Raw genomic sequence first — 56358 nt, forward strand, 5'->3', positions numbered from 1 at the left:
TGACCCCTTCATGAAGCTTCCTTAGCGCCCAGCGCCTGATCCATGCGTACGGTGCCCGACAGAGTGCCGGCCGTGTCATCGGTCGCGGCGTCGTCTGCACGTTGCAGACGGGCCTCGACCACTTGCAGTGAAAAATTCCGCGGTTGGCTCAATAGCCAGTCGAGCACGGCGTCGGCCGGTGCCGCGTCGAAGGTCAACTGCCAGCCGGCGGACGCGGCCGCCAATTGGTAATGGCCGCCCAGTCCGCTGGCCTGCAAAGTTTGCTGCAGCGACTGCTCCAGGTTCTGCCCGTCGGGGCGCACGCTGACGTCGCGCAACAGCACTTCCAGCGCTTCGGCCTGGGCGCGCAGTTTCGGGGTTTCGACTTGCGAGGCGGCGATCTTCTTCAGCGGCGGCTGAACCAACGCCACCCACACAAATAGCCCGAGCAACAACGCCGCCATGCCGCCGACCATGCGTTTTTCCCGCGGCGCCAACGGCTGCCAACGAGCCTGCAACTGAGCGTTGAAGCGCTGCCAACCGGCGCGGAATTTCGCAAGCGATGGACTATTCATCCTCGGCTCCGCTGCTGTCGTCGTTGTCGTTGTCGGAGGCAGCGGTCGCCTCGCCTGCCGGGCGCAAGACCCAGCCGTCGTCGTTCGGGCTGATGCTGATGCCGGCCTGGGCCAGCGTGCCTTGCCAATCCTTGTCGTTACCCGAACGCCGGGCCTCGGGCAGCAGACTCAATTGCAACGCGCCGTCGACGAATTCCAGACGCTGTACCGTACCCGCCATTGACGGCATGCCGCTGCCGGCCTGCGACACCAGTCGTGTGAAATCCTGCCCCGGCGCCTCCACCGCACCCTGCTGGCGAGCGGCGATTTGCTGACGCGCCTGTTGCAGCGGATTGAGGATCACCGGCAACTCGGGAAACGCCTGCTTCACCCGCTGCGCCATCTGCGCCTTGAGTTGCTGGCCCAGCCCGGCCTCGCGGGCGGCGTACAGGTTCAAACCGATCACCCACACCGCCAGTGCCAGCGCACAACAACCGAGCGCCCTGCCCCAACCGCGATGTTCGGTGCCCGGTTGTTGAAGGCCGCCGTGCAGGCCCCAATTCGGCAACGGGCCGGAGCAACGTTGCGCGTCGGCCAATATCGATTGCACCGCTTCGGGCGCGCCGTCACCGACCCAGTGCGCCGGCAGACCGGTTTCCAGCAGCCACGCTTCATCGATCATCGGCTGCACCTGCGCCGTATTCGGGCTGTGGCGCAGCAACAGATGATCGTCGTGCAGACAGCCGATGCCGCCCGCCATCACCGGCAAGCTGTAGGCCGCCGGGTACAGGCCTTTGAGGTTCAAGCCGAATTGCCCGAGGTGCTGCAAATCCTTGCGTGACACCCAGGCAATCTGCACCTGACCGCTTTCATTGCGAGCGCTGTGGGCGATGTGCATGTCGGCGCTGTCACCGAGCATCAAAGCCTGCGCCGCACACTGCACCGCCGCAGCGGTTTTGTTCGCCGGCAGCGGCGGCAGATCGATGCTCGCCAACAGGCTGTCCGATGGGTGCAGAAAACACACCAGCGGTTGCTTCGGCAGCGCGCCGAGTCGCACGCGTTCCTGCCGCGTGACCTGCCCCTGACGATCCAGCCACACACAATCCAGTTCACTGTCGAGACTCAGCTCCGCCAGCGGCGACAAACTCACGCGCAACTGGCTCATACGCCCACCCGCGACCAGATCACTTGCGGCAAGCGGTCTTCACTGCGATGCAACAACGCATCGAGGCTCACTCGTCGCTGATCCCGCCGCGCCTGCCCGCGCAGCCGGAACCAGTCGCTGGTGATGCCGACCTTGACGCTGGTGATCTCCAGTTGCGGCAGTCGCAGACGATTGACGAAATCCCCGCGATTGATAAACCAGCGCCCGGCGTCGCGTTCATTGATCAACGCCTGCGCCCGCTCCAGCGACAGCCCCGGCACATAAGCCGCCAACACCGGCGCAGTGGCCGTGTTGCCGTTGAGCCAAGTGGTCGCCGGAATCACCGTCAGGTACGGCGCCAGTTTCGCCAACACGGCATCGTTGACCCCGTCGACACTGCGCAGATCGTCAAGCGTGCGCAGCATCGGCAAGGTCGGCGATTGCGGTTTGCGCGAAGCGGACGGCGACGTGGCACGCCCGCTGTCGAAAGTGTTTTTCGCCACAGGCTTGTCCACCACTTGGGCATTCAACAGGTGCGGATACGAGCCGATCACCCGCTGACTGATGCGCCGGCTCAAGCCGCTGCTGACACCAATCAACTCGCACAACCGCTCGAACGCCTGCACCTGCGCGTCATCGATCCGCTCGTTGGCCACCAGATTGCGCAGGTTGAACTTGCCCTGCTCGTCCTCCAGCCGCCCCTCAAAACCCTGGGTGTTCAAGCGCTGCGCCCAGGGTTGATCGAGTCGGGTCAACGGATCGCGCTGCCGCGCATCCCACAACAATTGCCGGCTGATCTCCAACCCGCCGTGCAACACCCAACGGCCCTGCACGCGCAGTTGTTCGGCCTCCAGCGCCCGGGTCGAAACGCTCTGGCGGGTCAGCATGCCGGCGGCGATCACCGCGACCACCGCCGCGATCAGCAGCGCACTGATGATCGCCATCCCCTGCTGGTTCGATTGGCTGTTCATGACCGGCCTTACAACTGCCAGGAACCGATGTCGGCATTCACGCCGTCGCCGTCAGGCTGGCCGTCGGCGCCGAGGGAAAAGATGTCGATCTCGCCGTTGGCACCGGGATTGAGGTACTGATAAGGACGACCCCACGGGTCATTCGGCAGGCGCTCCAGGTACGAGCGCCAGTTGCTGTTCTTCGCATCGGCCGGCCGCTCCACCAGCACCTTCAGGCCTTGGCTCTGGCTCGGGTAAGTGCCGTGATCGAGGCGATACAGCTTCAACGCCTGCATCAACCCGCCAATGTCCTGCTTCGCCGCCGTGGCCCGCGCCTGATCCGGCCGGTCGAGCACCTTGGGCACCACCATCGCCGCCAGAATCCCGAGAATCACCACGACCACCATGATCTCGATCAGCGTAAAACCCTGCTGCCCACGGGGCATCCGGCTCGGTCGATTGGGCTGTTTGAATTGCGCGATATCCATCTCGTCATTCCCTGGCTTGATTCGATTCGACGCGCAGTGTTGCAAGAAGATATGTCAGGGATGTTGAAAATCCTCGGGTGTTTTCGTCGTCAAGCCGTCAAGCACGGGCGTTAGCGTCAAGGGCAGCCCGACCGCCCGAGACCCCGATGCGCACCCCCTCCCCGCAAGCCGGATTCACCCTGATTGAAGTGCTCGTCGCGCTGGCCATCATCGCCGTCGCCATGTCCGCTGCTGTTCGTGTGGCGGGGTTGATGACGCAGAGCAGCGGGGTTTTGCGGGATCGCTCGATTGCGATGATTGCGGCGCAGAGTCGGATGGCGGAATTGCGGTTGGAAGGCAAGATGCCGATGGGCATGAAAGCGCAGGATTGCGATCAGGGGCGGCTGATGCTGCGCTGCGAGCAGATCATCTCTGCCGCGGAAAACGGCCGCTTGCTCAAGGTCGGCCTCCAGGTCTTTGATCGCAGCCAGGAGGGGCCGGCGCTGGCGCGGTTGGAGACGTTGCTTAGCCGCCCCGAGAATCCTTAGCCCTAAACCGTCCCGAAACGTCGGTCGGCTCGGAGATATATGAATCAGTCGTGGGACATTTCCGATACCCACCAGAAGATCTAAACCAACTTGCGCATACTGCGTTGAATCCATAATCAACTCGATCTCTCAGGTCGATGTAGAGCGCAAGACACCTCGGTCGGCCCCCTCTCCCTCCGGGAGAGGGCTGGGGTGAGGGCCGCTTGTTGAATCACCCGTTTACCCACCCCAAAAACACCGTTTAAAAGACACCCACCGTTACTTCCTCAAGGCTACACAACCTTGCGTCATTACCTACGACTACGCCAGAATCCGCCGGCTTGTGCGTCTAGTACGCGGGTCTTATCGTTCCATGGTCACTGAAAAACAGTGATCGGGTTTGGTAGCCCGCAGCGCTGACGCATTGCGTCACCTCATGCAGTTGCATTCATGCGACTGGATTTATGGTGGCCATGCTCAGGGCTTCTTCGGAAGCGCCGGTTCCAGTGCTCCGGTCTACCAACCTGCGTATGGTCGCCACCCCCTCGTTTGGTAGCGAGAGTGGTTGACTCCAATTAAATCAGTACTGGAGTTACATCAATGATCAAACCAACACCCAACCCACCAGAAACCGATCCAGTCTCCCCCTACCAATTCCCCGACTCCCGAACCCTTAACGAAGCCGCCGAACGCGCCCTCGACCATTACCTCACTCCACAGCAACGCATCATGGGCAGCCACACCAAACACGACCCCATGTTCCTGGCCAACCCCGCCTACAACAGCGAATCCCTCCTGGCCAACGCCAGCGAATCCCTCGACTCCGCCAGCGAAATGCTCAGCAACTTCGCCGCGATCCTGGAACCCGCCCACCGCAAGACTGCACTGGGGATTGCGCAGGTGGTTATGGTTGCGGGGTTGGCGGTGAATCAGGCGTTGGATCATGTTGAGGTGAAGACGTAAACGGCGAATTGCTGTAGCTCAATAGCTGGAAAGAAAATGGCCGAGGTTGTCAGGTGTAGCTGACAACCTCGGCCAAATGAGCATTTCTATTTTTTGCGGCACATCTCGACGTCATCCTGAGTCTTCAGGTCAGTGTCGATTCCCAGGCGATACCTGCAGTAATCAATAATCCACCCCCGCTCCTCTGCCGTCAGGCGCTCTACCTTTCTGATCTCTCTATCGTTGGCGTGGATGTTGTAGAACTTCATCTGAAACGTCGGGTGCTTTTTGATGAAGACAATGGTCTCGATATCCCCGTCCTCAAGCGCTTCGTAGTAGCCGACGTAGAGCACGGTTACTACGGCGAGGATTGCTGCGATTAAAAGCTTTTTCATTCCATTGGTGCCGGTGGTAGAAGCTGAAGGGTTCTAGCATGAAAGGAGACTGATTGAATGCCAGAAAGTAAATCAGCCCCCATTTTTTGCTGCCAGCCCAGCTCCCACAGATTTCAGCGTTCTACACAATATCTGTGATCAACATAAATCCCCGTGGGAGCGACGGTGCGACGATTCGACTTGCTCGCGAAGGCGCCAAAATTGACACCAGCTTAATCAGCAGGTGATCCCGAGGTCTGCCTCACCGGCAATTGCAAATTATCCAGCGCCCGATTCACCGCCAACTCCCCGAGCATGATCAACTGCGCAATCCCCAACAACGTCCGACGCTGCGAAGCCGGCAACAGACTGGCGACATTCTGGGCAATGGTTTGGGCTGAAGCGAGTGTTTCACTGGCATCGATCAGCAGTTCTTCGTTTTTGTTGTCCGCCGTCACGGCATACATCCCGCGGGTTCTACGTGGGGGTGGCGTGGAGCCGGGCGGACAGAGGTAATGGTCGAGCGCGCGGTCGGCAGCTTCGTGGAGTTTTCTGGAATCGATAGATTCGTAGGGGGAAACCGAGTCGGTTTCGGGTGGGTTGGGTGTTGGTTTGATCATGAGTGAATCTCCAAATCATAGAAAAGGAGCCATCATCTTTCGCTACCAAACGAAGGGGTGGTGGCCATACGAAGGTTGGTAGACCGGTGACTTGGAGAACCGGCGCGCCCGAAGACGCCCTGCGCATGGCCACCATAAATACACAGCCCCAAAAAGGCCTGTATCGGGTGACGCTATGCGCCAAGTCTAAGCCGGGCTACCAAACCCGATCGCTGACTCGTCAGCGACCAGACCACAATAGAACCCGACCCCAAGGCGCACAAGCCGGCGGATTCTGGCGTAGCTGTAGGCAAAGACGCAAGGATGTGTAGCCTGGAAGAGTGTTTGGAGATGTCTTTTTAAACATTTGTGTTTATCAAGACCTCATTGCGTGACAGCCCTACATCTACAAGTGAAGTTCAGGTAAAGCCGAGTCATTGGCGGAAAAAAATGCCATCCATGGCTATCCTGAAGCGATGCGATTTTGTAACCAAGCGACAAAGCCGACCAAACTATTCCGGATCGAGTTGCGCGAGTTGTTGCGGGATGGCATTTTGACTGTGCTCGCGCCCAGCGCCCAAAGGGACTTGCCATGAATAACACCTACAATATCTATAAGGTCAAGCACTCCAAGCTCGCTCAGCTAATAGAAAAAATAGCCGGCGTCGGGCTTCACCGGCAGAAAACCCACATCTCAAATGGCTATTCGATGACTTTCTATTTTTCCGAGAAAGTGAAAGGAAATGACATTTGGTGGTGGGATACTTACAAGGAATTTTTCAATGACGATGTCGTGAAACCGACCAACACCTTCCATTTTGGGATGTTGCTGAGTTACCACATTGAAAAACCAGAACAAATCTACGCGGTGAGTCTAGGAAAAGCTCATTTTTATCTATCCAAGTTAATTCAGTACGATTTCGGAATCGATCTAGCCGTGCGTATGGCGGATGAAAACACGATCTTGCTTAAAAAAAGCCGCTACTTTACGGGTACTAAAAGGCAGGACGTATCCTCCTACCAACGATTCCAACCCAATGGCTACGAGCCTGGCGAGTCGGTCGACCATCTAAAACTCAGGGCATCGGACAGAGAGTTGTGGGGTGAGCGCAACATCATTTTTGCTGACTCAATCCAGATGGATATGGATCGAAATCCACTTGATCTTTCAGAAATATTTGATCGCATAGAAGCCGGTCTGAGAGGTGAAGAAATCATCCACCTTCCAAAGCTGGAAGCTGTTGCCGATGAGTTACGTGATGAACTTGATGAACTACTGTTCACATCCCTCAAAAATCGACAGGGTGATGTTCAAATTGACGAGTTTCAAGTGTATGGAGTCGCGATTTGCTTTAGCTTCCATGATTACGACTATCGTCTCTCTGCCAAGAAGTCCAGTGAAGCAGGAGTGCACCGCAAACATATTGGCAACTCTCTGACAGTTGACAAAATCAGCGACTTCCTTATTGAACATGAGGACATCGACGACATTAATTCTGTGAGCGTCCAATTTAAGAGCGGTGACCATGGGGTATTCACACAGGATCTAAAAGAAATACTCGACCTACCGATTGCTTACGACGGCTATCACTATTTTTTAAGGAATGGTGATTGGTATAAATTCAACCAGACGTTCATGGATTACTTAAAGCACTCACTAGATACAATCGAGACCATTTTAATGGAACCACTCGATGAGACAGACTACATACAATGGCGCGATGAAAAGCAACGTAAGATTGATGCCGAGGAGCCTGTCGATGACAAGCTTACTTATCGCGAATCTTACTTCAATAAAAAACAATGTGCAGAGCAAGGATACACCCTTCTAGATCGACAACTCACACAGCTGCAGTCGATGGAGAGAGGTAAGAAGAAGTACCGTATAGAGGCAGCCGACCTCTTTAAGGATAGGGAAATAATATCTGTCAAGATATCGGAAACGAGCCCCGAGCTAATTTACAATATTGAGCAGTCACGCGATGCCGTTGAGCTAATCAAGCGAGGTGGAATTGATTTTGATCAGGAGTTCGACGCAGCAGCAATCTGGTTTGTGTTTGAAAACGAGATCCAGAGAATTACTGAGTTCAATTCGATTCAATTTCTGCTCGCCGTCGAGTCGTGGCAAAAAATGGTAAGAAGCTTTGGCCTCACACCGAGGATCTATATTTCTAAGCATAATAAGTGAGCTTACCTATGCTCTTGATAAACCCGCAGCATGTGCAAAACTCCAAATCTGAAAGGCTATGCGTTTTTTGCTCCGTCACTTCACTTTGCGATAATCGGCATGGATTTATTTCTCAGAAAATAGACCCTCCCCTTTTGAATCCTAATTTACGGTTAAATATAGCGAGCGCGCTCAATTAAAGGTGAGTTATCAAATATGAAAACAACAGGATTGCTACTGCATTTCGACGAAGAGCGGCGCAGCTATTTAATCCAGGAAAGCATCGAGGGTGGTTACGGCGAATTTTCGGACGCACTTAGTGTAACTGACTGGCCTCTTGGACAACTTAACATTGCACTCCTGAGCTTCAGCGAACTCACAATTGATTATATTTGCTTGGCAAAAAAGGGCAAAAGAGTAGTTACATCAAAGAATCGGATAGATTTTTCCGGGGTAGTTAATCTCCATTCAATTCCTATCCAAGAACTTGAAGCCCGAATTAACAACCAGCTAAAACGTTACTTTATTAAAGCATCACAGGGGACCGGCGGAATCATTCCGCTAGCCACGTGGCATGCTCTCATTAATGCAATTAAAGAGGTGCGCCCTAGTTTAGCTGGAGAAATAGATCGACTTTTATCTTTACAGCGATTTTCTGGCTACCACTTATACGGTGATTCAGCAGACATTCTTCTTCAAGAACGTGAAGCACTGGGAATTGCTTTGGATATTTTTTCTGGAAACAATCAACTCCGCAACCGTGTATTGAGTGAATGGGCACCGCAAGATGATACTGTCTATGAAGTAAATGACGAGCACGAGACGGCCACATTGGCAAATCTTCAACCCGGCAGATCTTCGTTCATGAAAGGTATCTCGCAACGTTACCTCCTTGAAGAAGCAGCAATACAACATGATTTATTCAACTGGCAAGGAATGACTCCGCTACATGAATCTGGCGTTTCGATATTTGAACAGGGAGGCAGAAAACTCGAGATTCATTACGCGAACCGGAATGCTCTTGAGCACACACTAGGAGTTGATCTTATTTATTACAGTGAGGCTTACGGACTGTTTGTTTTAATTCAATACAAGTTAATGCGCGATGAAGCCGGAACCGTTTCATACAGACCGGACAATCAACTTTCTATTGAGCTGGCACGCATGGATAGCGTAAACACCTTATTCAAATCTAGTGGACAGATTCAGTCTCACGAAGAATTTCGCCTAAATGAAGATGGCTTTTTTTTGAAACTAGTGCCCTCGACAGGATTAAAACCTGCATCTGGAGAACTAATAAAAGGAATGTATGTAACCCGCGAATACATGAATTTTCTCATTGGTCCCAACGGGCCAAAGGGCTCGCAGGGAGGTTCAAATATTACTTTTTCAAACTCCCCTCGCTACCTGACAAACTCCCAATTCTCAGAAAGTGTTAATGCTGGATGGATTGGTACAAGGGGCGTAAAAAGCGAAGCGTTGGCCACAGTTCTAAGACAGTTTTACGAATCGGGACGTGCAATCTTACTGGCGTATGAGAGTTCCACTCGCCGTTCTATTTCTTCCAATTAATCGACTACGAGCAGAATCATTTATAGGTTCCTCTTGACCAAAAGATGCAGAACCAAAAGGGGACTGATTTATTTTCTAATAAATAAATCAGTCCCCTTTTCTATTTCTACGTTAAACAATACTAAGTTGCCAGCGCTCAAAAACATCCCAGCTTGGTAATTCAAATGCTACGCATACATTGAACGTATCTCTTCGTAGAGCGTCTTGCGCCTTGACATAATCTCGACCCTATACTTCTCCATATCCTCTTCTTTTAGACTTGAGTTCCCATGCCAGGCAACTCGCCTAAACTCTCTGACATAATCACCATACTCGCGCAAAAGCTCTTGCGCCTTAATCGATCCAAACAATATCAACTTACCTTCCGCACTTGCAAGCTTGCTAAACTTCTCAAACAGTTCTGATTCAGACTTTTTAATTCTAACAGGCAAATCTTCGGGGGAGTCTTTTTTACGGCTTACGCAGCGAACGTGCTCAATCATGTAAGCCCAATATGTAAGTGTCGCGGAGGAAAACTCCTCCACCTGGGTAGAAACCTCCTCAATCAATTCTCGATATCGTTTTATTTTTATTTTTGCAATTTCGTTATTATGTTGAAGCCGGGCTATCCAGTAAGCTGAAACTCCGGAAATGACAGCTCCAAGACCAATCTTTACTGCCGTATCGACAATATTAAGCACGCTTAAATCCATAGCTATTCTCGCAAAAACCAAAAACAAAATAAAAAAGTGGACTGATTTATTTTATAGAAATAAATCAGTCCCCTTCATTCCCATTGCGCCTAAGCTACGAAAGTGTTCGGCAATTAACTCCTGAAACTGATACCATTGTTTTGTTTTTTGCACACTCCACCCCTTAGGCTTAAACAGGTAAACCAATACAAAAAAAGGGGGTCGATCTATTTGCCGAAATGAATCAGTCTTTTTTGCTCGCCCCCATTTTCCATCTTTAGAGAAACGCAGACAATTAAGACTGCGCCCCAATATAAACGCCAAACTCTTGCTCCTTATACTCAATCCTGCCATCAATCAATACAGATACAATCATGTAGTGGAGACCGGTATAAGCTGTTTCTCTCCAATAACTTGCCCAATACTCGCCACGCTCACGATTATATTTTGCATCGACGTGCTCCTCATATCCAACGTCATCACCAGCTTCTTGCCCATGATTCTTTACCCTAAAGCAGACTTGAACCTTATTAGTAGTATAAGGGAGAGAAAACCTTACCTTAAAGTCCACCCCGACACCCTTAGACAACACACGAGAACATGCATGATAAACTTCTGGATCTTGATAAACCACATCACTTCTAGGCTTGAGCAATGCTGTAATTTTTACCGGAGCATCTTTCCACTCTGGCTTTGGCAGCAACCTAAAATATTTTTCTTGCTTTAAAACATACTTCTTATAATTGACAGGCTTCCCATCGGCACCGGTGTAGTTTGGCATTACATACCGCTCAACGTCTTCTCCACCATTGGTTCTTTTTAGTTCAGTCACCCCTTCATGGATGTCTAAGAGTGATCGAATAGACTCGCCTATCATGACTCGATTGCGGGGAGCACTCTGCTGAAGCTTTGCTGCGACATCAACGAAGAACGATGTTGCGGTGACCTCGGAAGAGCCTTGAAAGCCGTACATCCCCCAAAGAACGTCATGATGTTGCCCATAATCTATTCCAACTCGAACCCCAACATCTTCGGCAACATTATTATCTCGAAGTTTGGGGGCTACGAGTTGCCGCATGAATTCGACTAGGTAGCAACCACAATTTAATGCATCAATGGCGGCATCGCGAGCAGATATACCATCAGATCGAAAGAAAGCTAGAACCGCGTCCCCCATAATACGATGGACGTGACCATCGAAAGCGCGAATAGTCTCGATAGCACAACGTATAATTGTGTTTTTAATGAAAAAAACTTCTTCAGGGCTATACACCAAACCCAATTTTGTCGACCCCTTTATATCCAAAAAAAGGGATACATTAAAGCCGTATTCAGTCATTCCAGCAGCATCAAGATGTTGAAAATCTGGATGCCCCCCAATGCTGTGAGCGTTTATTTGTTTTTTACCAAAAAGCCCACGAATAGCTTCTTGGATCCCGAATTCCGCCTCAGCCACATTCGAACTGGCAAGCATCTCACTGCTGTCCATCACACGCCGCTGTACACTTGCACCAACTGACTCCATAGCGTAGTCCATCCCCCCCATACTTTTTTGAATGGAGCGATCAAAAACACGATCAAACGATTTATACACATCCTTTAGCGAAGACATAAATACACCAAAATTAGAAAGATAGAAAATAAATGATGGCACCTATCAAAACAGCAGCCATGCACCCAAAATGAACCATCAAAATAATCGACACTATTTTTATACGATCGAACTTCTTCGACGCGATAGATGCAAGCGTATAAACCTGACCATTTAAGTCTTCTAGAAAGCCCTCACAAGAAACTTGTGCAATTCTTTTTGAATAGTCGCCCCCACTGCCACAAGATGCAATATCACCGTAAAACAAAAGTGACTGCCCTTTGGGAGACTTCGGATTGCTGAATGTGACTGGAAATATAGTTAGCGTAGCTAATACCATGCATATAAGGGCGAGCACTAGCGCCAAACAAGAAAAAACACCTATTCCAACTATCAGCTGCAAGCTTGCCTTAGCCAATTCAAGCTTAGCTAAAAGCGTAAATATAAATGCGGTAGCGGCAGCACAATACGACATAATAATAGTGCATTTCGTGTTTGTCGTACCTATATAGGTATCGATCCGCTTAATAACTTCAAATTGATTTTTTATTTTTTTTTCACTTTCTTGGATGCTCGACATTCCAATCCTCCCCGAGTAACTTTATGATTTTGAGCTTGGTTAACATGTCCTAATCGCACCATTGAAGATCTTAGGGGACAAACTTACCATTCCCCATGGATCCAATCACTACGATGATAGAGAAGTCGTGCTGCGGAGTCGATCTATTCCGCCAAGCCTACCGCGGCAGTCAGAGCAAGCATATCTATCGGCCACCGCTGGGGGAAAAACGCGTCTATTCGTTCAATAGCTAGCTAATGTTCATGCTTCAGCATAATTTGATCTAGAAGATAAAGTGGTAGGGTTATAAGATATTGATGCGACTTTAAAGGCGGGCCGTAGTTTTTAGGGTCAAGTGCTGTCAGGATCGAGTTCCCCTATGTAGCTGAAACCAACCACAAAAAATTCTTAGCTCTACCGCTCTCATCTTACGAATACTCCGGAAGGCACTACTTCAGCTAAAACCACTGAATGAGTGACACCAATCCCACCAATCACGGCCTAACCAACCTAGGCATCTCCACCCCCTCCCCCAACCTTTCCACCTCCAACCGCACCCTCTCCCCACCCTGCTCAATCACCACCCCATCCCCCTCCACCGCCACCAACTTCACCCCAGGACTCACCCGCTCCCCCTGCAAAAAACTCCTCGGCGGCCCATCGTTCAATCTCAAAATCGCCACCGCCCCGCGACTCCCCGCCATCACGCCGCTGACCTTGATCTCCACCGGCGCCGTGCGGTTGGAAAACCACTGCAACGCCGGGTTGTCGCTACGCGCAGCCAGCAGTTGCGGTGTAGCCGCCGGGGTGTGGGATTCGGCGGTGGTCAGGAGCAGGGATGACCAGGTGGCGATGCCGACCAGGGCGGCCAGCAGTGCGGCGGCCTGGGTGATTTGGGGGGGTGAAAAGCGTGCGGTGAATCTCATGGGCTGAATCTCCTTTTAGTCCCGGTGACCAGACTACGCGGCAATTCTCACGGTTTTATTTCACACGCCTTACATGTTGGCCGTGCAGGATGGTTTTTTGGACGGGGCTGGACGCAAGGGAGTGCGCATTCGATGAACCGGGGCAGGCAGCAAGGTTTTACGTTGATCGAGCTGATGGTGGTGCTGGTGATCATCGGCATCGCCAGCGCGGCGATCAGTCTGAGTATCAAGCCCGATCCGTTGCAGTTGCTGCGCAAGGACGCCGAGCGCGTGGCGCAGTTGCTGCAGATTGCTCAGGCCGAGGCCCGCGCCGATGGCAGGCCGATTGCCTGGTTGAGTGATGGGAAAGGGTTTCGGTTCAGTCGGCGTAGCGACAGTGGCAAGGGGTTTGATCATTTCGATCGGGACCCGCAGTTGCGGCCGCGTCCCTGGCAGAGTCCGAAGCTTGAGGTGCGGGTGGAGCCGAAGCAGAAGGTGGTGCTGAACGCGGAGTGGATCAATCCGCCGCTGCAGTTGACGCTGTCTGACGGGCTCAATCGGTTGAGTGTGCTGCGCGATGCTTCGGGGCGGATTAGCGTGCAATGAACAGACAACAAGGTTTTACGCTGATCGAGGTGATGGTTGCGATTCTGTTGATGGCGGTGGTCAGTCTGATTGCCTGGAAGGGGCTGGACAGTGTCACCCGCGCCGACAGCCATTTGCAGGCCAGTGGTGAGCAGAGCGACAGCCTGTTGCGGGCGTTGAATCAGATGCAGCGGGATGTGGAGATGCGCGCGGGGATCGAGCTGACGGAGCCGAAGAAGGTCGGCACTGAGGATGAACCGGCGACGGCGCCGCCTGCCGTTACGGTGCGCAGCAGTGACAGCAAGGGGTTTCGGCTGGACATCATTCGTAGCGCGGCGGATCAGCCGGGGGCTTTGCAGCGGGTTCGGTGGTGGCTGAAGGGGGACACGTTGTATCGCGCGGTGGCGCCGGCGCGTAGTCGGTATCCGTTGCCGGCGCCGACTGCGGGGGTGGCGGTTTTGGGTGAGGTGAGTGATTTGCAGGTGCGGGTTTGGGAAGTGGATAAGGGGTGGCGGCAGTTGAGCGGGAATCGGCGGGAGGATCCGTTGGGGTTGGAGGTGCGGTTGACTCGGCAAACACCACAAGGGCCTGAGAAGTACCGGCAGATCATGGGACCGTTGCAGTAAGCCCTGTCACCTCGATACCTTTGTGGGAGCGGGCTTGCTCGCGAAAGCGGTGGATCATCTGCGAATATATTGACTGACACGACGCTTTCGCGAGCAAGCCCGCTCCCACAGGGTTTTGGGGTGTTTGTGAGTGTTGTGTTAGTTAGCTGAGGACTACGACGCCGCCCGGTAGTTCGGTGCATTTGACGCCGTAGGCATCGCGGATCAGTGCGCCTACGCCGGCCAGTTGGTCGAGGCTGAAACGCGCCTGAACTCTGCGCTGGCCGAGTTCGCGATTGAGCAGCAGCAACATGCCTGGGCGGTAGCGGTTGATCTCGTCGATCATCTGGCTGAGGGTCGTGCCGTTGAACACCAACACTTGCTGCCGCCAGTTGGTTACCGCCGCCGTATCGACGCTTTGCACCGTGCCAACCTGTTGCGCGTCATAGGTCAATTGCTGACCCGGTTCCAGGCGCAGGCTGCGGCCTTCGACTTCCACGTCCACCGCGCCATCAAGGCACGTCACGCAAACCTGCTGATCAAGGTTACGCAGGTTGAACCGCGCCCTGCTCGCCCGCAACCAACCGCCTCCGGCCTGCATCGCCATCGGCAACCGTGCGGTCTGCACTTCGACTTCGCCGCTGACCAGTTCAAAGCCCTGCACGCCCTCATCCACCGAACGCTGGTTGATGCGGGTCTGGGTGTTCAGTTCCAGGCTCAAACCATCGGCCGGTTCGACGCGGCGTTGCTGGCCGACTTCGGTGATGTAATCCGCACCGAGCCCGGAGAACCCGCCCGGGATCGTGCCGTGTACCAGTAGAAACGCGGCCGAAGCAGCAATCGCGCCGCCAAGAAAGGCCCGGCGTCCAAACCCTCGTGTCGCCTGCGTCGCTTCCGCCGCCGGTTGCAGCAGATGCCACAAGGCCTTGCACTCTTCAAAGGCGCGGGCGTGTTCGGGGCTTTGCGCGCACCACTGGCGCAGCGCTCGGGCGTCGGCGACCTTGGCGCGGCCGGAGGTCAGCAGGATCAGCCAGTCGCGGGCTTCGCTTTGCAGACGCTCGGCAGGCGTGGGCTCGGCAGGTGTCAGACGGAAGATGTTCAAACGCACAGGTACTCGACGGGTTGATCGGGAGCTTCATTCACTAGACGGTTTTCCGGCCCCGCGACCGAACCGCTGAAACACTTTTCTTTCCAGTTTGGCCGCGCAGTGTCCGAGGGCGGCCTTGATTTCCTTCTCGACCATGCGCGTGGAGATGCCGAAACGCTGGGAGATTTCCAGGTGCGGCGCTTCCTCCAGCCGTGCGGCGATGAAGATTCGACGACGCCGGGCCGGCAGCTCGTAGAGGGCGCTGAGCAGGGACTGGATTTCCTTTTGCCCGCCGACCACGCGCATCGGGTCCAGCGCTTCGTCGCTGACTTGCAGCAGTTCTTCGACTTCGCTGCCGGTGAGCAATCGCGCATCGGCCTGGCGGCGGTCGGCGGCGATGTTCAGGGCCATGCGATAGAGGTAGGCGTTGGGCCGCAGCAGGTTCGGCGGCGCTTCCATGCGGTCGACCCGCAGGTAGGTTTCGTGCAGCACGTCGTTGGCCAGGTCCTCCGAGCCGAGACGGCGTCGCAGGCGCACCCGAAAGTCCTCGTAGGACGTCAGGAACAGCTGGACCATCGAACTTTGTCCGGCGTCTTTCATCCCCCGGAAACTCCTTCCCATTGTGTGCATTCCATGCGCTTTCCTGACGATTCGGGTAACAACAGCAACGTGACTGGCTGGCGCAATGCGCCGGGTATCGGCCGGTCGATTTTCAGCGTGTGAAAACTGTCTACCAGCGCTGCATCGCGCCGAACATCGCCGGTGGTGGTGACCAACCGGTTGTGCTGCACCACGCCGTCGCGGCCGATCCACAACTGCAACACCGCACGAAAACTGCCGGGCCGGGTCAGCGGCGAGCGGCACAGGTTGCGTTCAATCGCGGCCTGCACCGCCGTGGCGTAACTGCGGTTGACGGCTGCGCTGGCGGGGGTCGGTTGCTCCGCCGGCATTGGCACGTCCTCGACCTGCGCCACTTGCAAGGTGAACGCGTCGTCGCGGCTGTACTTGGCCATCAACCCGCTGCCGCCGAGCATCCGGCGCAACGCTTCGGCGGCGGTGAATTCGCCATCCACCGCCAACGAGCGTCGACCGCGACTCAACTGACTGTCGACCAGCACCGCCATGCCGGTGGCGCGGCTGAACTGATCGAGGGCGCGGGCCAGTTCCTGGGCCGGGATGTGCAAGGTCATGCGCATTGACGCCGGCATTGGGTCGGCGCTGGCGCGGTTCAGAAACAAGCCAAGCAGCAGCCCCAGACAGAGCTGGCGCACGAGCGCTGAGCGCACAACATCCTCCCTGGCACGGCCTCGCTGCACGGCTGATGTATCCCTGAAAACCGTCATCCTGAGGGCTGTTTATGAATCTGGTGTGACGGCCACTGCAAAAAAACCATCACGGGATCGGCGCCGTCGTTGCACTAGACTCTTGAGCTAGAGCGGCTCCTTCGGGCCGGCCAGGAGGCACACATGAAATCACTGTGGACATTGGCGCTGAGCGGGCTGTTGTTGACGCTGTCGGGCGGCGTGCATGCCGAGCAGGCAGTGGGTTGCGTCGAGGTGACCGTCGGCGGTTACAAGGCGCCGAATTACGATTGCCTGAGCCAGCAGATGGGCAACAACCCCGATGGCGCGGCGGCTGCGCAGAAGAATCAGGAAGCGATGAATGTGCCGGTCAACAAGCGACCGCCGAATCAGGTGGGACTGGCGACGCCGGCGGCCACGGCGACGCGGATGGGCAATACCTTCGGCACATCGGTGAAACCGCAGCGGCCACCGAACTGACTGACCTACTGTGGGAGCGAGCCTGCTCGCGAAAGCGGTGTGTCAGGCGATGATGATACCGACTGCGTTGGCCCCTTCGCGAGCAGGCTCGCTCCCACAGGCTTATGTGCTGAACTCAGGATTGGCGGTTGGCTAGGATACTTTGGTGAATTCAGGGTTGGCGGCTGCCGGAGATCCAATGTGGGAGCGGGCTTGCTCGCGAAAACGGTGGGCCAGTCAACGCGAGTCGGCTGATAAGGCCCCTTCGCGAGCAGGCTCGCTCCCACAGGGTTTTGTGATGAGCGCAGGTTGGCGACTGGCTCAGATCCTTGTGGGATCAAGGACCAACCGGCCACGGCCACGTCGACTCTGGCTTTTCTCGACCGCACGTTGCGCCTCGCTCAGCGGGAACACTTCGACATCAACCGTGAGATGGCCGCGGTCGAACAGTTCGGCGATCAGCGCCAACTGCGCACCATCGGAGCGAGTGGCAAAGTTGATCGGGGTCACGCCGTAATCGTTGGCCAGGGTCATGCTCGGCGCACTAACCGGCGAGACCAGCAGCCCCCCGCGTTTCAACACGCGGAACGAGCGGTTCTGGGTGTCGCCGCCGACCAGGTCGAGCACTACGTCGACGTCGGACACCCGCTCCTCGAATGCCTGAGTGGTGTAGTCGATGACGTCATCAGCACCAAGTTGCTTCAAGTAAGCGTGGTTGCTGGCCGAGGCCGTGGCGATGACTTCGGCACCCAGGTATTTGGCGATCTGCACCGCCATGCTGCCCACGCCACCGGCAGCAGCGTGGATCAGCACTTTCTGCCGACGCTGAACGCCGGCGTGCTCGGTCAACGCCTGCCATGCAGTGAGCGCGGTGGCGGGTACGGCGCCCGCCTTCAAGGCGCTGAGCGATTGCGGTTTCAGCGCCAGTTTGGCCACCGGGGCCACGGCTTTGCTGGCGTAGCCACCGACGATGTTGATGAAGCCGAACACTTCATCGCCGATCTTGAACTCGGTCACGCCGGGGCCGGTAGCGATCACCTTGCCGGACACTTCAACGCCCGGGGTGAATGGCAACTGCAGCGGGATGAACGCTTTCATCGCGCCGGACAACACCTTCCAGTCGATCGGGTTGACCCCTGCCCCGGCGACTTCGATCAACACTTCACCGGCGCCGGCCACAGGGTCGGCGACCTCTTCCAGTTGCAGCACTTCGGGGTTGCCGTATTCGTACACGCGGATGGCTTTCATGGGAGACCTCGATCGGTTGGAGTGGATAGCGCGTGATCAGTGACGACGAGCGTCAAGGCTGAAACGACCGGCGCCGAACGCGACTACTTGCAACAAGCCACCGGCCATGGCGATGTTCTTGAAGAAGTGGATGAACTGGTTCTGATCGCCCAGCGCACTGTGGAACGCCAGCGCGGTAACCACGCTGAACACGGCCAGCACAGCAGCAACGGTGCGGGTGCGGTAGCCGGCGATCAGCGCCAGGCCGCCACCGATTTCAACGACGATTGCCAAAGCCAGCGCCAGTTGTGGCAATGGCAGGCCGACAGAGCTGATGTAGCCGATCATCATCGCCGGGGCCGCCAGTTTGGAGAAACCGGAGAGGATGAAGATGGTGCTGAGCAAGAGGCGGCCGATCAAGGAGGCCGAGGCCTGGGTGACGTCGGAGCGGTTTTGTTCTGTGGTGGCTTGAGCGATGTTTGCGGTAGTGGTCATGGCGGTATTTCCTTTGAATTTGGGGCGATCCGAGATGAATCGTCCAGGTGAGGAAATGGTGCGCTCGGCCAGCTAATCTGAATAGCCGACTAATTTCGATCATGATGTTCTATTAAATAGACAAGCTGATGAGCCTCAGCGACGATACCGGTACGCTGGATATGACGAGGAAACAGCCATGATTTCTGACCCGGGCACGCCGACGCTGGATCAACTGCGGGTCTTTCTGACCGTGGTTGAACTGGGCAGTTTTGCCGCTGCGGCGAGGAAACTGCACCGCGCGACGTCGGTGATCAGCTATTCCATTGCCAACCTGGAGCTGCAGTTGGGGGTGACGCTGTTCGATCGTCAGACCACGCGCAAACCGCAACTGACCGAGGCCGGCCGAACGGTGCTGGCCGAGGCCCGGACCATCGCCAACGGCGTGCACGGCTTGCGCGCCAAGGTCAAAGGCTTGTTGCAGGGTCTGGAGGCTGAGGTGCATGTGGTGTTGGACGTGATGCTGCCGCCGCAGCGGGTGGTGGATGCGTTGAAGTCCTTTCGCGAGGCGTTCCCCACGGTCGCCCTGCACTTGCACATGGAGGCGCTGGGGGCGGTGACTGAGCGGGTGGTCAATCGAGGCGCGATCATTGGCGTGAGTGGGCCGATGAATGAGGGTATTGAGGCGATAGAGAGAATCGGTGCCGGCAATGTCGAGTTGATTCCAGTGGCAGCGCCGCATCATCCGCTGGCGGCGAGCGAGGCGAATGCCCCCGGCGCCGGGCGTGAGTTTACACAACTGGTGCTATCGGACCGTTCGTTGCTGACCAAGGACCGCGACTTCGCCGTCCTCAGTAATCGCACCTGGCGCCTGGCGGATTTGGGGGCCAAACACATGTTGCTGCGCGAGGGGATTGGCTGGGGGAACATGCCGTTGCCGATGGTCGAGGAAGACCTGCAGTCCGGTCGGTTGGTGCGTTTGAACCTGCCGGAGTATCAGAGCGGAATTTATCCGTTCGACGTTATCTACCGCACCGACCTGCCACCTGGGCCGGCGGCGCGGTGGTTGATCGAGCGATTTGTGCAGCAGAGTGTACGGGGGGATGGGTAAGCACGTTTTCTACAGTACCCACCCCATTCGCGGCTACCCGCTCCTACAGGTTTCTGTGGTGAACTCAGGGTGGGCGGCTTCCGGAGATCCAATGTGGGAGCGGGCTTGCTCGCGAAGGCAATCTGTCGGTCAAAGTGATGGCGACTGACACGGCCTCTTCGCGAGCAGGCTCACTCCTACAGGTTTCTGTGGTGGGCTCAGGGTTGGTGGCAAGCAGAGATCCATGTGGGAGAGTACGTCAGGTCAGGCAATGAGGAGGGTGACTGACAGCGCATATTGCTTCATTTGCTGCGAGTGGCCCCTTCCTTGTGTCGATTGCCGGATAATGCCAACGCCTGTCAGCGAGGCAATTGAAGCGCCTGACTTAACGAGGACCCCAGATGACCGTAATCACCGCACGCCAATACTCGTCCTGGCTCCTGCTCACCCTGCTCGCCGCCACCCTGGCGCTGACAGCGGGCTGCTCAAGCAAGCGCTACGCCACCAACGGCTCCAACTGCTACGCCAAAGCGGTTCCCACCTCCGGCGAAGGCGGTTTGGCCTGGGGCGACACATTGAGCATGGCGCGCAAGAAATCGATGAATAATTGCATGCGTTATGCGAGCCGATCCGGAGGTACGCCGAACACCTGCCAAGTGGTGCAGGCGCAATGCAAACGTTGATCACAGCACGTCGGATCGGTTCACTGAGCAAGCCATTCGATGTTCCGCAAGTGGTGCTCGTTTCGCAAAAGAATGACGGCGACTGACAGGTTCCCTTCGCGAGCAGGTTATCGTGACGTACACACGATCCACTGTGGGAGCGAGCCTGCTCGCGAAAGCGCCGGGGCAGGCAACGATGCCCCGGCAGCATCGTAAAAATCGCCGACACCTTGGTAATCCATCTCAACGTCAGCCACGAGAAAGTTGACCAGCGTCGACTTCACTGCCTTCTCGTCCATCCCTGAATCTCCATGATCCATGACGGCAAAACCAACTGCGGCGAGGGGACAGATCCCCTCGCCACGAGGCTTGCTATCAGCGATTCAACCCTGCCGCATTGGCCCGTGCCGCATGCAGTTTCTTATAGCTGTCGATCAGACGCAGGTGACGATCCAGCCCTTCGAGCTTCATGCTGGTCGGCGTCAACCCGTAGAAACGCACGCTGCCGTTGACCGAACCGATCGCCGCATCCATACGCTCGTCGCCGAACATGCGGCGGAAGTTGGCTTCGTAATCGGCCAGTTCCAGATCCTCATCCAGCTCCATTTCCAGGCACACATTCACGGCCTGATAGAACAAGCCGCGTTCGACGGTGTTGTCGTTGTATTGCAGGAAGGCTTCGACCAGGTCTTTGGCCGGTTCGAATTTCTGCAGGGCGAGATAGATCAGCAGACGCAGCTCCAGAATCGTCAATTTGCCCCACGGCGTGTTGTCGTCGAACTCGATGCCGATCAGCGTGGTGATGTCGGTGTAATCGTCCAGCTCACTGTTTTCCAGCCCCTGTGCCAGGTTGCGCAGGCCAACCTTGCTCAGACTGTGCAGGTTGAGAATGTCAGCGCGAAATTGCAAAGCCTTGTTGGTGTTGTCCCAGATCAGGTCGTCCACCGGATAGATTTCCGAGTAGTCCGGCACGAGGATCCGGCAAGCGTTGGCACCGAGGTCGTCGTAGACCGCCATGTACGCTTCTTTGCCCATGTCTTCGAGGATGCCGAAGAGGGTTGCGGCTTCTTCGGCATTGGAGTTTTCGCCCTGACCGGAGAAGTCCCACTCGACGAATTCGAAGTCGGCCTTGGCACTGAAGAAACGCCATGACACCACACCACTGGAGTCGATGAAGTGCTCGACGAAGTTGTTCGGCTCGGTCACTGCCTGCCCGGAGAAGGTCGGCTGCGGCAAGTCGTTCAAACCTTCGAAACTGCGGCCCTGCAGCAACTCGGTCAAGCTGCGTTCCAGGGCCACTTCCAGGCTTGGGTGCGCGCCAAACGAGGCGAACACACCGCCGGTGCGCGGATTCATCAGGGTCACGCACATCACCGGGAACTCACCGCCCAGCGACGCATCTTTCACCAGTACCGGGAAGCCCTGCTCTTCCAGCCCCTTGATCCCGGCGAGAATGCTCGGGTACTTTTCCAGTACTTCCTGCGGCACGTCCGGCAAGGCCATTTCACCTTCGAGAATCTCGCGTTTGACTGCGCGCTCGAAGATCTCCGACAGGCACTGCACCTGCGCTTCGGCCAGGGTATTGCCGGCGCTCATGCCGTTGCTCAGAAACAGGTTTTCGATCAGGTTGGACGGGAAGTACACCTCCTCGCCATCCGATTGCCGCACGAACGGCAGCGAGCAGATGCCGCGCTGGGTGTTGCCGGAGTTGGTGTCGTACAGGTGCGAGCCTTTTAGCTCGCCGTCGCGGTTGTAAATGCCCAGGCAATATTCGTCGAGAATCTCTGACGGCAGCTCGTCTTTCGGGCCGGGCTTGAACCAGCGCTCGTTCGGGTAATGCACGAACTCGGCGGTGGCGATGTCCTCGCCCCAGAACTGGTCATTGTAGAAGAAGTTACAGTTCAGGCGCTCGATGAACTCGCCCAGAGCCGAGGCCAGCGCGCCCTCTTTGGTCGCGCCCTTGCCGTTGGTGAAGCACATCGGCGAGTGCGCGTCGCGGATGTGCAGCGACCAGACGTTGGGCACGATGTTGCGCCACGAGGCGATTTCGATTTTCATGCCCAGATCGGCGAGAATCCCCGACATGTTGGCGATGGTCTGCTCCAGCGGCAGATCCTTGCCGGCGATGTAAGTGCCTGCCTGCGACGTCGAATGCGGCATCAGCAGCGCCTGCGCATCGGCGTCGAGGTTCTCGACTTCCTCGATCACGAACTCGGGGCCGGTCTGCACGACCTTCTTCACCGTGCAGCGGTCGATCGAACGCAGGATGCCCAGACGATCCTTCTCGGAGATGTCTGCCGGCAATTCGACCTGGATCTTGAAGATCTGGTTGTAGCGGTTTTCCGGGTCGACGATGTTGTTCTGCGACAGACGAATATTGTCGGTCGGGATGTTGCGCGTTTCGCAGTACAGCTTCACGAAGTAAGCCGCGCACAAGGCCGACGACGCCAGGAAGTAGTCGAACGGCCCCGGTGCCGAGCCATCGCCCTTGTAGCGGATGGGCTGATCGGCGATCACCGTGAAGTCGTCGAACTTGGCTTCAAGTCGAAGGTTGTCGAGAAAGTTGACCTTGATTTCCATGCGGGTTTACCAGAGAGCAAAAACAATTGGCGGCCATTATCCGGGTTTTCAGCCTGACGTCTTGTGCTTTTGCGTAATGGTGGCCGAGCGGACCGCTGCGCCGCGCCGTGCGTCTGCGAAGCCGGATAACAAAAATGCCATTAGCAGTGAATTATTTCGTGTCTTCTTGTATCTGACGCAAAGAGCCTATGCCAGCAAAACAATGGCATCGAATCCGTTCAGCTATGAGTGACCCGCATGAAATCAAGGAAAAACACCGTCAATCCCATCGGATTGAAAGACATCACCATTGTCGACGACGCCAAGATGCGCAAGGCGATTACCGCCGCCGCACTGGGTAATGCCATGGAGTGGTTTGACTTCGGGGTCTATGGCTTTGTCGCCTACGCGCTGGGCAAGATCTTCTTCCCCGGCGCCGATCCCGGCGTGCAGATGATTGCAGCGTTGGCGACCTTCTCGGTGCCATTTCTGATCCGCCCGCTGGGCGGCCTGTTCTTCGGTGCTCTGGGCGACAAGTACGGGCGCCAGAAAGTCCTGGCCGCGACCATCGTGATCATGTCGCTAAGCACCTTCGCCATCGGCTTGATTCCATCGTATGAATCGATCGGCATCTGGGCGCCGATCCTGTTGTTGCTGGCGAAAATGGCCCAGGGTTTCTCGGTCGGCGGTGAGTACACCGGCGCGTCGATTTTTGTCGCCGAATACGCGCCAGACCGTAAACGCGGCTTCCTCGGCAGTTGGCTGGACTTCGGTTCGATTGCAGGTTTCGTCCTTGGCGCCGGGGTGGTGGTGCTGATTTCGACGATCATCGGCGAAGAGAAATTCCTCGAATGGGGCTGGCGCCTGCCGTTCTTCCTCGCGCTGCCGCTGGGTATGATCGGCCTTTATCTGCGCCATGCGCTGGAAGAGACTCCAGCGTTTCAGCAGCACGTGGAGAAGCTCGAAGAAGGTGATCGCGAAGGCCTGGCCGGCGGCCCGAAAGTGTCGTTCAAAGAAGTCGCGACCAAGCACTGGCGCAGCCTGATGACCTGCATCGGCGTGGTAGCGGTGACCAATGTCACCTATTACATGCTCCTGACCTACATGCCTAGCTACCTGTCGCACAACCTGCACTACAGCGAAAACCGTGGCGTGCTGATCATCATCGCGATCATGGTTGGCATGCTCTTCGTGCAACCGGCGATTGGTTTTATCAGCGACAAGATCGGCCGCAAACCCTTCATCGTTGTCGGTAGCATCGGCCTGTTCCTGCTGGCGATTCCAGCGTTCATGCTGATCAACAGCGGCAAGATCGGCCTGATCTTTTCCGGCCTGCTGATCCTCGCCGTGCTGTTGAACTTCTTTATCGGCGTGATGGCCTCGACCCTGCCGGCGATGTTCCCCACCCACATTCGCTACAGCGCACTGGCCGCCGCCTTCAACGTCTCGGTGCTGATCGCCGGTTTGACGCCGACTGCCGTGGCCTGGCTGGTGGAAAGCACCGACAACCTGTACATGCCGGCCTACTACCTGATGGTGATTGCCGTCGTCGGCCTGATCACCGGCGTGACCATGAAAGAGACCGCCAACAAACCGTTGCGTGGTGCCGCACCGGCAGCCTCGGACCTTGAGGAGGCCAAGGAACTGCTCAAGGAGCACCACGACAACATCGAGCAGAAAATCGAAGACATTGACGCCGAAATCGCCGAACTGGAAGCCAAGCGCAAGGAGTTGGTGCAGCAGCATCCACGCATTAACTGACGTCATGAGGTGGCCGCTCGAGGCGGGTTCGAGTGGCCACCTACGCTCGGTGTGAAACTAAATCCGCAGGCGACAAGTCACTGACTTTAGCGGAGGTTGAGTCATGTCGCCGAACCTCGATTATTGAAGATCCCAGCGTGATCAACCACTCCGATAGTCGCCACAATCTCTCGTTGGACAGCCTCAACTTCTTCCTCGCCGATGCGCGCGACGGGCTCGGGCCGTATCTCGCCATTTACCTGTTGGCAGTGCATCACTGGGAACCGGCCAGCATCGGACTGGTGATGACCCTCGCAGGCATCGCCGCCCTCCTCACCCAGACACCCGCCGGAGCCCTCGTTGACAACACCCGCAGCAAACGCGCGGTGATCGCGATTGCCGCGCTGCTGGTGACCGGCAGTTGTGTGGTGCTGCCCTTCGTCACGTCATTCAGCCTGGTGGCGATCACTCAAGCCTTGAGTGCCGCTGCTGCGTCGGTGTTCGCCCCGGCCATTTCGGCAATCACCCTGGGTATCACCGGCCCCCGAGCATTCACTCGGCGCACCGGACGCAATGAGACGTTCAACCATGCTGGCAACGCTTGCGCAGCGCTGCTGGCCGGAGGCTTCGCTTACCTGTTCGGCCCGGTTGCGGTGTTCTACCTGATGGCCGTCATGGCACTGGGCAGCGTGGTTGCTGTGAGTTTCGTCCCTGCCAATGCCATCGACCACAATCTCGCCCGGGGCCTGGATCCGAGCGACGCCACAGACAGCAAAGCACCTTCAGGATTATCGGTGCTGCTGACCAACAAGGCGCTGCTGATGTTCGCCATCTGCTGCGCCCTGTTCCACTTGGCCAACGCGGCGATGCTGCCGCTGGTGAGTCAAAAACTGGCGCAAGTGAACTTGCAGATGGCCACGCCACTGACCTCGGCCTGCATCGTCGCTGCGCAATTGGTCATGGTGCCGGTGGCGTTGCTGGTCGGGGCCAGAGCCGATGTGTGGGGGCGCAAACCGTTGCTGCTGGCAGGCTTTCTGATCCTGCCATTACGCGGCGTGTTGTACACGCTGTCTGATGATCCTTACTGGCTGGTCGCAGTGCAGTTGCTCGATGGCGTTGGCGCTGGAGTTTTCGGCGCGCTGTTCCCGGTAGTGGTGAAAGACCTGACACTGGGCACCGGTCACTTCAACATCAGTCTCGGCGCCCTCTCGACCGTGTTCGGCCTTGGCGCGGCATTGAGCAGCAGCGTGGCGGGACTTGTGGTGCAAGAGGCCGGTTATAGCGCGGCGTTTCTGACCCTGGCAATGATTGCCGGGGTGGCGTTTGTGCTGCTGTGGGTGGCGATACCGGAGACATTGGCGGATCGACGCCGCGCGGTTATCGCTACAACTTGAGGGTTGTCTGTTGGATGCGGAAGGAATGTGCAAATTTGTTCGCAGGCTAAGTAAAAACTTTCCTGCGGGCAAAACAAAACCCCAACTGCTTTCGCAATTGGGGTTTCGGAATTTAATCTTGACGATGACCTACTCTCACATGGGGAAACCCCACACTACCATCGGCGATGCATCGTTTCACTTCTGAGTTCGGGATGGGATCAGGTGGTTCCAACGCTCTATGGTCGTCAAGAAATTCGGTGTGCCGACTCGTCTTTCGACGCTTCAGCAAATTGGGTATGCGATAGTTTGTGTGTTTCTCTCGAACTTTCGATTCGTTTCGTCTTCACACACCGCAATCTGGTGACCTTTCGCTTTTCAGCTCAAAGCCTGCAAATTGCTTGGGTGTTATATGGTCAAGCCTCACGGGCAATTAGTATTGGTTAGCTCAACGCCTCACAGCGCTTACACACCCAACCTATCAACGTCGTAGTCTTCGACGGCCCTTCAGGGAACTCAAGGTTCCAGTGAGATCTCATCTTGAGGCAAGTTTCCCGCTTAGATGCTTTCAGCGGTTATCTTTCCCGAACATAGCTACCCGGCAATGCCACTGGCGTGACAACCGGAACACCAGAGGTTCGTCCACTCCGGTCCTCTCGTACTAGGAGCAGCCCCTCTCAAATCTCAAACGTCCACGGCAGATAGGGACCGAACTGTCTCACGACGTTCTAAACCCAGCTCGCGTACCACTTTAAATGGCGAACAGCCATACCCTTGGGACCGGCTTCAGCCCCAGGATGTGATGAGCCGACATCGAGGTGCCAAACACCGCCGTCGATATGAACTCTTGGGCGGTATCAGCCTGTTATCCCCGGAGTACCTTTTATCCGTTGAGCGATGGCCCTTCCATACAGAACCACCGGATCACTAAGACCTACTTTCGTACCTGCTCGACGTGTCTGTCTCGCAGTCAAGCGCGCTTTTGCCTTTATACTCTACGACCGATTTCCGACCGGTCTGAGCGCACCTTCGTACTCCTCCGTTACTCTTTAGGAGGAGACCGCCCCAGTCAAACTACCCACCATACACTGTCCTCGATCCGGATAACGGACCTGAGTTAGAACCTCAAAGTTGCCAGGGTGGTATTTCAAGGATGGCTCCACACGAACTGGCGTCCACGCTTCAAAGCCTCCCACCTATCCTACACAAGCAAATTCAAAGTCCAGTGCAAAGCTATAGTAAAGGTTCACGGGGTCTTTCCGTCTAGCCGCGGATACACTGCATCTTCACAGCGATTTCAATTTCACTGAGTCTCGGGTGGAGACAGCGCCGCCATCGTTACGCCATTCGTGCAGGTCGGAACTTACCCGACAAGGAATTTCGCTACCTTAGGACCGTTATAGTTACGGCCGCCGTTTACCGGGGCTTCGATCAAGAGCTTCGCGTTAGCTAACCCCATCAATTAACCTTCCGGCACCGGGCAGGCGTCACACCCTATACGTCCACTTTCGTGTTTGCAGAGTGCTGTGTTTTTAATAAACAGTCGCAGCGGCCTGGTATCTTCGACCGGCATGAGCTTACGGAGCAAGTCCTTCACCCTCACCGGCGCACCTTCTCCCGAAGTTACGGTGCCATTTTGCCTAGTTCCTTCACCCGAGTTCTCTCAAGCGCCTTGGTATTCTCTACCCAACCACCTGTGTCGGTTTGGGGTACGGTTCCTGGTTACCTGAAGCTTAGAAGCTTTTCTTGGAAGCATGGCATCAACCACTTCGTCACCCAAAGGGTAACTCGTCATCAGCTCTCGGCCTTAAGATCCCGGATTTACCTAAGATCTCAGCCTACCACCTTAAACTTGGACAACCAACGCCAAGCTGGCCTAGCCTTCTCCGTCCCTCCATCGCAATAACCAGAAGTACAGGAATATTAACCTGTTTTCCATCGACTACGCTTTTCAGCCTCGCCTTAGGGACCGACTAACCCTGCGTCGATTAACGTTGCGCAGGAAACCTTGGTCTTTCGGCGTGGGTGTTTTTCACACCCATTGTCGTTACTCATGTCAGCATTCGCACTTCTGATACCTCCAGCAAGCTTCTCAACTCACCTTCACAGGCTTACAGAACGCTCCTCTACCGCATCACTTGCGTGATACCCGTAGCTTCGGTGTATGGTTTGAGCCCCGTTACATCTTCCGCGCAGGCCGACTCGACTAGTGAGCTATTACGCTTTCTTTAAAGGGTGGCTGCTTCTAAGCCAACCTCCTAGCTGTCTAAGCCTTCCCACATCGTTTCCCACTTAACCATAACTTTGGGACCTTAGCTGACGGTCTGGGTTGTTTCCCTTTTCACGACGGACGTTAGCACCCGCCGTGTGTCTCCCATGCTCGGCACTTGTAGGTATTCGGAGTTTGCATCGGTTTGGTAAGTCGGGATGACCCCCTAGCCGAAACAGTGCTCTACCCCCTACAGTGATACATGAGGCGCTACCTAAATAGCTTTCGAGGAGAACCAGCTATCTCCGAGCTTGATTAGCCTTTCACTCCGATCCACAGGTCATCCGCTAACTTTTCAACGGTAGTCGGTTCGGTCCTCCAGTCAGTGTTACCTAACCTTCAACCTGCCCATGGATAGATCGCCCGGTTTCGGGTCTATTCCCAGCGACTAGACGCCCTATTAAGACTCGCTTTCGCTACGCCTCCCCTATTCGGTTAAGCTCGCCACTGAAAATAAGTCGCTGACCCATTATACAAAAGGTACGCAGTCACAGAACAAAGTCTGCTCCCACTGCTTGTACGCATACGGTTTCAGGATCTATTTCACTCCCCTCTCCGGGGTTCTTTTCGCCTTTCCCTCACGGTACTAGTTCACTATCGGTCAGTCAGTAGTATTTAGCCTTGGAGGATGGTCCCCCCATATTCAGACAAAGTTTCTCGTGCTCCGTCCTACTCGATTTCATGACCAAGAGATTTTCGCGTACAGGGCTATCACCCACTATGGCCGCACTTTCCAGAGCGTTCCGCTAATCTCAAAGCCACTTAAGGGCTAGTCCCCGTTCGCTCGCCACTACTAAGGGAATCTCGGTTGATTTCTTTTCCTCAGGGTACTTAGATGTTTCAGTTCCCCTGGTTCGCCTCTTGCACCTATGTATTCAGTACAAGATAACCATCTTATGATGGCTGGGTTCCCCCATTCAGACATCTCCGGATCAAAGTCTGTTTGCCGACTCCCCGAAGCTTTTCGCAGGCTACCACGTCTTTCATCGCCTCTGACTGCCAAGGCATCCACCGTATGCGCTTCTTCACTTGACCATATAACCCCAAGCAATCTGGTTATACTGTGAAGACGACATTCGCCGAAAATTCGCGATTAAACTCACAAATTTTACCTTAGCCTGAATAAACACCAGTGAAAGTGCTATCCAGTCTATCTTTCTATCACATACCCAAATTTTTAAAGAACGATCCAGTCAAAGACTAGAAATCAACATTCACCATCATCACAATGGAATGCTCATTTCTAAGCTTTCAAACTTCAGAAGCAGTGGTGGTGGAGCCAAGCGGGATCGAACCGCTGACCTCCTGCGTGCAAGGCAGGCGCTCTCCCAGCTGAGCTATGGCCCCGTATCTCTACAGGTTTCCCACACAAAATTGGTGGGTCTGGGCAGATTCGAACTGCCGACCTCACCCTTATCAGGGGTGCGCTCTAACCAACTGAGCTACAGACCCAATTTCGGGCTGCTTCTATCGTCTTCTTCAATGAATCAAGCAATTCGTGTGGGAACTTATGGAGCAGCTGATGTCGTCGATTAAGGAGGTGATCCAGCCGCAGGTTCCCCTACGGCTACCTTGTTACGACTTCACCCCAGTCATGAATCACACCGTGGTAACCGTCCTCCCGAAGGTTAGACTAGCTACTTCTGGTGCAACCCACTCCCATGGTGTGACGGGCGGTGTGTACAAGGCCCGGGAACGTATTCACCGCGACATTCTGATTCGCGATTACTAGCGATTCCGACTTCACGCAGTCGAGTTGCAGACTGCGATCCGGACTACGATCGGTTTTATGGGATTAGCTCCACCTCGCGGCTTGGCAACCCTCTGTACCGACCATTGTAGCACGTGTGTAGCCCAGGCCGTAAGGGCCATGATGACTTGACGTCATCCCCACCTTCCTCCGGTTTGTCACCGGCAGTCTCCTTAGAGTGCCCACCATAACGTGCTGGTAACTAAGGACAAGGGTTGCGCTCGTTACGGGACTTAACCCAACATCTCACGACACGAGCTGACGACAGCCATGCAGCACCTGTCTCAATGTTCCCGAAGGCACCAATCCATCTCTGGAAAGCTCATTGGATGTCAAGGCCTGGTAAGGTTCTTCGCGTTGCTTCGAATTAAACCACATGCTCCACCGCTTGTGCGGGCCCCCGTCAATTCATTTGAGTTTTAACCTTGCGGCCGTACTCCCCAGGCGGTCAACTTAATGCGTTAGCTGCGCCACTAAGAGCTCAAGGCTCCCAACGGCTAGTTGACATCGTTTACGGCGTGGACTACCAGGGTATCTAATCCTGTTTGCTCCCCACGCTTTCGCACCTCAGTGTCAGTATCAGTCCAGGTGGTCGCCTTCGCCACTGGTGTTCCTTCCTATATCTACGCATTTCACCGCTACACAGGAAATTCCACCACCCTCTACCATACTCTAGCTCGCCAGTTTTGGATGCAGTTCCCAGGTTGAGCCCGGGGATTTCACATTCAACTTAACGAACCACCTACGCGCGCTTTACGCCCAGTAATTCCGATTAACGCTTGCACCCTCTGTATTACCGCGGCTGCTGGCACAGAGTTAGCCGGTGCTTATTCTGTCGGTAACGTCAAAACACTAACGTATTAGGTTAATGCCCTTCCTCCCAACTTAAAGTGCTTTACAATCCGAAGACCTTCTTCACACACGCGGCATGGCTGGATCAGGCTTTCGCCCATTGTCCAATATTCCCCACTGCTGCCTCCCGTAGGAGTCTGGACCGTGTCTCAGTTCCAGTGTGACTGATCATCCTCTCAGACCAGTTACGGATCGTCGCCTTGGTGAGCCATTACCTCACCAACTAGCTAATCCGACCTAGGCTCATCTGATAGCGCAAGGCCCGAAGGTCCCCTGCTTTCTCCCGTAGGACGTATGCGGTATTAGCGTTCCTTTCGAAACGTTGTCCCCCACTACCAGGCAGATTCCTAGGCATTACTCACCCGTCCGCCGCTGAATTCAGGAGCAAGCTCCTGTCATCCGCTCGACTTGCATGTGTTAGGCCTGCCGCCAGCGTTCAATCTGAGCCATGATCAAACTCTTCAGTTCAAACATCTTTGGGTTTTTAAGAAACCCTAAACTTGGCTCAGCAATCGTTGGTTACATCTTTGATTTCTCGCGGAGTAACTTGTGATGCCGATAATCTTGTTGACTATCAGTCTGACTCCACAAGCACCCACACGAATTGCTTGATTCAGTTGTTAAAGAGCGGTTGGTTAAGATCTTTCGTCTCAACCGAGGCGCGCATTCTACAGCAGCCTCATTTGCTGTCAAGTGATTATTTTCAGAAGTTTTCGAAGATTTCTTCAACAACTTCAACCACTTGCGCTTCCGATCTCTCGTTAGCGGGAGGCGAATTCTACAGCGTTACTCGCTGTTGTCAACACCCTTTTTTCACCGCTTTCGACCGAGAAGATCGAACCGTTAAAAGCGCCAGACATGCCGACATTTTCAACTCCTTCCAGGCTCCGATGAACTGAAGCAAGCCGCTGTCGAAAACTGCGTAACTCATTGAATCTCAAGGAGTTTTCCGTTTCGACTGCGCCGGAAGTGGGGCGAATTATAGACCTCCAGAATCTGCCGTCAACAGCTATTTTCACATTTCTGTCATATCGGTCAAAAAAGCCCGAAAGCACGGCAGCGCCCCGCTACACCATTAATCCAAGCCACTGCCCCGGCGTCATCTTCGTCACCATTATCAAGACAATCACGAACATCCCCAGAAAGCCGCCCACCCCCATCCAGAACCACTGGAAGTAAAAGGCCCGGTAATCGGCGTCAAGCTCTGTCCCACGTTCCACTGCGCGCGCCGCCATCTGCTGCAAGCGCTTCTGCAACAGAAGCACTGGTAGCCACAGCGAACCGACGACACAGAAGATGATCAACGATGTCAGCACCCACTCCGTGGTCAGTGGCAGCCCGCTGAGCCTTGTCAACATATAGCCCGTCACGATCTGGATGAAGCCCGCCGGCGTGGTGATCCAGGCGTCGAAGCGCACCACCATTCTCGCCACATGGGCGATCACCTGCGGATTGGCCGTGCGACTGGCGGCGATCAGATAGAGATAGGAGCCCATGCCGAAACCGAACAGAAAAATCGCGGCGATGACATGTACGTACTTAAGGCCCAGATACAACATGCTCAGCGCATCCCGTCACTGAAGTGTACGGACAGGCTTAGATTCTGTGCGTCATTGATTGCGGCCATATACGCATTGACGCTTATCTCGCCGACGCAAGGACGCGCGCCGGACTCGGGCACATAGCCCCGGGCGATTTTCGCGGCCAGAGCGACGGCGGCACAACTCGGGATCTCCGGCCCCTTGTCATTCAGCGCGGTGAGTTGCGCCGTCATCGACAGCGGCTGGTCATTCAGGCCGACGCCCTGCACATCTATATACATCGCACTTTTGCCATCGCCGAAACGCTCGAACCAGCTGCCCCAACGATGCAACCTGGCGGCCCATGGCACATGGTCACGCACCAGCCCCTTCCTCATTGCCAGAGCAAACAGATAATTGGCCACGCCTCCGAGCTTGAGGCCCGCGCCAGCCTTGAAGCTCAACGTCTGTGCGCCATAGCGGTTGGCGAAGATGTCCATGTCCGGCACATCCACATTGGCCAACACACGGAAGCCAAGGCCCTGCAGCTTGCGCAGGGTCAGATCCTCCCAGCCCATCACCTCATGCACCTGACCGTTGCGCAACTGACGGATCGGCTTGCCGGCATAAGCGAGCACGCCCTCGACCGTCGACAGCCCCGGCATCTTGGCCGACGAGGAGATACCGTGCTCGATCGAATCGATGCGCTTGAAGTGGTGGCGCTGCTCATCGATGATCGCTGACGAAAGCGTCGGCACTGAACTGCAGCCACTGAGGACAGCGACCCCGGCCTGCCTCGCTCGGGCATCGAGCACACTGATGCCATTGACGAACGTCCGGCAGTCCGCCAGGTCGCAATAGTTGACGCCCGCCTCAATGCAGCTCTCGGCCACCGCGCAGGATTGCCCTTGAAACGGGCCGCCGGTGTGAATCACCAGTTGAATGTTCATCGCGCAGAGGGCTGCAGAAAATCCGCCCCCCATGGCATCGCCGCACCAGCTCTCGCAGGTCGCGCCCAGCACAGCGACTTTGTGCGCCAGTTTCTGCGGATCACGCCCCGAGATCACAAGCTCGACGTCGGGCATATCGATCAGATGCCGACAAACGATACTGCCAAAGTTTCCATACCCGCCAACCACCAACACCCTGAGTGCCATCAACGCTTCCCTGAACGATTCAAAACCGGCCCAAAAACGGACTCGGCGCAGCTTCCCTGATATCACCGGGCCAGGCAAGTCTGCCGCTACAGGCCGGGATGGAGTACTGTCAGCGCATCGACATTGGAGGTTGGTGTGAGCAAACGGATCATCGTGATCGGCGCGGGAATCGTCGGCGCGTCACTGGCGTATCACCTCGCCGCGAAAGGTGCGCACGTCACAGTGCTCGAGTCTGGTGAAATTGCCTGCGGCGCGACAGGACGTTCCTTTGCATGGATCAACACGTCACACGGCGGGCCAGACCCTGTTGCGCCGTTACGCGCCGCAGCCATCGCAGAATACCGGCGGCTCGAATCCGAGTTGCCAGGGTTTAACATTCAATGGACAGGTGCGCTGTCTTACGGCGAGGGTCCGTTTTATGCGCCTTCTATATATAGTGCGCAGATTCTCGACCTTGAACCCAACCTCAAACACCCTCCGCAACGGGCCTGCTTTGCCGCCGCCGAAGGTGCGCTGGATGCGGTGCAAGCAACGCATGCATTGATTGCAGGCGCACAAGCCCATGGCGCGACGCTGTTAACGCACACGCCGGTGCTCGGATTTCAGACGTTGAACGGCGCTGTCACCGGCGTTATCACTGCGACCGGCAACCTCATTGCCGACATTGTCGTGCTGGCGGCGGGCACCGCCATCGCGCAACTGGCAGATCAGCTGAACGTCACCCTGCCCATCGACGCGTCACCCGCCCTACTCATCCGCTACACAACCCAGCCTCATCGGATAAACACGATCATCTCCAGCCCCCAGATGGAAATCCGGCAGGACACCGACGGTACGTTGCTGGCTGCGGAGGACTATATAGATGACGCGCTGTACAACCGACCGCACGCCATCGCGCTGAGAACGGCCAAAGCCATTAAGCACGAACTTCACGGAGTGGCTTCCATCACGCCGCAAATGGCGAGCGTTGGCCTGCGACCCATGCCCGCCGACAGGATTCCCATCATTGGCTATCTGCCGGAATTCAACAGTGCGTACGTGTGCGTCATGCATCCGGGCGTGACGCTGGCGGCGGTCGTGGGGCGGCTGGTTGCCGAGGAGATTATTGATGGCGCATCTGCAGCGGCACTGGAGCCCTGTCGGCCAGCACGATTCCAGTCACCCGCCCCCCCTACTCCGCCGCCTGCACCACCCATCGACCGCGCCGGGCCAATCCCGCCTGCAAGGCAAACGCCATTACCACGGTCGCCGGCGCGGAAAAACTGCTCAGCCCGGCGCCGGCAAACATCAACGCCAGTCCCAGTGCTGTCGCTCCGAACCATGCGGTCAACCCGACAGGATTGAAAGTCGCCACCCGCTCAAGTGCCGCCAGATCATTACGGCCACAGAGAATCTGCGCCAATGCCACGCCGACCCAGGCCACCACGAAAATCCCCTGATAGGCCAACGCCTTGAGGAGGTAGGCAAACACATCCGCCAGCATCAGTCCGTAGACGATCACCCCAACTACCAGCGCCCACATCAGATACGAACCGCGTACACCAAAACGGCCAAAGAACGCCTGCATGTTCAACGTCGCCAGATAGTAATTGGCGGTATTGATGCGGGTTTGCGTGGCCCAGACAAACAGCAATCCCCACAGGCCCATCAACTGCAGGATCGCCATCACCACCGACACTTCGTTCAGCGCGCCGTCATGGGGAATGCTGCTGACCAGGTAGATGCCCGCCGCGCCATTGAGCAAAAACGTTACCGCGTAGAACGGCATGCCGAAGTTCCAGCGACCATGGTATTCGGCATCTTCAGGCTTGCCGAAACGCGCGTAGTCGAAGGTGAACAGCATCAACACCCAGACGCCCATGTAAGCGACGAAGCAGTGCCACCAGCCGAATGCGCTGGGCGTCGTCGGGCCGAAATCCAGCCATTGCGGCTGGTAGCCATAACGACTGATCGACAGCCCCACCGCCACCAGCAGACCGCCGAGGTACACCGGCAGCAGCACGCCATTGAGCTTGTCCAGCCAGTGCTGCACGCTGCCCAGAATCATCGGCACGCTATAGAGCACCACTGCGAGTGCCGCCAGCGGATAGATCAGTTGCGGGTACAGTTGATGGAGCGCCACGGCAATCACCGAGCCTTCGAATACCGCGTAGTAGATCGCCGTGGAGAAGAAGATCAGCGTCGCCAGACACGCCCCGGTGCTGCCGAACAACAGCCGTGAAAACAGCGCCACCGACAAGCCGCTGCGGATCGCGAATCGGCTGAGCACACTGTTGACCAGGCCATAACTGATGACTGACAGCAGCATGCCGATCAACGCGTTGCGCGCACCGAATGACAGCGCCAGTGAAGCGCCGACCACGATGTAAAACATCGCACTGCACACCGCCCACCAGGCCATGGTCAGCGACAGTCGGCCCATGCGCGCGGCGGTCGGTACGGGATGGTGGGCCGGGTCCTGCCCGGTTTGACTCGATTGCGATAAAGCAGCCATATGCGTGAACTCCAGAACCAGTCAAAGGTTGAAGCGCGGGCAGCCGTCACCGCACCGGAGTGCGGCGTTGGCTTACCGTTTGGCATGGCCCGCGCGATGCGGCGGGCAGAATCAGGAAGGGAACAGCTTGCTCAGGCAGCTGAGTTTTTTCTTATAGGAGCGTCGTGCTTCCAGCGCTTCTTCGAGGGTCACCGCGACAAAGCGGGCCTTCTGATTGGGTTGCATCTGGCCGATCAGATCGAGGTCGGCACTGATCACCGTGCCGATCATCGCGTAGCCGCCACCGGACACCGCGTCACGGTGCAGGACAATCGGCTCAAGTCCGGCCGGGACCTGGATCGAACCGATCGGGTAGCAACTGTCGACGATGTTCGATGGATCGGAACCAGCGCCGAACGGCTGTTCGCGGGGCTGAAAGCTCAGCGCGCTGCCGCCCTTGAAGCGATAGCCGATACGGTCGGCTTCAGAACCGACCGTCCATGGCTCGGCGAAAAAGCTCTTTGCCGCAGACTCGCTCAGGCGCTCGTAATACAGGCCCGGCACCACGCGCAGGGTGATTTCGCCGCCCAGCGATTGGCGTAACGCCATGGGCAGACTGGCGCCGGCGCGACCCTTGCCACTGGCCGCGCCAATCGGCAACTCGTCGCCGGCGATCAATCGGCGCCCCTGAAAGCCGCCAAGCGCACCCAGCGTGTAGGTCGAACGACTGCCGAGCACCAGCGGCACATCGATGCCCCCCGCCACTGCCAGATAAGCCCGGGCGCCAGCCTTCGGAAAGTCGAAGCGCAGCACTTGTCCGGCCTTCACCTCAAAGGCTGTGTCGTGGTGCATTTCCACGCCATCGACACGCGGCGTCATGTGCGCACCGCAGACCGCCACCAGCGCATCGTGCTGAAACGCCAGCTCAGGCCCGAGCAAGGTGCATTCCAGCGCCGCCAGACCTGCCGGGTTGCCGACCAGTTGATTGGCCGCACTCAAGGCGTATTGATCAAGCGCACCCGAAGGAGGGATGCCCAAGTGGTAATAGCCTTCGCGGCCCAAATCCTGTACCGAGGTCGCCAGGCCGGGTTTGAGTACCTTGATCATGCCAGCACCTCCTGCAGCGACTTGGGATAACCGATCGGATCGGCGAGAAACGCGTCCAGCGAAAACTCCACCGGACGAATCCGCAGATCAAAGCGCCCGGCGTCCACTTCAGCCACCGCGTGGTCGTAGGCCTCACGATCGATCGGCTTGAACTGCACGATGTCGCCCGGACGGAAGAACACCATGTGTTCCTTGAGGTACGCGAGGTTTTGCTGCGGGTCGTAGATCGGTGCCGGCGTCACGCCGAACATCTGATAACCCCCGGCACCGCGCACCGAGTAAATGCAGCCAAAGCAACCGCCATGACCGAGGGTCAATTTCGGTGTGTCAGTGCGTGGCCGCAGGTACTTTGGCACCTGCAACTGGCGTTCGCGCTCGACCATCTGGAACATGAATGGCAGCCCGGCGACGAAGCCGACCATCGAGACAAACCACGGCGCACCGCTGTGGGCGGCGACGAACGCATCGACGTCGGCCAGGCCGTTGATCCGTGCGGCGTATTCCAGGTCAGTGGCGCTGGGGTCCTGATGCCGGTCGCGAAAACGCATCAGGGTTTCGTGGGTCCACGGGTCGTTGTACAGCACCGGAATCTCGATGATGCGCGTCTGCAGCGTGCGCTCGGCAACCGCCTCGGCTTCGGCGCCTTTCACCGCTTCGAGCAGGGTGAGCGGGGCGATGCGATCCGGGTCGAAACGAATCTGGAACGAGGCATTGGCCAGGCACACGTCGAGCACGCCATCCAGCGCCAGGCGCTCTACCGCGCGGGTAACGGCCAGCCCCTTGAAGAACGCATCAAGTGACATGCTGTCGCTGACTTCGGCAAACAAATGCTCATCGGCGCCGAAGCTGTAACGGATCGGCGTGCTCATGCTGCACCTCCGCTGCGGCGCGTGGCCAGCCAGGTTTCCAGGGTGCCGGTGTGGAAGTCGGCGCTGTGCAGCCACGGTTGTTCGAGCAGTTCGCCGTGCAGTGTCAGGGTGCTGGCCATGCCGGACAATGTGGTCTGTTCTACCGCTGCTTTCGCCCGGCGCAATGCTTCGGCGCGGTCAGGGCCATGCACGATCAGCTTGGCCAGCAACGAGTCATAGTAAGGCGGCACGCGGTAGCCTTGATACAGGTGAGTGTCGACACGAATGCCTTCGCCCTGCGGCCAGATCAGTTCCTCGACCAACCCGGGACTGGGGAAGAAGTCGCGCTGCGGATCCTCGGCGTTCAGGCGCATTTGCAGCGCGGCGCCGTTGAGTTGAATGTCACTCTGTTTGAAACCCAGCGGTTCGCCGCCGGCAATGCGCAACATGGCCTGGACCAGATCAATGCCGGTGATCAGTTCGCTGACCGGGTGCTCTACCTGAATCCGCGTGTTCATCTCGATAAAGAAGAATTCGCCGGTCGCCTCGTCATACAGGTATTCCAGAGTGCCGGCGCCCTTGTAGCCCAAGGACTCGGTCAGGCGCACGGCGCTCGCGCAGAGGCTCTCGCGTTGCTGCTGGCTGAGGACCGGCGACGGCGCTTCCTCGAAAATTTTCTGCCGGCGACGTTGCAGTGAACACTCCCGCTCGAACAAATGCACCGCGTGCTGACCGTCGCCCAGCACCTGCACTTCAATGTGCCGAGCCCGTCCGATAAACCGCTCCAGGTACACCGCGCCGTTGCCGAACGCGGCCTGGGCCTCGCGCTGGGAACGGGGAAACTCTTCTGCCAGTTGCGCAGCATCTTGCGCCAGGCGAATACCGCGCCCGCCACCACCGGCCGAGGCTTTGATCAGCAGCGGGAAGCCAACGACTTCTGCAGCCTTGAGCGCCGATTCAACATCAAACAGCTCACCCGGCGACCCCGGCACCACTGGCACCCCCGCTGCTTGCGCAGTACGCCGGGCTTCGGCCTTATCGCCCATGCGCCGGATCGTCTCGGCGCTCGGCCCGACAAAAATCGCCCCGGCTGCCACCACCGCTTCGGCAAAATCCGCATTCTCCGAGAGAAAGCCATACCCGGGGTGCACCGCGTTGGCGCCTGTGGCTTTCAAAGCGCCGAGCAAGGCTTCGACATTCAAATAGCTTTTATCGGCGCGCGCCGGGCCGAGTACGTGCACCTCATCGGCCATGCGCGCGGCGAGGGAATCGACGTCCGCTTCACTGCACGCGGCAACGGTAGGAATTCCCAGTGCCTTGGCGGCACGAATGATTCGCACCGCAATTTCGCCACGGTTGGCGATCAGCAATTTATCAATACCTTGGGTCATGATCACGCCCTCACTCGACGTCGAGTGTTGCGATGACTTGACCCGGCTCCACCGGATCACCGTCTTCTACCAGAAATGCGCTGAGGCGACCGGCCGTCCCGGCGGTCAGTTCGGAAAATTGCTTCATGACTTCGATCAGGCCAATCACCGTGTCGGCGCTGACCTGCGCGCCCACCTCGGCGTAGTTCGTCGACTCCGGCGTGGCTTTGCGGTAGAAGGTCCCTGGCAACGGGGTGATTACAGTGTGTTCGGCCATGTCTGTTCCTTTTGGAATAGTTGTAGAAAGGCAGGCAAAAAGTGAATCGTTGGGCAGACCCTGGCGTCTGTGGGCCAGGTGTTGCACCGCTCATCAGCGCGGGGCGCGCACCTCGATCCCGGCGTTATCGAGCGCTTTGCGTGTGGCCTCGACCAACGCCAGCGCGCCCGGTGTATCGCTGTGCAAGCAGATCGAATCGAAAGCGATTGCCAGGTCTTCACCCTCAACGGTACGCACCACACCTTGCTGACAGGCGCGCAATACTCGCGCGGCGACTTGCGTCGGGTCGTAGGCGCGCACGTTGCGGGTGAAGACGATGGAGCCGCTGAGGTCGTACTCGCGGTCGGCATAGAATTCACGGATCACCGGTTGACCGAGTTCTGTCGCGACGCGCCAGATCACCGAATCGGGCATGCAATACAGCAACAGTTCTGGCTCCAGACGTTGCAGGTTTTCTACCAGCAGGCGGGCCGCCTCCTCGTCCCGCGCCAGGTGCATGTAGAGCGCGCCGTGGGGTTTGATGTGTTGCAGGGCCACGCCTTGAACACGGGCCAGTTCACGCAGGGCGCCCAGCTGATAGAGCATGTCGTCGACCAGCTCCTGGGCCGGTGCGTTGATGTGCCGACGGCCAAAACCGACCAGGTCACGAAACCCCGGATGCGCGCCGATGGCCACGCCCAGACGCTTGGCCTGCTCAACCGTGCGGCGCATGGTGCCAGGGTCGCCGGCATGGAAACCGGTGGCGATGTTGGCCGAACTGATGAAGCCCATCAGCTCATTGTCGACGCCATCACCGATGGTCCATGGGCCGAAGCCTTCACCCATGTCCGAGTTGAAATCTACTGCTTGCATGACGCTTGCTCCTGACGCTTGTGACTTCATGCAGGCCAAGTTAAATTTCCGCACACCCCTTGGGAAGATCTATTAACAGATAGGCCATCTTCTGAAAAACAGATAGCCTCAGAAAAAGCTTCCTCGCCGACCGGAGTGTCCATGTCCCTGACCCTGCGCCAAGTGCGCTATTTCGTCGCCACCGCCGAGATCGGACAGATCTCCCAGGCCGCGCTTCATCTGAACATTTCGCAGTCGGCGGTGACCACGGCGATCAAGGAACTGGAAGGCATTCTCGGCACGCTGTTGTTCCAGCGCTCGGCGCAAGGCATGAGCCTGACCGATGCCGGGCGGCATTTTCTGAACCGGGCCTATGTGATTCTGCGCAGTGTCGATGACGCGCTGAACAGCCCGTTGCCGGACATCCGCGCCAGTGGCGTGTTGCGCCTGGCGGCGAGCTACACGGTGTTCGGCTACTTCCTGCCGCACCATTTGCAGCGCCTGGAACACTGGCATCCCGATGTGACCATCGAGGTTCACGAACAGGAGCGCCAAGCCATCGAACAAGGCCTGCTCGAAGGCCGGTTCGACATGGCCGTGGTGCTCACCGCCAACCTCACTCATCCGGACATTGTCTCGGAGACGCTCTTCAACTCTGAGCGCCGGTTATGGCTGCCCAGCCACCATCCGCTGTGCGAACGTTCGGCTGTGAGTCTGGCCGATGTGGCGAAGGAGCCGTTCATCCTGCTGACCGTCGACGAGGCCGAACAGAGCGCCATGCGCTATTGGGAAAACGCGCGCCAGCAGCCGAACGTGCGGGTTCGCACCAGCTCTGTCGAAGCCGTGCGCAGCATGGTCGCCAATGGCAGCGGTGTGGCAATTCTTTCGGATCTGGTGCACCGCCCCTGGTCGCTGGAAGGCAAACGCATCGAAACGCTGACGATCACCGACAAGGTGACGCCGATGAGTGTCGGCCTGGCGTGGCACCGCGCACAGGAGTTCAGCCCGGCGATGCACGCGTTTCGCAATTATTTCCACGATGCGTTTCTGGCGCCCCAGCAGCATCTCGCACGGCGCTGAAAACAGGGTTACTCTCCGGCAAATGCGCGAGCGCTGCCTCATCGCTCAACTGCCACTTCCCTGAGACACTACGCAAGGAACAACCATGTCGATCCATGCAGTGACTATTCCTCGTTTCGCCCAGATGCTGCGTTCATTGTCAGCGCTTTTGTCCAAGGGCGAAGCCTGCGCCGTTGAGCGCGGCTACGACCCGCAGGTTCTGCTCGAAGCACGCCTTGCGCCTGACATGCACAACCTCGCCCGCCAAGTTCAATACACCTGCACTCAGGCGCAGGACGCCGTGCTGCGATTGACGCAACAACCGCTGAGCGCACTCGCACCGCCAGAAAACATGGCGGCGGCCAAGGCATTGATCGAAAGCACCTTGCAGAGACTGGCAGCAGCGGACCCGGCGCAGATCGACGCCAGCGCACACAGGAAAATCGCCATCGAACTGCCCAACGGCATCGCCTTCGACATGACCGGCAGCGAATACGCCATGGACTGGGCCATGCCACAGTTCTACTTCCACCTGATCACGGCGTACAACATCCTTCGGCACAACGGCGTACCGCTGGGCAAGGCCGATTATGTGCAGCATATGTTTGCGTATCTGCGGAAATAACCAGCAGGTCAGGCTCCGGCGTCAACCACCGTTGACCCGGAGTTGCTGCACGAGAAGCGCCACTGACTCCACAGAACCGTGATGGTTATTGGCCGAACGCTGCACATCCCACGACATGGCATCGTCAACGCAGAAATCGCCCGCGCACTCCATGCTCAGATCGTCATCGAGCAGGCCGAGCGGAACCCACACGTAAGGCGATCCGCGAAGCGGGTTGGGCACGGTCGAGCCGCATTGCGCACAGAAGTCGTTCCGGTAACCGCTGGGTTTGACCCAACTGCTGATCGACTCCTGCCCTGCTTCCCAGCGAAAGTCACGAGCGCTGACCAGCGTGGCGAGGTTGTGGCCGACCCCGGTTTGCTTGCGGCACAGGGTGCAGTGGCAACGATAGAAAAAACCAGGCGCAACCGAGAGGCTAAACGTACAGCGGTGCATAGACACTGCCCTGTTGTCATGGCGAGCTCCCTGAAAAAAAGTAACACCGGCTTTGGCCTCGGCGCTGGTTCCGGACAAATACAAAATGGGGTTGTATTGACAATCGTGCATGGCGGCGTTGTACGAGGCCCTGCCAGACCGTCAATCCTGGCGCGCACATGGCGATAACAGCCGAGGCCAAGGCAATTGAGTCAGCGCTATCTGACATGATTTTGTCCCTCTCGAACACGTCTCAACCAGACCGCCAGGCTAGCCTGTGAAATCGCAATGAATCTGCATGCTTTCTGTCGGGTTATGGTGAATTGAAAAACCGCTCTTGCGTAGTTCACCCTTGACCGTTTCAATCGTTGTCAGGTGTTGCGTGGCTATCATTTCCTGTCGCGCCAACGATGTAAAAACGCCCATCGGCAGACAATCATTTCTGGCTCGGCATTCGTGCACAAGGAAATCCTGTGAGCGAACGACTGCGACTGATTTTTCCCTCAAACGATACTCATACCTGAGAGCACATTCGGTCCAGTTCACTGCAGCACACCTTTTATTTCGCCCTGCGCTGCATCCGTTTCAGTCGCAGCTCCGTACATTCAATACCCTCATTCGAAGGGTCGAAGAATCAAGGAGACACACCATGCACTCGCTCATCAAACGCCTTGCTGTCGCTTGCTTCACACTGCTCGCCCTTGGAGCTGGATTCAGCTTCGCTGCCGATACCGTGATGGTCGGCGGCGCGGCCATGTATCCGAGCAAAACCATCGTTGAAAACGCGGTCAACTCCAAAGATCACACGACACTCGTCGCCGCGGTCAAAGCTGCCGGGCTGGTGGACACGCTCAACAGCAAGGGGCCGTTCACCGTCTTCGCGCCGACCAACGAAGCCTTCGCCAAACTGCCCGCCGGCACGGTCGATACGTTGGTCAAACCCGAACACAAGGCTGACCTGACGAAGATCCTCACTTACCACGTGGTGGCCGGCACACACACGGGCAAACAGTTGATGGACCAGGCGAAAATGCACGGCGGCAAAGTCATGCTGAAAACCGTTCAGGGCGAATCGCTGACCGTGATGCTGCACGATGGCAAGTTGTGGGTGGAGGACGCCAAAGGTGGCAAGGCGGCCATTACCATCGCAGACGTCATGCAATCCAATGGCGTGATTCATGTGATCGATACGGTGCTGATGCCCAATTGATCGCCTGACACTGGCGGGCCCTCGTCAGAGCGCCCGCCAGACTTGACAGCTCAAGGTTGAAACGCCTGACGCCTCACGTCGAACGTTTCTCTACCCAGCGCCGGTACTGGCGTGTACGAAACGCCATGGCGATCTGCTGCACAATCAGCGCTCGCAGCGGTGACACAGCTGGATCGGGCTTTTTTGCCCGACTGAGTTTACCCAACTGAAACTTGACCACCGCCATGTTCGCCAACGCTGCGATGGTTTTGTTTTTCCAGGTGATCGGCGGCAACTGCGGGGCGTTGTCCTTGCCCTGCAGCCAGTCACGCGGCAGGTGTGGATCGATGGCCATTGCCGTTCCGATGCCCACCATGTCCACGCCACTCTGAACGACTTGTTCGGCCACCGGGCGGCGGCGAATCCCGCCGGTGACCATCACCGGCATTTTCGCGACGGTCTGAATGTCGCGGGCAAATTCGACGAAGTAAGCCTCGCGAGCCAGAGTGCGGCCATCGCGTGCCTCGCCCTGCATGGCGGGAACTTCGTAACTGCCACCGGACAATTCCACCAGATCCACACCCCGATCGTTGAGCAGCTCAACCACCTTTTTCGCCTCGTCGGCGGTGAAGCCTCCGCGCTGGAAGTCGGCGGAGTTGAGTTTGACCGCCACCGCAAAATCCGCCGAAACCACGGCCCTCACCGCGCTGACGATATCGAGCAACAGGCGCGCGCGGTTTTCCACGCAGCCGCCCCACTCGTCCGTCCGCTGGTTGGTCAGCGGCGAAAGGAACTGGCTCAACAGATAGCCATGCGCGGCGTGGATTTCCACGCCAGTGAACCCCGCCTGTTCGCCAAGGCGCGCAGTGCGTGCAAAGCGCTGAATGACCTCCTCAATCACGTCTGGAGTCATGGCGTGGGGCGTGGCAAAGCGCTTGGACATGCTGCCCAGCTCCAGCGGCACGGCTGACGGCGCCCAGGTTTTTTGCCCGAGGTTGGCCTGCATCTGCCGGCCCGGGTGATTGATCTGCAACCAGAACTGCGCGCCACCGGAGCGCCCAATACGCGCCCAGCGCTGGAACCTGGCGAGTTGCTGATCGTCCTGTAGCACCACGCCGCCCGGGCCGGTCATGGCGCGGCCGTCGACCATGACATTGCCGGTGATGATCAGCCCGGCGCCACCGTCGGCCCACGCCTGGTAGAGCCGCATCAGCTCGTCGGAGGGCGCCTGGTCGGCATCGGCCATGTTCTCTTCCATGGCGGCTTTGGCGATACGGTTCTTGATGGTCGAACCGTTGGGAAGTATCAGGGGGTCGAACACATTCATGCGGGCAGTCCTCAACTGAGATGAGGCCACCATAAGATTAAAGCCAACTTCAAGGTCAATAGCTTTTTTAAGGCTATTCGATGTTCAGCGCGCCACATCGCGGCGGTCTGAAGAACCCACCACGCCCTCTTCACGCAAGCGGCTCATCAGCATTTGCGCATTGTCCGCACAGGCCATGCCCTCCGGTTTGCCTTCGATACCCTTGATGGCCAGCAACAGTTGCGCCTTGTTCCGGGCCAGCCTTTGCTGCAGGACTTCGATTTCCTCGACCTTTTGCTTGAGGCCACTGAGCAGCTGTTCATGTTGCCAGCCCTGCGCATTCATCGGCATCAACTGGCGGATTTCCTCCAATGAGAATCCCGCCGCCTGCGCCCCGGTAATGAGCTCCAGAATCCACTGCGTGTCGGGGGCGTAATCACGATAACCGTTGGCTTTGCGCCCGACCGAGGTGATCAGGCCACTCGCTTCGTAGAAGCGGATGCGAGACGGCGCCAACCCGCTGATTTTTGCCAGTTCACCGATTCTCATGTTCCACTCCGCAAACGCATTAACCTTGAAGCTGACTTTAAACCTGAACTGATTCGCCGGCCATCGGTACAAATACACATGTAGAGGCCGGCGAATTTCCGGCCATGTGCAAAAAAGGCTCAGCATGGACACCGAAAAACTTGAGTTTGGCGCACACGAAATCGCGCAGATGCAGCGTTTCAACAAGACCCTGGCCTGGCTGCCACGGTTTCGCATCCGCAATCGCGTCACGCCGCGACTGATCCAGGCGCTGCTGCGCGTCAGTCAGAAGGCCGGCACAGACAAACTGCGCAAACACGGCCTTGAAGCTGAAAACATCGAGATTGATTCCCACGGCGTCCGGGTGCCGCTACGGATTATCAGGCCCAAAGGCAAAGCCCGAGGCGTGGTGCTGGATTTTCATGGTGGTGGCTGGGTCATCGGCAACCCGCAGATGAACGACGAACTCAACGCCGGCATGGTCATTGCGTGCAACGTGGCGGTGGTTTCGGTGGATTATCGGCTGGCGGTCAACACGCCGGTGGAGGGGTTGTTGCAGGATTGTCTGGGGGCCACTCGCTGGTTGCTCGGCTGCAACGAATTCGCTGACCTGCCGGTGATCGTTGTGGGGGAATCGGCGGGCGGGCATCTGGCAGCGGCGACGTTGTTGGGGCTGCAGGCATCGCCCGAATTTTTGCAGCGTATCCACGGAGCGCTGCTGTATTACGGCGTCTACGATCTGACCGGAACGGCCAGCGTACGCGCTGCGACTGCCGACACCCTGCTGCTGGACGGCCCCGGCATGGTCAAGGCGCTGCGCCAGTTGACCCCGGACCTGAACGACGCACAACGTCAACAGCCGCCGCTGTCACCGCTCTACGGCGACTTTGCCGGCATGCCACCGGCACTGATGTTTGTCGGTGAACTGGACCCGTTGCGCGACGACACTCTGGAACTGGCTGCACGCTGGAAAGCGTCGGCAGCGGTTGAGGTGCACCTGCTGCCCGCTTGCGCCCATGGATTTATCCATTTCCCGATGGCCATGGCTGACAAGGTGCTGGCTCACAGCCGGACATGGATCAATCTTCGGCTTGGCGCTCGGGAATCAACAGGGGAACGTTGCACTCAGCTCACGCCAGCAACTCGGTGATCCACTGAATCTGCTGCGCCGTTTCTTGCAGTTTTTCCTGCGGTACGGTCTGACGCGCCTGGGTGAAGCTGTTCAGGGTTTTCTGTTTCTGGCGCAACAGGCGCTGCCATTTGGCGATAAATGCCGGACTGCGCGCCTGCATCAGCAGCGGGCCGAAGTACAGTTGTTCGGCGCTGTAGTCGACCGGACCGGAAGGCTCGGCAACGATGATTTCGTAGAAGAAGCGGTTTTCCTGCAGCACGTCCTCGACGAGGATGCGGTAGTGGTTTTCCATCAGCCATTGGCGCAGCGGTTGCTCGCCACCGTTGGGTTGCAGGATCAGCCGCTCGTGCCCGCTCAGGCGCGCCTTGCCACAGTCAAGGATATCGCGAATGGTCTCGCCACCCATGCCGCACAGGCTGATTGCGGTAATCCCGTCACCCGGCTCGATCGCCGCCAGGCCACTGGCCAGGCGCACGGTAATGTGCGGCTGCAGATCGTTCTCGCGTACCGTGCGCACGGCCGCCTGAAACGGCGTCAACGCCACTTCACCGGCCACCGCCGCCGCGATGGCACCACGGCGCATCAGGGCCACCGGCAGATAGCCGTGATCCGAGCCGATATCCGCCAGCCGTGCGCCTGCCGGCACCTGCGCCGCCACGCGCTCCAGGCGCATGGACAAAGTGTGTTCGTTCAACCGCCCCCCCTTTCCCAGCATTAGCCGGCGCTGCGGGCCGGACAAGGGGCGCGACTCTAGCGGGCTGTGGCTGGCATTTCAAATCCGCGAGAGCGGGCCGTCGCGCCAATGCAACCTGTCGATGCAAGGAAAGAGGCTTCGGCTAGCTTCTTGGCAGCCGCTCTACTAACCTGCGCTCAGCCGCCCTGACTTGCTCGGCGCCCGCCTGAAAACAACCTATGCAATCAAGGAAGAATCAACATTGAAAACAGCTTTCGGCGCCCTGCTTTTGATCGGCCTGTCCGCCTCCGCGCTCGCTGACACCCACCCCATCGGCTTCCACACCACAACCTTGGCGGACCCGCAGCGTCCGCTGGAAATGGTCGTCTGGTACCCGGCGACCACCACCGCGCCCGCACAATTGATCGACGACAGTCCGGTATTCCTCAGTGCATCGGCGGTGCGCGATGCACCACCGACGGCCGGCGAGCATCCGTTGGTGGTGCTGTCGCACGGTTACCGGGGTAACTGGAGCAATCAGATGTGGCTGGCGGCTGCCCTGGCCGATCAGGGTTACATCGTCGCGGCGGTCAACCACCCCGGCAGCACCACCCACGACCGCAGCCCGCAAGCCGCGGCGCAGTTGTGGCAGCGGCCGGTCGACCTGCGTCGGGCGATCGATGCGGTGGTAGCGCAGCCGGGGCAATTTGGTGCGGTTGCGCCGCGACACATTGCCGTCGTCGGCCACTCGCTCGGTGGCTGGACGGCCCTGGAAATCGCCGGCGCACGCTTCGACCCCGAGCGCTTTGCCGAGGACTGCAAGGTCCATTCGAAGCTGTCCAGTTGCAGGGTCTACCAGACAATGAATCCGGCCAGCACCTCGCAAGCCAAAGCCCAATTGGCTGCCGACATGCGCTACAACGCGGTCACGGCCATCGTCTCGCTGGACCTGGGCCTGTCACGCGGCATGACCGACGCAAGCCTCGCGGCGCTGGACGTACCGACGCTGGTGATCGCCGCCGGCGCCCCGTCCGAAGATCTGCCCGCGCAACTGGAGTCCGCCAATCTGGTTGAACGTCTGCCACAGGCCACCACGCGTTATGTCGAGATCAGCGACGCCACCCACTTCAGTTTCATGTCGATCTGCAAACCGGGCGCGATCGAGATGCTCGAGGAAGATGCTCCGGGCGATGGCATCATTTGCCGCGATGGCGACAAGGCGCGCCCGCGTGAGGTCATCCAGCAGCAAGTGGTCGCACTGATCAGCGATTTCCTGGCGACGCCGAAGCCATGATCGACAGCGAGCAGCTTCATCGAGAGGGCTACGCGCTGCTGCGCCAGGCGATCCCTTTGGAGTGGCTCGCCGAGCTTCGCGCGGTGTTCGATGCGAATCTGAAACCGTCGCAGCAATGGCCGGTTCCGCGCGGCATGGACTGGCGACATGCGCAGCTGGATCTGGATTCATTGGTTCAAGCGGTGTGTCGATTGCCGGCCGTTCTGGCGGTGGCCGGCGAGTTGATTGGTGAACGCTTCTTTCTGGCCCAGGTTGAAGGTCGCGAGCCGCTGGCCGGTGGCGGCCATCAGCAACTGCACCGCGATTTGTCGAGCAAAAGACCCGGTGACATGGTCAACGCCATCGCCTTCTTCGACGACTATGGTCCCGACAACGGTGCCACCCGCCTCGTCCCGGGCAGCCATCGGCCTTTGCCGCAACAGTCGTCACTGGAGTTCACTGACGAGAGCGCTGCGGTGCAACTGGCAGGCGCTGCGGGCGACATTCTGGTGTTTGATGTCGACCTGGTGCACGCGGGCAGTCGCAACGCAAGTGGCGCCCGCCGGCGTTCGATTCTGATCAGCTACTGCGCACAGTCGTTGCAGGCGACGCATCTGGAAACTGCAGATCTGCGAGGTGTTCGCATGGACACCCGCGAGCAATTTGATCCTGCGCAGTTTCGCCAGGTCAGGCCATAGTCCGGCGCCGTGCGCAAAGGTCGGCAGCAACCGGAACGCAACCCTGCGCGCCGGTTGCTGATGACCTCAGCCGTTATTTGCTGATCGACACGATCGTCGCTCTGGTCCCCTCCATCCGGAAGGAAAACGTCACACGATCCCCCACAACCAGGCCGTTCAACTGAGCGGGCGTCACGGCAAACGCCATCGTCATCGGCGGCCATTGCAACGCCGCAACAGCGCCATGCGCGAGGGTCACCGTGTGGCTTGCCGGATCAATCGCCTTGATCGTTCCCTCGGCACTGGCCACAGGGGTTTGCTGCGTTTGCTGCTGCATGTCCATGCCTGGCATATCGTCCATTTTCATTGCGGATTGATCTTCTGCGTGGCTCGCAGACGCGAACAGGAAGAGACTGCCGGCCACTGCAACGAGTGTCAGTTTCATCGGTTTTTTCCTTCAAGGGTGGAGGGTTCAACATCGAGGGTACGACGGCGCATCAGGCGATACGCCGCCGGGATGACAAACAGCGAAAGCAACGGCGCCGTGAGCATGCCGCCAACCATGGGGGCAGCGATCCGGCTCATGACTTCGCTACCGGCGCCGCTGCCCAGCAGAATCGGCAACAGGCCAGCGATGATGACGGCCACGGTCATGGCTTTTGGGCGAACCCGTTGCACAGCGCCTTCACCAATCGCCGCAAGCAAACTTCGATCAGAGTGCTCGCCAAGGTCATTGCGTGCAGCCCATGCCTGCTTCAGGTACAGCAACATGATGACCCCAAACTCGGCGGAAACGCCGGCCAGTGCGATAAAACCGACGCCCGTGGCCACCGACAGGTTGTACCCCAGCCAATAGAGAAACCATGCGCCCCCCGTCAACGCGAACGGCAACGTGCCCATGATCAGTGCCGCCTCATCGAAACGCTTGAAGGTCAGGTACAGCAGCACAAAAATGATCGCCAGCGTCGCCGGCACGACTATTTTGAGTCGCGCATTGGCCCGTTCGAGAAACTCGAACTGCCCCGAGTAACTCAGGCTCATACCCGGCTGCAGCTTGACCTGCGCATTGACTGCCTCGCGCAGGTCAGCGACCACCGCCGCAATGTCCCTGCCGCGCACATCGATGTACACCCAGCCTGACAACCGCGCATTCTCGCTCTTGAGCATCGGCGGTCCCTGCGTGATGCTGATTTTCGCCACGGTGCCGAGGGTGATCTGGCTGCCGTTCGCGGTGTAGATCGGCAACTGCGCCAAGGCCTGCGGCGAATCGCGCCACTCACGGGGATAACGCAGATTGATCGGAAAGCGCGCCAGCCCTTCGACGGTCTCCCCGACATTTTCGCCACCAATGGCGCCACTGACGATCGACTGCACATCGGCGATGCTCAAGCCATAACGGGCAGCGGCCTGACGGTCGATATCCACATCGACGTAGCGGCCTCCGGTCAGCCGCTCCGCCAGCGCCGAACTGACGCCGGGCACGTCCCTGGCAACCCGTTCGACCGCCTGGGTCACCGCGTCGATGTCCGCGAGGCGACTGCCGGCGACTTTTACGCCGACCGGGCTTTTGATACCGGTGGCGAGCATATCGATGCGATTGCGGATCGGCGGAATCCAGATGTTGGTCAGGCCAGGTACACGCACCACGCGATCAAGCTCCTCCACCAGTTTTTCCTGGGTCATTCCCGGGCGCCACTGATCGTGAGGTTTGAATGCAATGGTGGTCTCGAACATTTCCAGGGGCGCCGGATCCGTCGCCGTTTCAGCACGGCCCGCCTTGCCAAAGACGTGCTCGACCTCCGGAACGGTCTTGATCAGGCGGTCCGTGAGTTGCAGCAGTTGCGCGGCTTTCTGCGCCGACAACCCCGGCAACGCTGACGGCATATAGAGCAGGTCGCCCTCGTCCAGCGGCGGAAGAAATTCCCCCCCCAAACGCGAGAGTGGCCATAACGCACTGGCCAACACCAGCAACGCCACCAGCAGGGTCAGCTTCGGCCACCGCAATACCGCATCCAGCGCGGGCTGGTACAGCCCGATCAGCCAACGATTCAACGGATTCTGCCGCTCACCGGGGATGCGCCCGCGAATCCAGTACCCCATCAACACCGGAACCAGCGTCACCGACAATCCGGCCGCTGCCGCCATGGCCCAGGTTTTGGTAAAGGCCAGAGGAGCGAACAGTCGCCCCTCCTGAGCTTGTAAGGTGAACACCGGAATGAACGACAGCGTGATGATCAGCAGACAGAAAAACAGCGCCGGCCCGACTTCCTGCGCCGCGTCCGTAATGACCCGCCAACGCGGCTCACCTTCCAACGCCTGCCCGGGATTGGCCGCATGCCACGCTTCGATCTTTTTGTGGGCATTTTCGATCATCACCACGGCGGCATCGACCATGGCACCAATAGCGATGGCAATGCCACCGAGCGACATGATGTTGGCGTTGATCCCCTGATAATGCATGACGATGAAGGCCATCAGCACACCCACCGGCAGGGAGATGATCGCCACCAGCGATGAGCGCACATGCCACAGGAAAATTCCGCAGACCAACGCGACGACGATGAATTCCTCGAGCAGTTTGTGGCTGAGGTTTTCCACGGCATGATCAATCAACGTGCTGCGATCGTAGGTCGTGACGATTTCCACGCCGGGCGGCAGACTGCTTTTCAGTTCATCGAGTTTGCGCTTGACCGCCGCAATGGTCTGGCGAGCGTTCTTGCCGCTGCGCAACACCACCACGCCGCCAACCGTTTCGCCCTCGCCATCGAGTTCACTGATACCACGGCGCATTTCCGGGCCCAGTTGAATCGTCGCCACATCACCCAGGGTCACCGGGGCACCGCCGGCACCCAGTTTGAGCGGGATCGCCCGGAAGTCATCCAGCGTCTTCAGGTAGCCTGATGCGCGCACAATGAACTCGGTCTCCGCCATCTCCAGCACCGCCCCGCCCGTCTCCTGATTGGCCTTGCCGATCGCCTCGCCGACCTGTGCCTGGGTGATGCCGGAAGCGGCCAGTTTGAGCGGATCGAGCTGCACCTGATACTGTTTGACCATGCCGCCCACCGTGGCCACTTCGGCGACGTTGGGCAGGGTCTTGAGTTCGAACTTGAGGAACCAGTCCTGCAGTGCGCGCAGCTGTGCCAGATCATGTCCTGCGGTGCGGTCCACCAAGGCGTACTGGAAGATCCAGCCGACGCCTGTCGCGTCGGGGCCCAGCGCCGGTCTGGCAGCGGCCGGCAAGCGGCTCTGGATCTGGCTCAGGTATTCCAGCACTCGCGAGCGTGCCCAGTACGGGTCGGTGCCATCTTCGAACAGCACGTAAACGAAGCTGTCACCAAAGAACGAATAACCGCGCACGGTCTTCGCCCCCGGCACCGAGAGCATGGTCGTGGCCAGCGGGTAAGTGACTTGATTCTCGACAATCTGCGGCGCCTGCCCCGCAAAAGGCGTGCGAATGATCACTTGCACGTCGGACAGATCCGGCAGTGCATCAATCGACGTGTTCTGTACCGACCACACGCCCCATGCACTGACAAACAGTGTCGCCAGCAGGACGAGCAAGCGATTGGCCACGGACCAGCGAATAAGCGCGGCGATCATGGCCGGGCCTCCATGCTGTCCGTGCCATCACCTGCAACGATGCCCTTGAGGCTGGCCTGCGAATCGAGCAGGAACTGGCCCGACGTCACCACTTGCTGGCCTTCCTCCAGGCCCTTCAAGATCACCGTTTTGCCCGCGCTTTCCTCGCCGATTTGCACGTGCACCGGCCGGTAATGCCCGGCGGCTTCGGCCAGCATCACCAGATCCCGGCGCCCCGTGCGAATCACCGCTTCGCTTGGCACCCACAAGACGCTGGCGGTGCCTGTCTGCTGCAGGCTGACCTGCGCGGTCATGCCTGGCCGCAGGCGTTCATCTGGATTGGGCAGCTCAACCCGCACACGCAGGGTCCGACTGTCTGCATTGGCCTGCGGCAAGATGGCGTCGATGCGGCCCTTGAGCGTGGCGCCCGGGAACGCCGGCAGACGGGCCTCGACGGCTTGCCCAACGGAGAGTGTTGCGCCTGCGGATTCGGGGACGGCCACCGCCAGCCAGACACGGCTCAAGCCGTTGACCCGCGCCAGTGTTTCGCCTGGAGCGACGGTCATGCCCACACGAACATTCAGCTCCTGCAACACACCCGCCAGTGGGCTGGTGAGCGTCAGGTAAGGCGCAACCTTGCCCTGCCGCTCAACCCGGGCAATCAGCGTATCGGGCATTCCTGTGAGGCGCAGTCGCTGACGGGCAGCCCGCAACAAACCGGCATCACCGCTGCGTTTCATGGCCAGAAACTCGGTCTGGGCCGCCGCCCACTCAGGCACAAGTATGTCCGCCAGCGCCGCGTTGGCCTTGAGCACATCGCCGGGCGCATGGTCATAGACGCGCTCGACAAAACCCGGCGTGCGCGCCTGAAGCACTGCAACGTCACGCTCGTTGAACCCCACAATCGCACTGACATCAAGGCTGGAACTGAAGACCCCGCGCCTGACCGGTGCCGAACGCATGCCGAGATTTTGCGCCACTGCCGGATCGATATTCACCGTCGCGCGGTCATCCGCCCCGCTGGCGTACTGCGGCACCAACTGCATGTCCATGAAGGGTGACTTGCCCGGTTTATCGAACTTTTGCTGCGGGTACATCGGGTCGTACCAATACAGCGCCTTGCGTTCGGCCGGGGCATTGGCACTCTGCGCTGCTGCCATTTCAGTTGATTCGTCCATCTGCAAGTGCGCCGCCCGGTAACCACCGACGCCGCCCAGCAACAGCGAAATGCCCGCCAACACCCACCTGTTTCCCTTGAGGTTCATTGGCCGCTCTCCCCGTAAGCAAAATAAAGCCGCGCATTGCTCAGCGCTCGTTGCGCTTGCACATCGACCTGTTTCAGGCGCGCCTGGATCAGCTCGCGCCGGGCCGCCACCACCGCATTCAAATCGCCCTTGCCGGCGCGATAGCTCGCCATGCTCAACTCGACCTTCTCCCGGGCCAGCGGCAAGAGGCTGTCCTCGCTGCGGTGCATCGCCCGATCGAGCTGTTCATAGTCGGCCAGTTCACTTTCCAGTTGCTGGGTGTGCTCGCGCGACAAGGCATCGCGCTCAGCCTCCAGCTGGTCGAGTTGCGCTCGCCTGGCGGCGATCACCGGGTTCTGTCGAGTCTCGGGGAACAACGGCAAGTCCCAGGACAACTGCACGCTGACCATGTCGCCGAACTGGCGGTCACGATGCTGATAGTCCAGCTCCCAGCTCCAGTCGGACTTTTTCTGCGCCTGGGCCTCGTTGACCCTGGCCTGCGCCTCGCGAGTCATTGGCGCAAATACCGCCAACTCTGGGTGGTGCTGCAGGTTGTGGGCGATGCCCGAGGTGTCCACCGGCCATTCGGGCAGTCGGCCCTGAGGTGTGGCATCCGCCACCGGACCAATCCAGCGCTTGAGCGCTGCCTGTGCCTGAGCACGCTGGCGAATCAAATCGTCCTGCTGCTCCGCCAGTTGTGCCGCCTCTTGCCGAGGCGTTACCGCATCCGCCGGTTGCGCACGACCACCGGCAATCTGCGCATTGACGGTTTCGGCGAGCAGGCGGTTTTCTTTGTAGAAGTCCTGGAACAATGCATTTTTGCGCTCCACCGCATAGCTGCTGATCCACGCCAATGCCGTGGACTGGCGCACATTCAGACGCTCGATCCGGCGTTCGGCTGCCGCACGGTCAACAGCAGCACTGGCCACTTCGACACGCGCCTTGCGTTTGGCTTCGTTGGGCATTTCCTGACGGATTCCGACCATTTGCATGGTCATGAAATCAGCGTCGAGACTGCCGCGATTCGGGCCGCTGATAGGGTAGTTCTGCACCCCTAACAGCAGTTTCGGATCAGGTAATTCCCCGGCGGGAATGGCCGCGCTGCTGGCAGCGTGGATTTTTGCGTCTTGCGCGATCAGCGAAGGCGCCGTGTTTTCTGCCAGCCGCAAGGCTTCGTCGAGTGTCAACGCACTGGCGAAACCCGGCCACGCCAACACGCTTGCCACAAGGCCTGCCACAAGCGGCCGCCCGGTGCAAAAGCACTTGGAGTTCATGTTTACGATTCCTGTAATGAGCCACTGCCCGCGTGAACGACACGCGCACAGCCAAGCCATCCCGATGGACCGGGATGAGGTTCAAATTGCGACAGGAATCAAACGCGTGGCGGTCGCCATACCCCGGACGGGGTCGAGACAGGGAAAGAATCGCCCGAAAGCATCAGTACGACGGGGCTGAACAGCGTCACGGCGGGCTTGATGATCGAGACCTCAAGCATGCCCCCAGTCTTGCACTCCTGCCCGGGCTTGCAGGGTTTACCGTGCTCGACCGGGCTTTTCATATCATTGCAGCAGTCCATGCCCATGCCATCCATCATCGCCATGCCCATGGCTTGCATCGGGCACGGTTCGCTCGGCACCTGAGTACCCGCCATCCCACTGAGGGGAAGCGCCAGGCTGATGACGAATATGAGCAATAACCGCAATGGGCGTTTCATGGTGTTGGAGTGTAGTCCGCGGATCGTCGACTGCCTATGAGGTGCGCGAGATATGAACGGGTCAGGATTAAGGCAACGTTACTGGGTAGCCCGTTGCACGACGATGACAAACTGGCCTCGAGTGACGTTCACGCTTACCATACTCACTGCTCGTATGACCGCCTCTTGCTGGATCAATCATGACCAGTCTCCAGTTCGTCTGCAGCCGCACCCGGTGGCGCCGCCGACCTGGCTTTAATTCCCCACGCCCCGACTCCTTCTCAAGAACGCTCACGCCGAGTAGAAAACATGAACCGTCAAAAGAAACTGCAGCAGTTGTTCAAGGAAA

Annotated in this window: 53 protein-coding genes, 2 tRNA genes, 3 rRNA genes and 1 pseudogene (2 of these 59 running past the window's edge); 19 read left to right on the forward strand and 40 right to left on the reverse strand. The window is 58.0% G+C overall.

The features are described 5' to 3' along the window. The 5 genes in view from gspD to gspG are tightly spaced (at most 8 nt apart) and all read right to left on the reverse strand, a layout consistent with a single transcriptional unit that may run on beyond the window. Window positions 1-12 carry the 5' portion of a type II secretion system secretin GspD gene (gene gspD / locus AC1UK9_RS15780; protein WP_482577920.1) on the reverse strand. The gene continues 2346 nt to the left of window position 1, outside the view, so only the first 12 of its 2358 coding nucleotides appear in the window; its start codon is at window positions 10-12; the stop codon falls past the left edge of the window. Then, on the reverse strand, window positions 9-554 hold the full coding sequence (gspM, locus tag AC1UK9_RS15785; RefSeq protein WP_482577921.1) for a type II secretion system protein GspM: 546 nt from the start codon (window positions 552-554) through the stop codon (window positions 9-11). The genes gspD and gspM overlap by 4 nt, the downstream gene beginning before the upstream one ends. Further along, window positions 547-1698: a type II secretion system protein GspL gene (gene gspL, locus AC1UK9_RS15790; protein ID WP_482577922.1), complete on the reverse strand. Its 1152-nt coding sequence runs from the start codon at window positions 1696-1698 to the stop codon at window positions 547-549. The genes gspM and gspL overlap by 8 nt, the downstream gene beginning before the upstream one ends. Continuing rightward, on the reverse strand, window positions 1695-2648 hold the full coding sequence (gspK, locus tag AC1UK9_RS15795) for a type II secretion system minor pseudopilin GspK (RefSeq protein WP_482577923.1): 954 nt from the start codon (window positions 2646-2648) through the stop codon (window positions 1695-1697). Before gspK ends, gspL begins: the two co-directional genes overlap by 4 nt. An 8-nt stretch (window positions 2649-2656) precedes the next feature. Beyond that, window positions 2657-3115: a type II secretion system major pseudopilin GspG gene (gene gspG, locus AC1UK9_RS15800; protein WP_025109838.1), complete on the reverse strand. Its 459-nt coding sequence runs from the start codon at window positions 3113-3115 to the stop codon at window positions 2657-2659. Window positions 3116-3261: 146 nt separating this feature from the next. Here gspG and gspI point away from each other — a divergent pair, with 146 nt between their 5' ends. Continuing rightward, entirely contained in the window at window positions 3262-3642 is a 381-nt protein-coding gene (gene gspI / locus AC1UK9_RS15805) for a type II secretion system minor pseudopilin GspI (RefSeq protein WP_482577924.1), read from the forward strand. Window positions 3643-4221: 579 nt separating this feature from the next. Beyond that, complete coding sequence (locus tag AC1UK9_RS15810) at window positions 4222-4584, forward strand: DUF6124 family protein (protein ID WP_085701843.1); 363 nt, start codon at window positions 4222-4224, stop codon at window positions 4582-4584. A gap of 86 nt (window positions 4585-4670) precedes the next feature. Here AC1UK9_RS15810 and AC1UK9_RS15815 read toward each other — a convergent pair whose 3' ends face one another. Both AC1UK9_RS15815 and AC1UK9_RS15820 read right to left on the reverse strand, forming a co-directional pair. Beyond that, complete coding sequence (locus AC1UK9_RS15815; protein ID WP_482577925.1) at window positions 4671-4958, reverse strand: hypothetical protein; 288 nt, start codon at window positions 4956-4958, stop codon at window positions 4671-4673. 212 nt (window positions 4959-5170) lie between these two features. Continuing rightward, entirely contained in the window at window positions 5171-5557 is a 387-nt protein-coding gene (locus AC1UK9_RS15820) for a DUF6124 family protein (protein ID WP_482577926.1), read from the reverse strand. A 571-nt stretch (window positions 5558-6128) separates the two neighbouring features. On the opposite strand from AC1UK9_RS15820, the gene AC1UK9_RS15825 reads away from it, so the two are divergent. Together AC1UK9_RS15825 and AC1UK9_RS15830 are read left to right on the forward strand one after the other, a co-directional pair. Then, entirely contained in the window at window positions 6129-7724 is a 1596-nt protein-coding gene (locus AC1UK9_RS15825) for a DUF6119 family protein (protein WP_482577927.1), read from the forward strand. A gap of 195 nt (window positions 7725-7919) precedes the next feature. Continuing rightward, entirely contained in the window at window positions 7920-9275 is a 1356-nt protein-coding gene (locus tag AC1UK9_RS15830) for a hypothetical protein (RefSeq protein WP_482577928.1), read from the forward strand. A 167-nt stretch (window positions 9276-9442) separates the two neighbouring features. Here AC1UK9_RS15830 and AC1UK9_RS15835 read toward each other — a convergent pair whose 3' ends face one another. From AC1UK9_RS15835 to AC1UK9_RS15850, 4 genes are all read right to left on the reverse strand, one after another. Further along, window positions 9443-9955 carry a hypothetical protein gene (locus AC1UK9_RS15835; protein WP_482577929.1) on the reverse strand — a complete coding sequence of 171 codons (513 nt, stop codon included), beginning with the start codon at window positions 9953-9955 and terminating at the stop codon, window positions 9443-9445. Window positions 9956-10241: 286 nt separating this feature from the next. After that, a complete protein-coding gene (locus AC1UK9_RS15840) occupies window positions 10242-11558 on the reverse strand; it encodes a nucleotide-binding domain-containing protein (protein WP_482577930.1) in 1317 nt (438 codons plus the stop codon). A 13-nt stretch (window positions 11559-11571) separates the two neighbouring features. Continuing rightward, window positions 11572-12117, reverse strand: coding sequence for a Pycsar system effector family protein (locus tag AC1UK9_RS15845; protein WP_482577931.1), 546 nt, complete (start codon window positions 12115-12117; stop codon window positions 11572-11574). Window positions 12118-12590: 473 nt separating this feature from the next. Further along, window positions 12591-13022, reverse strand: coding sequence for a type II secretion system protein N (locus AC1UK9_RS15850; RefSeq protein WP_482577932.1), 432 nt, complete (start codon window positions 13020-13022; stop codon window positions 12591-12593). Window positions 13023-13154: 132 nt separating this feature from the next. Between AC1UK9_RS15850 and gspH the strand changes: the two genes are divergently transcribed. Together gspH and AC1UK9_RS15860 are read left to right on the forward strand one after the other, a co-directional pair. Next, window positions 13155-13607 (forward strand): type II secretion system minor pseudopilin GspH, encoded by a 453-nt coding sequence (gene gspH, locus AC1UK9_RS15855; RefSeq protein ID WP_210710835.1) that lies wholly within the window; start codon window positions 13155-13157, stop codon window positions 13605-13607. Then, window positions 13604-14212, forward strand: a complete 609-nt coding sequence (locus AC1UK9_RS15860; RefSeq protein ID WP_482577933.1) for a prepilin-type N-terminal cleavage/methylation domain-containing protein — start codon at window positions 13604-13606, stop codon at window positions 14210-14212. The genes gspH and AC1UK9_RS15860 overlap by 4 nt, the downstream gene beginning before the upstream one ends. A 142-nt stretch (window positions 14213-14354) precedes the next feature. On the opposite strand, the gene AC1UK9_RS15865 is transcribed toward AC1UK9_RS15860, so the two are convergent. Genes AC1UK9_RS15865 through AC1UK9_RS15875 form a run of 3 tightly spaced genes read right to left on the reverse strand, consistent with a single transcriptional unit; the run spans window position 14355 to window position 16621 of the window. Next, complete coding sequence (locus AC1UK9_RS15865; RefSeq protein WP_482580479.1) at window positions 14355-15293, reverse strand: FecR family protein; 939 nt, start codon at window positions 15291-15293, stop codon at window positions 14355-14357. A 33-nt stretch (window positions 15294-15326) separates the two neighbouring features. Then, on the reverse strand, window positions 15327-15878 hold the full coding sequence (locus AC1UK9_RS15870) for an RNA polymerase sigma factor (RefSeq protein WP_011334580.1): 552 nt from the start codon (window positions 15876-15878) through the stop codon (window positions 15327-15329). Then, window positions 15875-16621: an STN domain-containing protein gene (locus AC1UK9_RS15875; RefSeq protein ID WP_482577934.1), complete on the reverse strand. Its 747-nt coding sequence runs from the start codon at window positions 16619-16621 to the stop codon at window positions 15875-15877. The genes AC1UK9_RS15870 and AC1UK9_RS15875 overlap by 4 nt, the downstream gene beginning before the upstream one ends. 123 nt (window positions 16622-16744) lie before the next feature. On the opposite strand from AC1UK9_RS15875, the gene AC1UK9_RS15880 reads away from it, so the two are divergent. Next, a complete protein-coding gene (locus tag AC1UK9_RS15880; RefSeq protein WP_273539868.1) occupies window positions 16745-17059 on the forward strand; it encodes a hypothetical protein in 315 nt (104 codons plus the stop codon). A gap of 300 nt (window positions 17060-17359) precedes the next feature. On the opposite strand, the gene AC1UK9_RS15885 is transcribed toward AC1UK9_RS15880, so the two are convergent. After that, window positions 17360-18286, reverse strand: coding sequence for an NADP-dependent oxidoreductase (locus AC1UK9_RS15885; RefSeq protein WP_482577935.1), 927 nt, complete (start codon window positions 18284-18286; stop codon window positions 17360-17362). A gap of 36 nt (window positions 18287-18322) precedes the next feature. Then, entirely contained in the window at window positions 18323-18760 is a 438-nt protein-coding gene (locus AC1UK9_RS15890; protein ID WP_473012756.1) for a DoxX family protein, read from the reverse strand. Window positions 18761-18938: 178 nt separating this feature from the next. Here AC1UK9_RS15890 and AC1UK9_RS15895 point away from each other — a divergent pair, with 178 nt between their 5' ends. Then, entirely contained in the window at window positions 18939-19850 is a 912-nt protein-coding gene (locus AC1UK9_RS15895; RefSeq protein WP_482577936.1) for a LysR family transcriptional regulator, read from the forward strand. A 380-nt stretch (window positions 19851-20230) separates the two neighbouring features. Next, a complete protein-coding gene (locus tag AC1UK9_RS15900; RefSeq protein WP_482577937.1) occupies window positions 20231-20512 on the forward strand; it encodes a hypothetical protein in 282 nt (93 codons plus the stop codon). 107 nt (window positions 20513-20619) lie between these two features. On the opposite strand, the gene AC1UK9_RS15905 is transcribed toward AC1UK9_RS15900, so the two are convergent. After that, complete coding sequence (locus AC1UK9_RS15905; protein ID WP_157836062.1) at window positions 20620-20790, reverse strand: hypothetical protein; 171 nt, start codon at window positions 20788-20790, stop codon at window positions 20620-20622. A gap of 76 nt (window positions 20791-20866) precedes the next feature. Continuing rightward, on the reverse strand, window positions 20867-23071 hold the full coding sequence (locus AC1UK9_RS15910) for an OsmC domain/YcaO domain-containing protein (protein WP_482577938.1): 2205 nt from the start codon (window positions 23069-23071) through the stop codon (window positions 20867-20869). A gap of 237 nt (window positions 23072-23308) precedes the next feature. On the opposite strand from AC1UK9_RS15910, the gene proP reads away from it, so the two are divergent. Beyond that, a complete protein-coding gene (gene proP, locus AC1UK9_RS15915; RefSeq protein ID WP_025109817.1) occupies window positions 23309-24811 on the forward strand; it encodes a glycine betaine/L-proline transporter ProP in 1503 nt (500 codons plus the stop codon). 137 nt (window positions 24812-24948) lie between these two features. Next, on the forward strand, window positions 24949-26184 hold the full coding sequence (locus AC1UK9_RS15920; RefSeq protein WP_482577940.1) for an MFS transporter: 1236 nt from the start codon (window positions 24949-24951) through the stop codon (window positions 26182-26184). A 116-nt stretch (window positions 26185-26300) separates the two neighbouring features. Here AC1UK9_RS15920 and rrf read toward each other — a convergent pair. The 7 genes from rrf to AC1UK9_RS15955 form a co-directional block, all read right to left on the reverse strand. After that, window positions 26301-26416 (reverse strand): 5S ribosomal RNA (gene rrf, locus AC1UK9_RS15925). A 159-nt stretch (window positions 26417-26575) separates the two neighbouring features. After that, a 23S ribosomal RNA gene (locus AC1UK9_RS15930) occupies window positions 26576-29467 on the reverse strand. Between the two features lie 236 nt (window positions 29468-29703). Continuing rightward, window positions 29704-29779, reverse strand: a tRNA-Ala gene (locus tag AC1UK9_RS15935). Between the two features lie 28 nt (window positions 29780-29807). Further along, window positions 29808-29884 (reverse strand) — tRNA-Ile (locus tag AC1UK9_RS15940). Window positions 29885-29965: 81 nt separating this feature from the next. Then, window positions 29966-31502 (reverse strand): 16S ribosomal RNA (locus tag AC1UK9_RS15945). Together the 16S, 23S and 5S rRNA genes with 2 tRNA genes alongside form the textbook arrangement of a ribosomal RNA operon. A gap of 599 nt (window positions 31503-32101) precedes the next feature. Further along, window positions 32102-32593, reverse strand: a complete 492-nt coding sequence (locus tag AC1UK9_RS15950) for a DUF2269 family protein (RefSeq protein WP_482577941.1) — start codon at window positions 32591-32593, stop codon at window positions 32102-32104. 2 nt (window positions 32594-32595) lie between these two features. Continuing rightward, on the reverse strand, window positions 32596-33711 hold the full coding sequence (locus tag AC1UK9_RS15955; protein ID WP_482577942.1) for a saccharopine dehydrogenase family protein: 1116 nt from the start codon (window positions 33709-33711) through the stop codon (window positions 32596-32598). A 123-nt stretch (window positions 33712-33834) separates the two neighbouring features. On the opposite strand from AC1UK9_RS15955, the pseudogene AC1UK9_RS15960 reads away from it, so the two are divergent. Beyond that, a pseudogene (locus AC1UK9_RS15960) lies at window positions 33835-34866 on the forward strand (NAD(P)/FAD-dependent oxidoreductase); the annotation flags it as partial. A gap of 16 nt (window positions 34867-34882) precedes the next feature. On the opposite strand, the gene AC1UK9_RS15965 reads toward AC1UK9_RS15960, so the two are convergent. The 6 genes from AC1UK9_RS15965 to AC1UK9_RS15990 form a co-directional block, all read right to left on the reverse strand. Beyond that, window positions 34883-36205, reverse strand: a complete 1323-nt coding sequence (locus AC1UK9_RS15965; protein WP_482577943.1) for a purine-cytosine permease family protein — start codon at window positions 36203-36205, stop codon at window positions 34883-34885. A 111-nt stretch (window positions 36206-36316) separates the two neighbouring features. Then, window positions 36317-37291, reverse strand: coding sequence for a 5-oxoprolinase subunit C family protein (locus AC1UK9_RS15970; protein ID WP_473012763.1), 975 nt, complete (start codon window positions 37289-37291; stop codon window positions 36317-36319). After that, window positions 37288-38160 (reverse strand): 5-oxoprolinase subunit B family protein, encoded by an 873-nt coding sequence (locus tag AC1UK9_RS15975; protein ID WP_482577944.1) that lies wholly within the window; start codon window positions 38158-38160, stop codon window positions 37288-37290. The genes AC1UK9_RS15970 and AC1UK9_RS15975 overlap by 4 nt, the downstream gene beginning before the upstream one ends. Further along, a complete protein-coding gene (locus AC1UK9_RS15980) occupies window positions 38157-39530 on the reverse strand; it encodes an acetyl-CoA carboxylase biotin carboxylase subunit (RefSeq protein ID WP_482577945.1) in 1374 nt (457 codons plus the stop codon). The genes AC1UK9_RS15975 and AC1UK9_RS15980 overlap by 4 nt, the downstream gene beginning before the upstream one ends. 10 nt (window positions 39531-39540) lie before the next feature. After that, a complete protein-coding gene (locus AC1UK9_RS15985) occupies window positions 39541-39786 on the reverse strand; it encodes an acetyl-CoA carboxylase (protein WP_473012766.1) in 246 nt (81 codons plus the stop codon). Between the two features lie 93 nt (window positions 39787-39879). Beyond that, window positions 39880-40638 (reverse strand): 5-oxoprolinase subunit PxpA, encoded by a 759-nt coding sequence (locus AC1UK9_RS15990; RefSeq protein ID WP_025113459.1) that lies wholly within the window; start codon window positions 40636-40638, stop codon window positions 39880-39882. 141 nt (window positions 40639-40779) lie between these two features. On the opposite strand from AC1UK9_RS15990, the gene AC1UK9_RS15995 reads away from it, so the two are divergent. After that, a complete protein-coding gene (locus AC1UK9_RS15995) occupies window positions 40780-41697 on the forward strand; it encodes a LysR family transcriptional regulator (RefSeq protein WP_025113460.1) in 918 nt (305 codons plus the stop codon). Window positions 41698-41782: 85 nt separating this feature from the next. Beyond that, entirely contained in the window at window positions 41783-42301 is a 519-nt protein-coding gene (locus AC1UK9_RS16000; protein ID WP_025113461.1) for a DUF1993 domain-containing protein, read from the forward strand. Window positions 42302-42322: 21 nt separating this feature from the next. On the opposite strand, the gene AC1UK9_RS16005 is transcribed toward AC1UK9_RS16000, so the two are convergent. Beyond that, a complete protein-coding gene (locus AC1UK9_RS16005; RefSeq protein WP_482577946.1) occupies window positions 42323-42736 on the reverse strand; it encodes a GFA family protein in 414 nt (137 codons plus the stop codon). Between the two features lie 628 nt (window positions 42737-43364). Between AC1UK9_RS16005 and AC1UK9_RS16010 the strand changes: the two genes are divergently transcribed. Next, entirely contained in the window at window positions 43365-43925 is a 561-nt protein-coding gene (locus AC1UK9_RS16010) for a fasciclin domain-containing protein (RefSeq protein ID WP_025113463.1), read from the forward strand. 73 nt (window positions 43926-43998) lie between these two features. Here the strand turns inward: AC1UK9_RS16010 and AC1UK9_RS16015 are convergent, their stop codons facing one another. Further along, on the reverse strand, window positions 43999-45231 hold the full coding sequence (locus tag AC1UK9_RS16015) for an NADH:flavin oxidoreductase/NADH oxidase family protein (RefSeq protein ID WP_473012768.1): 1233 nt from the start codon (window positions 45229-45231) through the stop codon (window positions 43999-44001). A gap of 84 nt (window positions 45232-45315) precedes the next feature. Further along, window positions 45316-45759 (reverse strand): MerR family transcriptional regulator, encoded by a 444-nt coding sequence (locus tag AC1UK9_RS16020; RefSeq protein ID WP_025113465.1) that lies wholly within the window; start codon window positions 45757-45759, stop codon window positions 45316-45318. Between the two features lie 124 nt (window positions 45760-45883). On the opposite strand from AC1UK9_RS16020, the gene AC1UK9_RS16025 reads away from it, so the two are divergent. Beyond that, window positions 45884-46888, forward strand: coding sequence for an alpha/beta hydrolase (locus tag AC1UK9_RS16025; protein WP_482577948.1), 1005 nt, complete (start codon window positions 45884-45886; stop codon window positions 46886-46888). Here the strand turns inward: AC1UK9_RS16025 and AC1UK9_RS16030 are convergent. Continuing rightward, window positions 46869-47564, reverse strand: coding sequence for a tRNA (adenine(22)-N(1))-methyltransferase (locus AC1UK9_RS16030; RefSeq protein WP_482577949.1), 696 nt, complete (start codon window positions 47562-47564; stop codon window positions 46869-46871). The two genes, AC1UK9_RS16025 and AC1UK9_RS16030, sit on opposite strands and share 20 nt — an antisense overlap. Before the next feature lie 241 nt (window positions 47565-47805). Here AC1UK9_RS16030 and AC1UK9_RS16035 point away from each other — a divergent pair, with 241 nt between their 5' ends. Beyond that, window positions 47806-48837, forward strand: a complete 1032-nt coding sequence (locus AC1UK9_RS16035; protein WP_482577951.1) for an alpha/beta hydrolase family protein — start codon at window positions 47806-47808, stop codon at window positions 48835-48837. Then, window positions 48834-49514 carry a phytanoyl-CoA dioxygenase family protein gene (locus AC1UK9_RS16040; RefSeq protein ID WP_025113470.1) on the forward strand — a complete coding sequence of 227 codons (681 nt, stop codon included), beginning with the start codon at window positions 48834-48836 and terminating at the stop codon, window positions 49512-49514. Before AC1UK9_RS16035 ends, AC1UK9_RS16040 begins: the two co-directional genes overlap by 4 nt. 73 nt (window positions 49515-49587) lie before the next feature. Here the strand turns inward: AC1UK9_RS16040 and AC1UK9_RS16045 are convergent, their stop codons facing one another. The 5 genes from AC1UK9_RS16045 to AC1UK9_RS16065 all read right to left on the reverse strand — a co-directional run bounded on the left by AC1UK9_RS16045 (window position 49588) and on the right by AC1UK9_RS16065 (window position 56030). Then, a complete protein-coding gene (locus AC1UK9_RS16045) occupies window positions 49588-49938 on the reverse strand; it encodes a copper-binding protein (RefSeq protein ID WP_482577952.1) in 351 nt (116 codons plus the stop codon). Continuing rightward, window positions 49935-53093 carry an efflux RND transporter permease subunit gene (locus AC1UK9_RS16050; protein WP_482577953.1) on the reverse strand — a complete coding sequence of 1053 codons (3159 nt, stop codon included), beginning with the start codon at window positions 53091-53093 and terminating at the stop codon, window positions 49935-49937. Before AC1UK9_RS16050 ends, AC1UK9_RS16045 begins: the two co-directional genes overlap by 4 nt. Further along, on the reverse strand, window positions 53090-54337 hold the full coding sequence (locus AC1UK9_RS16055; RefSeq protein WP_482577954.1) for an efflux RND transporter periplasmic adaptor subunit: 1248 nt from the start codon (window positions 54335-54337) through the stop codon (window positions 53090-53092). The genes AC1UK9_RS16050 and AC1UK9_RS16055 overlap by 4 nt, the downstream gene beginning before the upstream one ends. After that, the gene (locus AC1UK9_RS16060; RefSeq protein ID WP_482577955.1) at window positions 54334-55590 is read right to left on the reverse strand and encodes a TolC family protein; all 1257 of its coding nucleotides are present in this window, start codon (window positions 55588-55590) and stop codon (window positions 54334-54336) included. The genes AC1UK9_RS16055 and AC1UK9_RS16060 overlap by 4 nt, the downstream gene beginning before the upstream one ends. Window positions 55591-55688: 98 nt before the next feature. Further along, window positions 55689-56030, reverse strand: a complete 342-nt coding sequence (locus AC1UK9_RS16065; RefSeq protein ID WP_473012777.1) for a hypothetical protein — start codon at window positions 56028-56030, stop codon at window positions 55689-55691. Between the two features lie 288 nt (window positions 56031-56318). Here AC1UK9_RS16065 and AC1UK9_RS16070 point away from each other — a divergent pair, with 288 nt between their 5' ends. After that, window positions 56319-56358, forward strand: the 5' end (the start) of a protein-coding gene (locus tag AC1UK9_RS16070; protein ID WP_081794930.1) for a DUF2986 domain-containing protein. The gene runs 119 nt beyond the window's last position; only the first 40 of its 159 coding nucleotides appear in the window; the start codon lies at window positions 56319-56321; the stop codon falls past the right edge of the window.

It is taken from the genome of Pseudomonas sp. AK-TSAG1-1, assembly GCF_056821665.1.

Bases quoted from the DNA above. Each gene is read 5' to 3' on its own strand.
- AC1UK9_RS15845 (WP_482577931.1), bottom strand. From the start codon at position 12,117: ATGTCGAGCATCCAAGAAAGTGAAAAAAAAATAAAAAATCAATTTGAA.
- AC1UK9_RS15980 (WP_482577945.1), bottom strand. From the start codon at position 39,530: ATGACCCAAGGTATTGATAAATTGCTGATCGCCAACCGTGGCGAAATT.
- AC1UK9_RS15810 (WP_085701843.1), top strand. From the start codon at position 4,222: ATGATCAAACCAACACCCAACCCACCAGAAACCGATCCAGTCTCCCCC.
- AC1UK9_RS15840 (WP_482577930.1), bottom strand. From the start codon at position 11,558: ATGTCTTCGCTAAAGGATGTGTATAAATCGTTTGATCGTGTTTTTGAT.
- gspM (WP_482577921.1), bottom strand. From the start codon at position 554: ATGAATAGTCCATCGCTTGCGAAATTCCGCGCCGGTTGGCAGCGCTTC.
- AC1UK9_RS15815 (WP_482577925.1), bottom strand. From the start codon at position 4,958: ATGAAAAAGCTTTTAATCGCAGCAATCCTCGCCGTAGTAACCGTGCTC.
- AC1UK9_RS15890 (WP_473012756.1), bottom strand. From the start codon at position 18,760: ATGACCACTACCGCAAACATCGCTCAAGCCACCACAGAACAAAACCGC.
- AC1UK9_RS15970 (WP_473012763.1), bottom strand. From the start codon at position 37,291: ATGATCAAGGTACTCAAACCCGGCCTGGCGACCTCGGTACAGGATTTG.
- proP (WP_025109817.1), top strand. From the start codon at position 23,309: ATGAAATCAAGGAAAAACACCGTCAATCCCATCGGATTGAAAGACATC.
- AC1UK9_RS16045 (WP_482577952.1), bottom strand. From the start codon at position 49,938: ATGAAACTGACACTCGTTGCAGTGGCCGGCAGTCTCTTCCTGTTCGCG.
- AC1UK9_RS16000 (WP_025113461.1), top strand. From the start codon at position 41,783: ATGTCGATCCATGCAGTGACTATTCCTCGTTTCGCCCAGATGCTGCGT.
- AC1UK9_RS15885 (WP_482577935.1), bottom strand. From the start codon at position 18,286: ATGAAAGCCATCCGCGTGTACGAATACGGCAACCCCGAAGTGCTGCAA.
- AC1UK9_RS15910 (WP_482577938.1), bottom strand. From the start codon at position 23,071: ATGGAAATCAAGGTCAACTTTCTCGACAACCTTCGACTTGAAGCCAAG.
- AC1UK9_RS15955 (WP_482577942.1), bottom strand. From the start codon at position 33,711: ATGGCACTCAGGGTGTTGGTGGTTGGCGGGTATGGAAACTTTGGCAGT.
- AC1UK9_RS15880 (WP_273539868.1), top strand. From the start codon at position 16,745: ATGAAATCACTGTGGACATTGGCGCTGAGCGGGCTGTTGTTGACGCTG.
- AC1UK9_RS15870 (WP_011334580.1), bottom strand. From the start codon at position 15,878: ATGAAAGACGCCGGACAAAGTTCGATGGTCCAGCTGTTCCTGACGTCC.
- AC1UK9_RS15990 (WP_025113459.1), bottom strand. From the start codon at position 40,638: ATGCAAGCAGTAGATTTCAACTCGGACATGGGTGAAGGCTTCGGCCCA.
- AC1UK9_RS16050 (WP_482577953.1), bottom strand. From the start codon at position 53,093: ATGATCGCCGCGCTTATTCGCTGGTCCGTGGCCAATCGCTTGCTCGTC.
- AC1UK9_RS15830 (WP_482577928.1), top strand. From the start codon at position 7,920: ATGAAAACAACAGGATTGCTACTGCATTTCGACGAAGAGCGGCGCAGC.
- gspH (WP_210710835.1), top strand. From the start codon at position 13,155: ATGAACCGGGGCAGGCAGCAAGGTTTTACGTTGATCGAGCTGATGGTG.
- AC1UK9_RS15905 (WP_157836062.1), bottom strand. From the start codon at position 20,790: ATGGACGAGAAGGCAGTGAAGTCGACGCTGGTCAACTTTCTCGTGGCT.
- AC1UK9_RS15825 (WP_482577927.1), top strand. From the start codon at position 6,129: ATGAATAACACCTACAATATCTATAAGGTCAAGCACTCCAAGCTCGCT.
- AC1UK9_RS15950 (WP_482577941.1), bottom strand. From the start codon at position 32,593: ATGTTGTATCTGGGCCTTAAGTACGTACATGTCATCGCCGCGATTTTT.
- AC1UK9_RS15850 (WP_482577932.1), bottom strand. From the start codon at position 13,022: ATGAGATTCACCGCACGCTTTTCACCCCCCCAAATCACCCAGGCCGCC.
- AC1UK9_RS15985 (WP_473012766.1), bottom strand. From the start codon at position 39,786: ATGGCCGAACACACTGTAATCACCCCGTTGCCAGGGACCTTCTACCGC.
- AC1UK9_RS16065 (WP_473012777.1), bottom strand. From the start codon at position 56,030: ATGAAACGCCCATTGCGGTTATTGCTCATATTCGTCATCAGCCTGGCG.
- AC1UK9_RS15995 (WP_025113460.1), top strand. From the start codon at position 40,780: ATGTCCCTGACCCTGCGCCAAGTGCGCTATTTCGTCGCCACCGCCGAG.
- AC1UK9_RS15820 (WP_482577926.1), bottom strand. From the start codon at position 5,557: ATGATCAAACCAACACCCAACCCACCCGAAACCGACTCGGTTTCCCCC.
- AC1UK9_RS16055 (WP_482577954.1), bottom strand. From the start codon at position 54,337: ATGAACCTCAAGGGAAACAGGTGGGTGTTGGCGGGCATTTCGCTGTTG.
- AC1UK9_RS16025 (WP_482577948.1), top strand. From the start codon at position 45,884: ATGGACACCGAAAAACTTGAGTTTGGCGCACACGAAATCGCGCAGATG.
- AC1UK9_RS15875 (WP_482577934.1), bottom strand. From the start codon at position 16,621: ATGACGGTTTTCAGGGATACATCAGCCGTGCAGCGAGGCCGTGCCAGG.
- AC1UK9_RS15900 (WP_482577937.1), top strand. From the start codon at position 20,231: ATGACCGTAATCACCGCACGCCAATACTCGTCCTGGCTCCTGCTCACC.
- AC1UK9_RS16010 (WP_025113463.1), top strand. From the start codon at position 43,365: ATGCACTCGCTCATCAAACGCCTTGCTGTCGCTTGCTTCACACTGCTC.
- AC1UK9_RS16015 (WP_473012768.1), bottom strand. From the start codon at position 45,231: ATGAATGTGTTCGACCCCCTGATACTTCCCAACGGTTCGACCATCAAG.
- AC1UK9_RS15860 (WP_482577933.1), top strand. From the start codon at position 13,604: ATGAACAGACAACAAGGTTTTACGCTGATCGAGGTGATGGTTGCGATT.
- AC1UK9_RS15975 (WP_482577944.1), bottom strand. From the start codon at position 38,160: ATGAGCACGCCGATCCGTTACAGCTTCGGCGCCGATGAGCATTTGTTT.
- gspI (WP_482577924.1), top strand. From the start codon at position 3,262: ATGCGCACCCCCTCCCCGCAAGCCGGATTCACCCTGATTGAAGTGCTC.
- gspK (WP_482577923.1), bottom strand. From the start codon at position 2,648: ATGAACAGCCAATCGAACCAGCAGGGGATGGCGATCATCAGTGCGCTG.
- AC1UK9_RS16005 (WP_482577946.1), bottom strand. From the start codon at position 42,736: ATGCACCGCTGTACGTTTAGCCTCTCGGTTGCGCCTGGTTTTTTCTAT.
- AC1UK9_RS16020 (WP_025113465.1), bottom strand. From the start codon at position 45,759: ATGAGAATCGGTGAACTGGCAAAAATCAGCGGGTTGGCGCCGTCTCGC.
- AC1UK9_RS16040 (WP_025113470.1), top strand. From the start codon at position 48,834: ATGATCGACAGCGAGCAGCTTCATCGAGAGGGCTACGCGCTGCTGCGC.
- AC1UK9_RS15895 (WP_482577936.1), top strand. From the start codon at position 18,939: ATGATTTCTGACCCGGGCACGCCGACGCTGGATCAACTGCGGGTCTTT.
- gspL (WP_482577922.1), bottom strand. From the start codon at position 1,698: ATGAGCCAGTTGCGCGTGAGTTTGTCGCCGCTGGCGGAGCTGAGTCTC.
- gspG (WP_025109838.1), bottom strand. From the start codon at position 3,115: ATGGATATCGCGCAATTCAAACAGCCCAATCGACCGAGCCGGATGCCC.
- AC1UK9_RS16060 (WP_482577955.1), bottom strand. From the start codon at position 55,590: ATGAACTCCAAGTGCTTTTGCACCGGGCGGCCGCTTGTGGCAGGCCTT.
- AC1UK9_RS15965 (WP_482577943.1), bottom strand. From the start codon at position 36,205: ATGGCTGCTTTATCGCAATCGAGTCAAACCGGGCAGGACCCGGCCCAC.